General features: G+C 69.6%; 52 protein-coding genes (2 of these 52 running past the window's edge). 26 read left to right on the top strand and 26 right to left on the bottom strand.

The window, feature by feature from the left end:
• The 4 genes in view from BLW81_RS27655 to BLW81_RS27670 are tightly spaced (at most 9 nt apart) and all read right to left on the bottom strand, a layout consistent with a single transcriptional unit that may run on beyond the window.
• Positions 1-802 carry the 5' portion of a glycosyltransferase family 9 protein gene (locus tag BLW81_RS27655; RefSeq protein ID WP_083409968.1) on the bottom strand. Its footprint begins 224 nt before the window's first position, so only the first 802 of its 1,026 coding nucleotides appear in the window; it begins with the start codon at positions 800-802; its stop codon lies beyond the left edge, outside the window.
• The gene (locus BLW81_RS27660) at positions 799-2,292 is read right to left on the bottom strand and encodes an HAD-IIIA family hydrolase (protein WP_083409969.1); all 1,494 of its coding nucleotides are present in this window, start codon (positions 2,290-2,292) and stop codon (positions 799-801) included. The genes BLW81_RS27655 and BLW81_RS27660 overlap by 4 nt, the downstream gene beginning before the upstream one ends.
• Complete coding sequence (locus BLW81_RS27665) at positions 2,289-3,944, bottom strand: carbamoyltransferase family protein (RefSeq protein WP_083409970.1); 1,656 nt, start codon at positions 3,942-3,944, stop codon at positions 2,289-2,291. The genes BLW81_RS27660 and BLW81_RS27665 overlap by 4 nt, the downstream gene beginning before the upstream one ends.
• Positions 3,945-3,953: 9 nt before the next feature.
• Complete coding sequence (locus BLW81_RS27670) at positions 3,954-4,922, bottom strand: NAD-dependent epimerase/dehydratase family protein (RefSeq protein WP_083409971.1); 969 nt, start codon at positions 4,920-4,922, stop codon at positions 3,954-3,956.
• Positions 4,923-4,959: 37 nt separating this feature from the next.
• Between BLW81_RS27670 and BLW81_RS27675 the strand changes: the two genes are divergently transcribed.
• The gene (locus BLW81_RS27675) at positions 4,960-5,838 is read left to right on the top strand and encodes a glycosyltransferase family 2 protein (protein WP_083409972.1); all 879 of its coding nucleotides are present in this window, start codon (positions 4,960-4,962) and stop codon (positions 5,836-5,838) included.
• 5 nt (positions 5,839-5,843) lie between these two features.
• Here the strand turns inward: BLW81_RS27675 and BLW81_RS27680 are convergent, their stop codons facing one another.
• Together BLW81_RS27680 and BLW81_RS27685 are read right to left on the bottom strand one after the other, a co-directional pair.
• Positions 5,844-7,067, bottom strand: coding sequence for a glycosyltransferase (locus BLW81_RS27680; protein ID WP_083409973.1), 1,224 nt, complete (start codon positions 7,065-7,067; stop codon positions 5,844-5,846).
• Between the two features lie 20 nt (positions 7,068-7,087).
• A complete protein-coding gene (locus BLW81_RS27685; protein ID WP_083409974.1) occupies positions 7,088-8,062 on the bottom strand; it encodes a glycosyltransferase in 975 nt (324 codons plus the stop codon).
• Between the two features lie 142 nt (positions 8,063-8,204).
• On the opposite strand from BLW81_RS27685, the gene BLW81_RS27690 reads away from it, so the two are divergent.
• On the top strand, positions 8,205-8,408 hold the full coding sequence (locus BLW81_RS27690) for a hypothetical protein (protein ID WP_083409975.1): 204 nt from the start codon (positions 8,205-8,207) through the stop codon (positions 8,406-8,408).
• Positions 8,409-8,517: 109 nt separating this feature from the next.
• Positions 8,518-8,757, top strand: coding sequence for a microaggregate-binding protein 1 (gene mbp1, locus BLW81_RS27695; RefSeq protein ID WP_083409976.1), 240 nt, complete (start codon positions 8,518-8,520; stop codon positions 8,755-8,757).
• Between the two features lie 55 nt (positions 8,758-8,812).
• Here mbp1 and usfY read toward each other — a convergent pair whose 3' ends face one another.
• The 4 genes from usfY to BLW81_RS27715 all read right to left on the bottom strand — a co-directional run bounded on the left by usfY (position 8,813) and on the right by BLW81_RS27715 (position 10,973).
• The gene (gene usfY / locus BLW81_RS27700; RefSeq protein WP_083409977.1) at positions 8,813-9,121 is read right to left on the bottom strand and encodes a protein UsfY; all 309 of its coding nucleotides are present in this window, start codon (positions 9,119-9,121) and stop codon (positions 8,813-8,815) included.
• Between the two features lie 98 nt (positions 9,122-9,219).
• Positions 9,220-9,837: a flavodoxin family protein gene (locus BLW81_RS27705; protein WP_083409978.1), complete on the bottom strand. Its 618-nt coding sequence runs from the start codon at positions 9,835-9,837 to the stop codon at positions 9,220-9,222.
• Positions 9,834-10,214: a hypothetical protein gene (locus BLW81_RS27710; RefSeq protein WP_083409979.1), complete on the bottom strand. Its 381-nt coding sequence runs from the start codon at positions 10,212-10,214 to the stop codon at positions 9,834-9,836. The genes BLW81_RS27705 and BLW81_RS27710 overlap by 4 nt, the downstream gene beginning before the upstream one ends.
• A gap of 105 nt (positions 10,215-10,319) precedes the next feature.
• The gene (locus BLW81_RS27715; RefSeq protein WP_083409980.1) at positions 10,320-10,973 is read right to left on the bottom strand and encodes a PAS and ANTAR domain-containing protein; all 654 of its coding nucleotides are present in this window, start codon (positions 10,971-10,973) and stop codon (positions 10,320-10,322) included.
• A gap of 84 nt (positions 10,974-11,057) precedes the next feature.
• On the opposite strand from BLW81_RS27715, the gene BLW81_RS27720 reads away from it, so the two are divergent.
• Entirely contained in the window at positions 11,058-11,624 is a 567-nt protein-coding gene (locus BLW81_RS27720; RefSeq protein ID WP_157898015.1) for a restriction endonuclease, read from the top strand.
• On the opposite strand, the gene lat is transcribed toward BLW81_RS27720, so the two are convergent.
• Together lat and BLW81_RS27730 are read right to left on the bottom strand one after the other, a co-directional pair.
• Positions 11,617-12,966: an L-lysine 6-transaminase gene (gene lat / locus BLW81_RS27725; protein ID WP_083409982.1), complete on the bottom strand. Its 1,350-nt coding sequence runs from the start codon at positions 12,964-12,966 to the stop codon at positions 11,617-11,619. The two genes, BLW81_RS27720 and lat, sit on opposite strands and share 8 nt — an antisense overlap.
• 52 nt (positions 12,967-13,018) lie before the next feature.
• Positions 13,019-13,498, bottom strand: coding sequence for an Lrp/AsnC family transcriptional regulator (locus tag BLW81_RS27730; RefSeq protein ID WP_083409983.1), 480 nt, complete (start codon positions 13,496-13,498; stop codon positions 13,019-13,021).
• Positions 13,499-13,528: 30 nt separating this feature from the next.
• On the opposite strand from BLW81_RS27730, the gene hglS reads away from it, so the two are divergent.
• From hglS to BLW81_RS27780, 10 genes are all read left to right on the top strand, one after another.
• Positions 13,529-14,758 carry a 2-oxoadipate dioxygenase/decarboxylase gene (gene hglS, locus BLW81_RS27735; RefSeq protein WP_083410868.1) on the top strand — a complete coding sequence of 410 codons (1,230 nt, stop codon included), beginning with the start codon at positions 13,529-13,531 and terminating at the stop codon, positions 14,756-14,758.
• Positions 14,755-16,299: an L-piperidine-6-carboxylate dehydrogenase gene (gene amaB / locus BLW81_RS27740; protein ID WP_083409984.1), complete on the top strand. Its 1,545-nt coding sequence runs from the start codon at positions 14,755-14,757 to the stop codon at positions 16,297-16,299. Before hglS ends, amaB begins: the two co-directional genes overlap by 4 nt.
• 142 nt (positions 16,300-16,441) lie before the next feature.
• On the top strand, positions 16,442-17,314 hold the full coding sequence (locus BLW81_RS27745; protein WP_083409985.1) for a type IV toxin-antitoxin system AbiEi family antitoxin: 873 nt from the start codon (positions 16,442-16,444) through the stop codon (positions 17,312-17,314).
• Between the two features lie 157 nt (positions 17,315-17,471).
• On the top strand, positions 17,472-17,801 hold the full coding sequence (locus tag BLW81_RS27750; RefSeq protein WP_083409986.1) for an L-rhamnose mutarotase: 330 nt from the start codon (positions 17,472-17,474) through the stop codon (positions 17,799-17,801).
• A gap of 16 nt (positions 17,802-17,817) precedes the next feature.
• The gene (locus BLW81_RS27755) at positions 17,818-19,143 is read left to right on the top strand and encodes an MFS transporter (RefSeq protein WP_083409987.1); all 1,326 of its coding nucleotides are present in this window, start codon (positions 17,818-17,820) and stop codon (positions 19,141-19,143) included.
• Positions 19,140-20,285, top strand: coding sequence for an L-rhamnose isomerase (rhaI, locus tag BLW81_RS27760; protein WP_083409988.1), 1,146 nt, complete (start codon positions 19,140-19,142; stop codon positions 20,283-20,285). The genes BLW81_RS27755 and rhaI overlap by 4 nt, the downstream gene beginning before the upstream one ends.
• A 2-nt stretch (positions 20,286-20,287) precedes the next feature.
• Positions 20,288-22,327 (top strand): bifunctional aldolase/short-chain dehydrogenase, encoded by a 2,040-nt coding sequence (locus tag BLW81_RS27765; protein ID WP_162277414.1) that lies wholly within the window; start codon positions 20,288-20,290, stop codon positions 22,325-22,327.
• A complete protein-coding gene (locus BLW81_RS27770) occupies positions 22,324-23,778 on the top strand; it encodes a rhamnulokinase (protein ID WP_083409990.1) in 1,455 nt (484 codons plus the stop codon). The genes BLW81_RS27765 and BLW81_RS27770 overlap by 4 nt, the downstream gene beginning before the upstream one ends.
• Positions 23,775-25,034, top strand: coding sequence for an alpha-hydroxy acid oxidase (locus BLW81_RS27775; protein ID WP_173839687.1), 1,260 nt, complete (start codon positions 23,775-23,777; stop codon positions 25,032-25,034). The genes BLW81_RS27770 and BLW81_RS27775 overlap by 4 nt, the downstream gene beginning before the upstream one ends.
• Positions 25,035-25,058: 24 nt before the next feature.
• A complete protein-coding gene (locus BLW81_RS27780) occupies positions 25,059-26,054 on the top strand; it encodes a LacI family DNA-binding transcriptional regulator (RefSeq protein ID WP_083409992.1) in 996 nt (331 codons plus the stop codon).
• 73 nt (positions 26,055-26,127) lie between these two features.
• Here the strand turns inward: BLW81_RS27780 and BLW81_RS27785 are convergent, their stop codons facing one another.
• Genes BLW81_RS27785 through BLW81_RS27795 form a run of 3 tightly spaced genes read right to left on the bottom strand, consistent with a single transcriptional unit; the run spans position 26,128 to position 29,878 of the window.
• Positions 26,128-28,296, bottom strand: a complete 2,169-nt coding sequence (locus BLW81_RS27785; RefSeq protein WP_083409993.1) for a xanthine dehydrogenase family protein molybdopterin-binding subunit — start codon at positions 28,294-28,296, stop codon at positions 26,128-26,130.
• Complete coding sequence (locus BLW81_RS27790; RefSeq protein WP_083410869.1) at positions 28,293-29,267, bottom strand: FAD binding domain-containing protein; 975 nt, start codon at positions 29,265-29,267, stop codon at positions 28,293-28,295. Before BLW81_RS27790 ends, BLW81_RS27785 begins: the two co-directional genes overlap by 4 nt.
• A gap of 2 nt (positions 29,268-29,269) precedes the next feature.
• Positions 29,270-29,878, bottom strand: a complete 609-nt coding sequence (locus tag BLW81_RS27795; protein ID WP_407662365.1) for a (2Fe-2S)-binding protein — start codon at positions 29,876-29,878, stop codon at positions 29,270-29,272.
• Positions 29,879-30,002: 124 nt separating this feature from the next.
• Here BLW81_RS27795 and BLW81_RS27800 point away from each other — a divergent pair, with 124 nt between their 5' ends.
• Entirely contained in the window at positions 30,003-30,671 is a 669-nt protein-coding gene (locus BLW81_RS27800) for an NADPH-dependent F420 reductase (RefSeq protein ID WP_083409994.1), read from the top strand.
• Positions 30,672-30,771: 100 nt separating this feature from the next.
• On the top strand, positions 30,772-31,695 hold the full coding sequence (locus BLW81_RS27805; RefSeq protein WP_083409995.1) for a serine hydrolase: 924 nt from the start codon (positions 30,772-30,774) through the stop codon (positions 31,693-31,695).
• Here BLW81_RS27805 and BLW81_RS27810 read toward each other — a convergent pair.
• Genes BLW81_RS27810 through BLW81_RS27850 form a run of 9 tightly spaced genes read right to left on the bottom strand, consistent with a single transcriptional unit; the run spans position 31,664 to position 42,209 of the window.
• Positions 31,664-32,701, bottom strand: a complete 1,038-nt coding sequence (locus tag BLW81_RS27810) for a zinc-dependent alcohol dehydrogenase (RefSeq protein WP_083409996.1) — start codon at positions 32,699-32,701, stop codon at positions 31,664-31,666. The genes BLW81_RS27805 and BLW81_RS27810 overlap by 32 nt on opposite strands.
• A gap of 2 nt (positions 32,702-32,703) precedes the next feature.
• Positions 32,704-34,215 (bottom strand): L-arabinose isomerase, encoded by a 1,512-nt coding sequence (araA, locus tag BLW81_RS27815; protein ID WP_083409997.1) that lies wholly within the window; start codon positions 34,213-34,215, stop codon positions 32,704-32,706.
• Positions 34,212-34,919, bottom strand: a complete 708-nt coding sequence (locus tag BLW81_RS27820) for an L-ribulose-5-phosphate 4-epimerase (protein ID WP_083409998.1) — start codon at positions 34,917-34,919, stop codon at positions 34,212-34,214. The genes araA and BLW81_RS27820 overlap by 4 nt, the downstream gene beginning before the upstream one ends.
• A complete protein-coding gene (araB, locus tag BLW81_RS27825; RefSeq protein WP_083409999.1) occupies positions 34,916-36,583 on the bottom strand; it encodes a ribulokinase in 1,668 nt (555 codons plus the stop codon). Before araB ends, BLW81_RS27820 begins: the two co-directional genes overlap by 4 nt.
• Positions 36,583-37,608 carry a LacI family DNA-binding transcriptional regulator gene (locus BLW81_RS27830; RefSeq protein WP_157897858.1) on the bottom strand — a complete coding sequence of 342 codons (1,026 nt, stop codon included), beginning with the start codon at positions 37,606-37,608 and terminating at the stop codon, positions 36,583-36,585. Before BLW81_RS27830 ends, araB begins: the two co-directional genes overlap by 1 nt.
• Positions 37,605-38,606 (bottom strand): ABC transporter permease subunit, encoded by a 1,002-nt coding sequence (locus BLW81_RS27835; protein ID WP_083410001.1) that lies wholly within the window; start codon positions 38,604-38,606, stop codon positions 37,605-37,607. Before BLW81_RS27835 ends, BLW81_RS27830 begins: the two co-directional genes overlap by 4 nt.
• Positions 38,603-39,673 carry an ABC transporter permease gene (locus BLW81_RS27840; protein ID WP_083410002.1) on the bottom strand — a complete coding sequence of 357 codons (1,071 nt, stop codon included), beginning with the start codon at positions 39,671-39,673 and terminating at the stop codon, positions 38,603-38,605. Before BLW81_RS27840 ends, BLW81_RS27835 begins: the two co-directional genes overlap by 4 nt.
• Positions 39,670-41,208: a sugar ABC transporter ATP-binding protein gene (locus BLW81_RS27845; protein ID WP_083410003.1), complete on the bottom strand. Its 1,539-nt coding sequence runs from the start codon at positions 41,206-41,208 to the stop codon at positions 39,670-39,672. Before BLW81_RS27845 ends, BLW81_RS27840 begins: the two co-directional genes overlap by 4 nt.
• A 20-nt stretch (positions 41,209-41,228) precedes the next feature.
• Positions 41,229-42,209, bottom strand: a complete 981-nt coding sequence (locus BLW81_RS27850) for an ABC transporter substrate-binding protein (RefSeq protein WP_083410004.1) — start codon at positions 42,207-42,209, stop codon at positions 41,229-41,231.
• Positions 42,210-42,477: 268 nt separating this feature from the next.
• Here BLW81_RS27850 and chvE point away from each other — a divergent pair, with 268 nt between their 5' ends.
• From chvE to BLW81_RS27885, 7 genes are read left to right on the top strand one after another with little or no spacing between them, the layout of a single operon-like run.
• Positions 42,478-43,578, top strand: coding sequence for a multiple monosaccharide ABC transporter substrate-binding protein (gene chvE, locus BLW81_RS27855; protein ID WP_083410005.1), 1,101 nt, complete (start codon positions 42,478-42,480; stop codon positions 43,576-43,578).
• A 29-nt stretch (positions 43,579-43,607) separates the two neighbouring features.
• A complete protein-coding gene (gene mmsA / locus BLW81_RS27860; RefSeq protein WP_083410871.1) occupies positions 43,608-45,119 on the top strand; it encodes a multiple monosaccharide ABC transporter ATP-binding protein in 1,512 nt (503 codons plus the stop codon).
• On the top strand, positions 45,116-46,351 hold the full coding sequence (gene mmsB / locus BLW81_RS27865; protein WP_083410006.1) for a multiple monosaccharide ABC transporter permease: 1,236 nt from the start codon (positions 45,116-45,118) through the stop codon (positions 46,349-46,351). Before mmsA ends, mmsB begins: the two co-directional genes overlap by 4 nt.
• Positions 46,352-46,404: 53 nt before the next feature.
• Entirely contained in the window at positions 46,405-46,545 is a 141-nt protein-coding gene (locus BLW81_RS27870) for a hypothetical protein (protein ID WP_157897859.1), read from the top strand.
• On the top strand, positions 46,542-47,591 hold the full coding sequence (gene galT, locus BLW81_RS27875; RefSeq protein WP_083410008.1) for a galactose-1-phosphate uridylyltransferase: 1,050 nt from the start codon (positions 46,542-46,544) through the stop codon (positions 47,589-47,591). Before BLW81_RS27870 ends, galT begins: the two co-directional genes overlap by 4 nt.
• On the top strand, positions 47,588-48,715 hold the full coding sequence (locus BLW81_RS27880; protein WP_235632116.1) for a galactokinase: 1,128 nt from the start codon (positions 47,588-47,590) through the stop codon (positions 48,713-48,715). The genes galT and BLW81_RS27880 overlap by 4 nt, the downstream gene beginning before the upstream one ends.
• A gap of 21 nt (positions 48,716-48,736) precedes the next feature.
• Positions 48,737-49,660 carry an aldose 1-epimerase family protein gene (locus tag BLW81_RS27885; protein ID WP_083410009.1) on the top strand — a complete coding sequence of 308 codons (924 nt, stop codon included), beginning with the start codon at positions 48,737-48,739 and terminating at the stop codon, positions 49,658-49,660.
• Here BLW81_RS27885 and BLW81_RS27890 read toward each other — a convergent pair.
• Positions 49,657-50,496, bottom strand: a complete 840-nt coding sequence (locus BLW81_RS27890) for an SDR family oxidoreductase (protein WP_083410010.1) — start codon at positions 50,494-50,496, stop codon at positions 49,657-49,659. The genes BLW81_RS27885 and BLW81_RS27890 overlap by 4 nt on opposite strands.
• A 106-nt stretch (positions 50,497-50,602) precedes the next feature.
• Between BLW81_RS27890 and BLW81_RS27895 the strand changes: the two genes are divergently transcribed.
• From BLW81_RS27895 to nei2, 3 genes are all read left to right on the top strand, one after another.
• Positions 50,603-51,253: a TetR/AcrR family transcriptional regulator gene (locus tag BLW81_RS27895; protein ID WP_083410011.1), complete on the top strand. Its 651-nt coding sequence runs from the start codon at positions 50,603-50,605 to the stop codon at positions 51,251-51,253.
• 95 nt (positions 51,254-51,348) lie between these two features.
• Positions 51,349-55,884 carry an ATP-dependent helicase gene (locus tag BLW81_RS27900; protein WP_083410012.1) on the top strand — a complete coding sequence of 1,512 codons (4,536 nt, stop codon included), beginning with the start codon at positions 51,349-51,351 and terminating at the stop codon, positions 55,882-55,884.
• 3 nt (positions 55,885-55,887) lie between these two features.
• On the top strand, positions 55,888-56,646 hold the full coding sequence (nei2, locus tag BLW81_RS27905; RefSeq protein WP_083410013.1) for an endonuclease VIII Nei2: 759 nt from the start codon (positions 55,888-55,890) through the stop codon (positions 56,644-56,646).
• Positions 56,647-56,661: 15 nt separating this feature from the next.
• Here the strand turns inward: nei2 and BLW81_RS27910 are convergent, their stop codons facing one another.
• Positions 56,662-57,485: the 3' portion of a fatty acid desaturase family protein gene (locus BLW81_RS27910; protein WP_083410014.1), read on the bottom strand. Its footprint extends 292 nt past the window's final position; the window shows 824 of its 1,116 coding nt (coding positions 293-1,116); the start codon falls outside the window, past its right edge; the stop codon is at positions 56,662-56,664.

The following is a 57,485-nucleotide window of genomic DNA, read 5'->3' on the forward strand; positions in this document are numbered from 1 at the left end:
CGGCCGCCAGGTGCGCGGGGCCGGTGTTCGGCGCGACCACCACCGCCGCGGCGGCGTAGACCGCCGCGAGGCCGGCCAGCGAGGTGCGGCCGCCGAGGTCGACGGCGACGTCACCGGCGACCGTCGCGGTGAGGTCGCGTTCGGCCGGGTCGCCGGTGACCACCACGCGGTGCCCGGCAGCGGCCAGCGCCGCGACCATCCGGGCGCTGCGTGCGGTGGTCGGCCGGCGCGCGGGCACGGCGGCGCCGGGATGGAACACCACGAACCGTGCAGCGCCCAGGATCTCGGCGATGTCGGCGGGTAGCGGCGGGACCCGCACCCGAAGCCTCCCGTCGTCGTCTGCGGGCAGTTCGCAGCTCGCCGCGCGCACCAGTGACAGCGCGCGCTCGGGTTCGGGGACGCCGGACTGCACATGGTGGCGCAGGTCGAGCAAGGTGCCGGGATAGTCCTCGCAGATCGCCCCGACCCACGGCACCGCGGCCATCCGGCAGATCAGCGCCAGCGGCAGCGGTGACTGGTGAAACGACGTCAGGATGTAGACCCGCTCGGGCGCCACGTCCCGCAGCTGTTTGACCAGGGCGTCGACGTGGTCGGCGGTGAGCCCGGGCGAGTCGAAATCGACCCAGGGGGCCTGCCATTCGATGATGTCGGCCACGCCGGGCAGCAGTTCGGCGGCGGCGTGGCCGCGCGGCCCGACGAGCAGCGTGACGCCGTCGTGGCGGTCGGCCACCGCGCGCACCGCCGGGCCGGTGATCAGCACGTCACCGGCACTGTCGAGTCTCGCGACCACGGCCCGGGTCATCGGCAGTCCTTGAGTACCAACGAAACCGCCTCGTCGATGCTGGACGCGACCCTGGCGCCGGCGCGGGCCCGGTTGATCTCGGGCCGTAGTGTGCGCCGGGTCGGCACCAGCACCGCGTCGGCTCCGGCGGCCAGTGCGGCCTCGACGTCGCCGCCGGTGTCGCCCATCAGCACGCACCGCGACGGGTGCACACCGAGCGCAGCGGCGGCGTCGACGACCATGCCCGGCGCGGGTTTGCGGCAGCGGCACCCGTCGGTGTCGTCGTGCAGGCAGACGTGCCACGAGTCGAACGGTCCGAGCGCGGCCTCGACTGCGGCGTTGACGGCCCGCAACTGGTCGGGGCTGATCAGACCCCTGGCGACCCCGGACTGGTTGGTCACCACCGCGAGCAGCAAACCCCTGCGGCGCAGCCGGTTCAGCGCGTCGACGGCGCCGGGCAGCGGGCGCACCCCGGCGGGGTCGTTGAGATAGGGACCGTCCTCGATGAGCGTGTCGTCGCGGTCGAACAACACGGCCAGCGGCGGATCGGGCCGGGCGCCGCGGAAGGTCCACTCCCCCGCGGCGCGGTGCGCCACCGCCACCGGCGGAATGAGCGCGCTGGTCAACACCATTCGGCCGGCCTCGGCCGCGGTGTGCGGCCCGGCCCAGAACCGCCGCGCGGCGAACTCGGCGGTCAGCAGTGCCCACAGCGCGGCCGCCAACCGCGCTGCCTGCCGCCGGCCGGTCAGCGCGCCGAGTGCCGCGACGACGCCTGTCGCGGTGGTCACCGCGTGCAGGGGCAGCCGGCCGCGGCCCTCGCCGATCTGCGCGCGCCAGCGCCTGCCGTGCTTGCGGCGCAGCAGCGCGTTGTCGCGGTTGCCGACCTGGGCCCGCACACTGCTCATCAGCGTGGCCTGGGCGACCGGATGGGTGCACCGGCGCGCGCCGCGCACGATCGTGTTGCCGGCGCGGGTGATTCGCAGCGCGACGTCGGAGTCCTCTCGGTAGGCGCGGGGGAACCGGTCGTCGAAGCCGCCGACGGCGACCAGCACGTCGCGGCGGAACGCCATGTCGGCGGTGATCCACTGGGCGTCAGCGAGCCGCTGGGTGCGGCGTTCGTCGTCGGTGGCCCGGCGCCCACCCACCCGCGGCACCTCGATCTGCGCCTGCGAGCCGGCCGCCGCCTGCACTTCGGCCTTGGCCAGGTCGTCGGCCAGCGCCGCGAACCAATTGGGTTGCGGCACAACGTCGTCGTCGAGGAAGCAGATCCAGTCCGCGGTGGTGGCCCGCCAGCCGGTGTTGCGCGCCGCCGCCGGACCGCGCCCGCCGCTGCGCAGCACACGCACCGGTAGCCGGCACTCGAGGGACAACGCGGGTTCGGTCGCGGCGCGATCGTCGACGACGATCACGTCGGCCGGTCGCGGGCCTGCGGAGCCCTCGAGTTCGGCGAGCAGGCGGTGCAGCGACGGCCGTCCCACCGTCGGCACCACGACCGCGAATTGCGGGGTCATCCCGGCCGCCTCACGACGAACGGGCCGATCGCCAGCACGTCGATCGGCGCGCTGCCAAAGCATTCGAGCGCATCGCGGGGGCTGTCGACCATCGGCCGGCCTGCGGTGTTGAAGCTCGTGTTGACGATCACTGGCACACCGGTGCGGGCGGCGAACCGGCTGATGGTGTCGTGCAGCAGCGGCAGGCTGCGGTCGACGGTCTGGATCCGCGCGGTGCCGTCAACGTGGGTGACGGCCGGGATCCGGTCGCGCCAGTGCGCGGCGACGTCGTGCACGAACAGCATGTAGGGGCTGGGAATCGGCCCCCCGGAGAAGATCTCGCCGGCGTGCTCGGCGAGCACCATGGGCGCGACGGGACGGAACTGTTCGCGGCCCTTGACGGTGTTGAGCCGCTCGAGGTTCTCGATCCGGCGCGGGTCGGCCAGCAGCGAGCGTTGGCCGAGTGCGCGTGGCCCGAACTCGGCGCGTCCCTGGAACCAACCGATGAGTTTGTTGTCGGCGAGCGCGTCGCCGATGGTGGCGGCCAGGTCGGCGGGCCGCTCGAACGGGACGGCGGCCTCAGTGAGGGTTGCGGCGATCTCGTCGTCGGAGAATCCGCGGCCCAGCGCCGCCGACGGCATCGGGACGATCGGCTCCCCCGCCTCACCGGCGAGCGCCAGTGCCGCCCCCAGCGCGGTACCCGAGTCTCCCGCCGCGGGTTGCACCCAGACGTTCGTGAACCGGCTACGGTCGAAGATCTTGGTGTTGGCGACGCAGTTCAACGCCACTCCGCCTGCCAGGCAGAGGTTTTCGTGGTCGGTGCGGTCGCCGAGCCAGGCCACCAGATCGAGCAGAACCTCCTCGACGACGGTTTGCACGCTGCACGCGAGGTCGGCGTGCTCGGGCTCGGGCCGATCCAGCGCATGCCCCTTGCCCGCGCCCGGCGCCCGCGCCGGGGTGATCGCGTCCCAGTCGACCGGTTCGGTGCGGAAACCGCCGTCCGGGCACGCATAGACCAGTTCGCGGAACCGGTCGGCGAACCTCGGGGTCCCGTAGGAGGCCATCGCCATCACCTTGTACTCGTCGCTGGAGCGCTTGAATCCCAGGTGCTCGGTGAGGTCTTCGTAGAGCAGGCCCAGCGAGTGCGGAAGCGACTGGGTGGCCAGCACATCGAGCTTGTGGTCGCGGTAGCTGCCCGCCAGCATCGAGGCGCGCTCGCCGCGGCCGTCGACGACCAGCACCGCGCAGTCGGGGTGCGGGGAGGCCAGCGCGCTTGACGCGGCGTGCGCGACGTGATGGCGGACGTGCCGCACGATGCCGGGATCGAGCCCCGGCAGCGCGGAGGCCAGGAACCGGGGCGCCCGTTCGGCGTACAGCGTGCGCAGGTACTCCCAGTCGCGGTCGAGACCCGCCAGACCGTCGGTGGTTTCGTCCATCAGCCGGGGGTCGTAGGAGTAGCCGACCAGGTCCAGATCCGCGGGCGTCAGGCCGGCCTGCTGCAGGCACCAGCGCGCCGACTCCACCGGGACCTCCCATGTCGAGAACGGCACCGCCTGCTTGCCGTGCTTGCGGCGGGTGAACCGCTCCTCCTCCGCGGCCGCGACGATCCGGCCGTCGACGACCAAGGCGGCGGCTGGGTCGTGGAATACCGCGTTGATTCCGAGGATTCGCATCGTGTTCTCCTAACTTCCCTGCAGCGCAACGGTTGCCGGGTGGGTCCGGAACCAGTCGACCGTGGCCGACAGGCCCTCGACGTAGCCGATCCTGGGCCGCCAGCCGAGCACCTGCCGGGCCAGCGAGATGTCGGGGCAGCGCCGCTGCGGGTCGTCCTGCTGGGCGGACCGGAACTCGATGGGCGAAGTACTGCCCGCCAGATCGCGGATGGTCTCGGCGATTTCGAGCACGGTGAGTTCGTCGGGGTTGCCCAGGTTGACCGGTCCGGCGCAGTCGGATTCGGCCAGCGCGACCAGGCCCGCCACGGTGTCGTCGACGAAGCACAGCGACCGGGTCTGCCGGCCCGTGCCGTTGACGGTGATCGCCTCGCCGGCCAGCGCCTGGCGGCAGAACGTGGGCACGATGCGCCCGTCGTCGGGTCGCATCCGCGGGCCGTAGGTGTTGAAGATCCGCGCCACCGCGATGTCGACCGAGCGGCTGCGCTGGTAGGCGAACGTGAGCGCCTCGGCGAACCGCTTGGCCTCGTCGTACACGCTGCGTGGGCCGACCGGATTCACGTTGCCCCAGTAACTTTCGGTCTGCGGATGCTCCAGCGGGTCGCCATAGACCTCGCTTGTCGACGACAGCACCAGGCGCGCGCCGCACCGGTCGGCGAGGTCGAGCATGTGGCTGGTGCCGAGCGCCCCGGTGCGCAGTGTCTCGATCGGCAGCCGCAGATAGTCGACGGGCGACGCCGGCGAGGCCAGGTGGAACACGGTGTCGATGCCGATGGGCAGCTCGTGCAACGGCTCGCTGATGTCGTGCTCGACGAACCGGTAGCCGGGCCGTCCGGCGAACGACTCGGCCGTGGCAGGTGCGCTGGTGGACAGGTCGTCGACGGAGATCACCTCGACGCCGGCGTCGAGCAGCCGGTCGCACAGGTGTCCGCCGAGGAACCCGCCGCCGCCGGTCACCAGTGCGCGCCTGATCTCATGCATCGTTTGCCCTTCGCGACAGCGGGTAGCCCGCACGGTCATGTACTCGCCCACCGACGTCTCGTTCGTCATCGCCACGCGCAATCGGGCCGCTGAGCTCGCGACGGTGGTCGCGCGGCTGCTCGACACCACGCGGTGCCCGATCGTGGTGGTGGACAACGGCTCCACCGATGACACCGCGGTCGTCATGAGCCGGATGGCCGACCGGTCGGCGAACCGGCTGCGGCTGATGACGCTGGCCGACAACCAGGGCGCCGTCGGCCGCAACGTCGGGGTGGCGGCGTGCGACACCCCGTACGTGGCGTTCTGTGACGACGACTCGTGGTGGACGCCCGATTCGCCCGAGATCGGTGCGGATCTGTTCGAGCGGCATCCGTCGGTGGGCCTGCTCGCGGCCCGCACGATCGTCTGGCCGCGGCGCCGCCAGGATCCGTTCTCCGCCATGCTCGCCGACAGCCCGCTGGGCCGGCGCCCCGGCCTGCCCGGCCCGTCGATCCTGGGCTTCATGAGTTGTGCGGCGATGGTGCGCAAGGCCGCGTTCGAAGAGGCCGGCGGCTTCAGCGATCTGCTGCACTTTCGCGGCGAGGAGCAGCTGCTGGCGCTCGACATGGCCGCCCTCGGCTGGGACCTCTGCTACTGCCCACAGCTCACGGCCGTCCATCAGCCGTCGTCGGTGCGCGCGACCGCCGCCGCGCAGGCCGCCAGGGTGCTGCGCAACGATGTGCTGACCACCTGGCTGCGGCGCCCGATCCGTCGGTGCGTCAACGCGGGCGGCCGCCTGCTCGCCGCGTCCCTGCGCGACCGCGACCACGCACGCGCGGCCGCCGAGGTCCTCGTTCGGCTGCCCGCGGTGCTCGCACAGCGCCGCCGGCTGCCCCATGCGGTGGAGGAGGCGGTTGCGCTGCTGGAAACGGCGTGAGGCGCTCATCCCGACGAGGCGCTTGTCGTCGCGACCGCGGGGACCCGGTCGGGCACCACTCGCTGGTAGATGCGCTCGGTGTCGGCGGCGACACGATCCCAGGAGTACCGCGCCCGCGCGCGGTCGCGGCCGGCGGCGCCCATGCTCTGGCGCATGAAGTCGTCACGAAGCAGGTCGTTGACGGCCTTGGCCACCTCTTCGGGGCTCTTCGGCTTGACCAGCCGGCCGGTCACATCGTGGACGACGGTGTCGAGCATGCCGCCCACCGCCGACGCCACCACCGGCACGCCGCACGCCATCGCCTCGAGCGGGACGATGCCGAACGGCTCGTACCACGGTGTGCAGGCCACGACATCGGCCGACCGCAGCAGCGCGGGCATGTCCTCGCGCGCAACCGAACCGTACAGCCGCACCCGGTCGGCGACGCCCAGCTGCGCGGCCAGCGCCATCAGCCGGCGCGCCTCCGGATCAGACTGCACCGCGGCGCCGTCGGGTCCGCCGACGATGACCAGCTCGGTGCCGGGCAAGTGCGGCAGGGCGCGCACGACGATGTCGAATCCCTTGCGCGGCACGAACCGTCCGACACTCACGATGCGGTGATGTTCGCTGCGCGGCGCGGCCGGGCCGTCGGGGCTGAACAGATCCAGATCGACACCGCACGGAACCACCGACGTGCGGTCGCGGGTGCGGCCCATCCGCATCAACTCGAACACCTCGTCGGTGCACGTGGCCGCCACCCAGGTGGCCGTCCGTGCCACCATCGCCTCCAGGTGCAGCCGGTCCGGCGGGCTGGTGTCCTGCTTGCCCTGGTGTCGCCGCTTGACGACGCCGAGTGCGTGAAAGGTTTGCACCGCAGGAAGATTCAGGTGTCGCGCGGCCAATTGCGTTGCTATCCCGGACATCCAGAAGTGGGCGTGTGCGACGTCGGGGCGGTCGGCGGCCCAGTGTGCGTCGAGGAACTGGGCGAACGGCCCCATGTAGCTCAGCAGTTCGTCCTTGGGCAACCGCTCGGCGGGCCCGGCGGGGACGTGGACCACCGTGTAGCCCTGCGCCGTCTGGACCCGCTCGGGCAGTGCCGCGTCGTCGCGCCGCGTGTAGACGCTGACCTGGTGGCCGCGGCGCGCCAACGCCGCCGACAGTTCGGCGACGTGCACGTTCTGGCCGCCTGCGTCCACGCCGCCGAGCGCGGCCAGCGGGCTGGCATGTTCGGACACCATCGCGATCTTCATCGGCGTCCTCCTTCCGATCGTCACTGACAGCACTCGTCGATGAGCGCGTCCCACTCGTTGAGAAACCGTTCGAGGCCGAACTGCGCGGCGGCGTAGTCGCGCGCGGCCTTACCTGCCGCCGATGCGGCCGCGCCGTCGGCGATGAAGTGCTCCAACGCCGCCCCGAGCGTGTCGATGTCGGCGCTGACCACGCCGGCTTCGGGCGGCACCACCAGCGGTGCCATCGTCGATGCGACCGCGACGACCGGCATGCCGAGGAACATCGCCTCGATCAGCGACAGGCCAAGCGACGTCCACCGCGCCGTGTGCAGGAATACCCGGCGGCGGGCGACCTCGGGGAGCAGGCGCGCGGTCGGCACATCGCCTCTCCCGCGCACCTGCGGGCTGAACACGCACTCGCCGATGGTGTCGGTGTCGATGCCCCAGACATCGATCGGCGCCCGCTCGGCGAGCGGGTCCAGCAAATCCGCACCGACGGTGCGCCAGCGCCGGCAGGGCTCGTTGATCATCGTCGCGGCGGCGCCGATCTCACCGGTGTAGAGCAAACCGGGATCGGCGATGCCGTGGGTGATGACGCGGGTGGGCGCCGCACCGTTGTCCCACATCATCTGATTGAAGTCGGTGACGTGCACGATCGGGATGTCGGTGCGCGCAGCAAGCGGGTGCGGGCTGTCCACCGCGAACGGCCGCGGGGCGTTGTGCTCGACGTAGACGGCGGGGATGTCGACGCCCGGCCGCTTGCCCAGCCACTGCGTCGCGAGGTCGATCTCCTCGGGACGTTGCAGCACCACCAGATCGATCGGCTCGCCGCGCAGCGCGGTTGTCGAAATTTCCTGCGCCCGAGGCCATTTCCGTCCCATAAGACCGCGTCCGTCGGCGTCCTTGCTCTCGTTCACAGGAAGTACACAGCGGTGGCGGCCGGCGACGAACGATTCCGTCCAGGAGCCGTGCACGTGCCACAGCAGCAGCGCGCGCGATGGGGTTGGAACCGACATGCGGGCCGCCTACCCGAGCACTTCTCCGGCAAAACGGTTCTCGAAGCGACTCTTCGTTTAGTGAACCCGTCGAAGTTCGCAATGCGGATTGCCGCGGCGACGGGTCGTTTCGACCTGCTCGTTCCCGGCTATCGTGTTCGGTATGCAGCAGAGCCCGGAACTTCCTGATGAGGTCCCTGTCGCCGACGCGGTGGAGCAACAACGCGAGCCCAGCGAACCGCCGGTCGACGAGGAGGCCTCCGCGGCGCCGCGCGACAACCCGCCCCTGGAGGCCTCCCCCGCCGACTGGCAGGAGCAGCTGGGAACCGTCGAACTGGACCCCGACGACGGCCCCATCGACGACTGACCCGCCCCGGTCGCTCACGTTTAGCCGCTCAGGCCCTCGGGAATCCGCAGTGCAGCGCGGGGAAGTCCCCCGGGCGATGACCGATCCAGCGCATCGCGGAAAGGTGAGCATGACCGAGAAGAACAGTGGGCCCGAAGAAGGCATCAAGGGCGTCGTCGAGGACGTCAAGGGCAAGGCCAAGGAGACGGTCGGCACGGTCACCGGACGTGACGACATGGTTCGCGAGGGCAAGGCCCAGCAGGACAAGGCCGACGCTCAGCAGGACGCCGCCAGGAAGGAAGCCGAGGCGGAATCCGCCCGCGCCGGCGCCAACGCCGCCGAGAAGCGGCAGGAATCCGAGCAGCGGTAACTACCTCCACAACGAGAAAGCCCAGCCTTTCGGCTGGGCTTTCTCTTGTGTATGGCTAGCTGCTCGGGCGTTGCCGCTCGGCATCGGGATGCTCTGCGTACCAACGCTCTTCGATCTTGCGGACACGGAGGTGCTCGGCCAGCAGCCAACCGCCGCCGATGACGAGCAGGACGGCCGAACCGCTGCCCAGTCCGATGCCGACGGTGTGGTGGCCGGCGCCGTGGGCCGCCAGCGCCGAGACGAACAACACCAGCGCCAACCCGATGAGGATCAGGCCCGGCATGTTCTTGGTGTCTTTCATCGATTCCCCGGCGTGCGGCCGCGTCGTCCGCGCGTGGTCTACGGGGTCCTTCGGGGTTTTCATCGGTACTCCTCTCTCGGCATACCTCCCCGTGGGGCGGGCATGTCACAACGGTAGAACTACCCGACCGCGCCGTGGCGGAAACGGACAGTGCGGGAACCTCACTGGTAGGACGGATATCCGCCGGCGCGTAGTGCCGCGGCGAGATGGGCGGCGTTGCGGGCCAGCGCCGCGGTCGTCGACGCCACGGGCTCGGGGACCTCGTCGAGTTCCTTGTAGTCCTTGCTCTGCATCGCCTCCCCGGTCCAGTAGGTGCCGCCCTGGGCGGGGATCGTGTAACCGATGTCGTTGAGGCCCTGGAAGCAGTCGGAGATGACCTTGTGCGCGCCGTCCTCGTTGCCGACCACCCCGACGACGGCCACCTTGCCGACCATCACCGGCCGGCCGGCGTCATCGGTGTTCGACAGCTCGGCGTCGAGCCGCTCGAGCACACGCTGGGTGACGCTGCACGGGTGGCCCAGCCAGATCGGCGTGGACAGCACCAGGATGTCGGCGCCGAGCAGCTTCTCCCGGATCTGCGGCCATTCGTCGCCGTCGCCCATGTCGGCCTCCACGCCCGGGGCGATCGCGTAGTCGACGCAGCGCACCGACTCGGTTTCGACGCCGGCGCTGCGCAGGTTCGCGCAGATGTGCTCGGCCATCAGTGCGCTGCTCGATTCGGCGGGGCTGGGTTTGAGGCTGCACACCAGCGCGACGGCGGTCAGCGGGCCGGCGCTCACCCGAACACCGCGGATCCGGTGAGCGGCAGCATGCTGGTGGTCAGGACCAGCAGCGCCGCGGCCATCAGCAGCCAACCGGCGCCGTGCCAGTGCCGCGCCGTCTCGCCGCGGCGCCCCGTCTGAAAGGCGCGGAACCAGGAGCGCAACCCGCCGAGCATCAACACCGCAGGGGCGGCGAGCGCGAGCAACGTGCGCTGCGGGGTGCCGCAGGCGACGGTGTCAGCGGTCGCGCCCTGGCATGTGCTGACCCACAGCATCGCGGCGATCAGCAGACCCGCGCCCAGCACACCGACGCCGAGCGCGAACCGCGCCGCGTCGCGCAAACCATCGCGGGCGTCATTGTCGAGGGTCCGCAGTTGACCTGGGGTGGGATACACGACCGAATTCTTCTCTTCCCGACTTGCTGCTCTGCCCAGTGCGGGCGATGGTGACGTCGAGCAGACTTCCCGGCCGGAACCCCTGGTAAACGTGCAGATCGATCGTCAGGACCGCACGCGGTAATGCGCCGTCAGCAGCAACCGGTCGTAGGCGGCGCGCGGCGGTAGTTCCTCTTCGTAGCTCAACCCGAGGAAGTCCCTGCTGATCTGCTCGGCCAGCGGGCGCAGTTCGGTGCCCGTTTCCTGGGCTCGCCACTTGAGCAGTTCGAAGGCCGAGTCGGCGCTGATCCGGTAGATCAGCATCAGCATTCCTCTGGCCTGCTCGACGACGCCGCGGGTCTCGGCGGCGACGCGGGCCTCCGGCCCCCGGATCGGCGTCGGGGTGATGTCGACGTAGAAGCCGTGGGTGCCGATCACCCGGCCGCCGTCGTCGAACAGTTGATCGCCGACCACGACGACGTGGCGGGTCCGGCCCGCGGTGTCGATGATCCGGTGCCGCGTCGAGAACGCACCCGCGGTGCGGCGGATCTCCTCCAGGGTCGCGGCGACCTGGCCGTGGTCGTCGGGGTGTTTGTGCGAGAGCACGAGATCGGTGGTCGGGTTGGCGGTGCCCGGCTCGTACCCGTGCATCCGTTCGACCTGCGGCGACCACTCCCAGCGCTCGTCGGCGAAGTGGAAACGGAACCAACCGACGCGCTGCGGGTCACCGTCGGCGAGGGCGCGTTCGACCGACGACTGTCCGTCAGAACCGGCCTCCATGCTCGGAGGCTAACGCGGTCCAACACACATGTGGGTCACGGTGCGCGACCGTTCGCATAACGGCTGTCGGGGGCCCCGCCTAGCATTCGCCGGGTGAGGTTCACGGTGCTGGCGACGACGGCCGTCGCCGCCGGCGTCGTCGCCGCCTCGGCCGGCCTGGCGCCGCAGCACTGCCTGCTCGTCGCCGCACTGACGCCGGCGTTGCTCGTCGCGCTGCCGCGTTTCCTCACCGGCGCGGTCGTCGGCGCACTGCGGCCGGACCCCGGCGAGGATGCCACCGCCGCGATGACCGGCACCGAGTTCGAGGACTACGTGGCGCGAGTCGCGAGGTCCTGCGGTCTTCCGGTGATCATGACCGCGATCACCGGCGACTGGGGCGTCGACATCATCGTCGGCAAGCGGCCGAATCGCCTTGCCATCCAATGCAAACGCCAGTCCCGGCCGGTGGGCGCCGGCGCCGTGCAGGAGGTGGTGGCCGGCGCACCGATGCAGGACTGCGCCAGGACCATGGTGGTGACCAACCACCAATTCACCCCCGCCGCACGCAGACTCGCCGAGCTGCACGGGTGCGAGCTGGTCGGCGGCGCGGAACTGCCCAGGCTGCGCTCGACGATCCGGCGCCTGGTGGAGCCGGCGACCGAGGTCAGCTGAGCGCGTCGCGGACGGCGGCCAGCGCCGCGTCGAGCTCGCCGCGGGACACGGTCAACGCCGGCCGGAACCGCACGCTGTCGGTCCCGCTCGGCAGCATGATGACCCGGCGTCGCCACAGCCGGCGGATCACCTCGTCGCGCTGCTCGGTGGTGGGCAGGCTGAACGCGCACATCAGGCCGCGGCCACGGACGTCGAGGACGACGCCGGGGAATTCGTCGGCCAGCGCTTCGAGCCCGTCGAGCAGGTAGCGACCCGCCTTGCCTGCGCGGCTGATCAGCCCGTCGGCCTCGATGACCTCCAGGATGCGCCGGGCCCGGACCATGTCGGCGAGGTTGCCGCCCCAGGTGGAGTTGATCCGCGAGCTGACGGCGAACACGTTGTCGGGCACCTCGTCGACGCGCCGGCCCGCCATCACGCCGCACACCTGGGTTTTCTTGCCGAAGGCCACCACGTCGGGGGTGACACCGAGTTGCTGGTAGGCCCATGGCGTTCCGGTGAACCCGCAGCCGGTCTGCACCTCGTCGAAGATCAGCAGCGCGTCGAACTCGTCGCACAGGGCGCGCATGGCGGCGAAGAACTGCGGCCGGAAATGCCGGTCGCCGCCCTCCCCCTGGATGGGTTCGGCGACGAAACAGGCGATGTCGTGCGGATGCGCCTCGAACGCGGCGCGCGCCTGCCGCAGCGACTCGGCCTCCAGCGCGGCCATGGCGTCGTCGTCACAGCCCGGCCGCAGATACGGCGCGTCGATGCGCGGCCAGTCGAACTTGGGGAACCGGGCCACCTTGTTGGGGTCGGTGTTGGTCAGCGACAGGGTGTAGCCGCTGCGGCCGTGGAACGCGCCGCGCAGGTGCAGCACCTTGGTGCCCAGTTCGGGGTCGCGGCCGTGCGCCTCGTTGTGCCTGCTCTTCCAGTCGAACGCGACCTTGAGCGCGTTCTCGACGGCGAGCGCTCCGCCGTCGACGAAGAACAGGTGCGGCAGGGCCGGATCGCCGAGCACCCGCGCGAACGTCGCGACGAACCGCGCCATCGGCACGGTGTAGATGTCGGAGTTGCTCGGCTTGTTGACCGCCGCACGCGCGAGTTCGGCGAGGAAGTCGTCGTCGCCGGCCAGGTCGGGATGGTTCATGCCCAGCGCGGACGACGCGAAGAACGTGAACATGTCGAGGTAGGACTCGCCGGTGCGCGCATCGACGAGGTGCGAGCCCGAGGACCGGTCGGTGTCGAGCACGAGGTCCATGCCGTCGGCCAGGATGCTGCGCGCGAGCACGTCGTGCACGTCGGCGGGCGCGATTCCGGAGGCGCCCGAGGAGTCCAGGTCATGGCGGGTCAACAAGTCGGTCATGCCGCCATGCTAACAGAATCTTTACGGTCTATTCGCTAGTAGACCGTAGATTTTACGGGATAATGTCGCGACGCTCGTAAAATGTCTGTAGGATGATCGTGCTTCGAGTACGTACGTTGGCCGCGGTCCGGATCCGCTGCAGCAGGTCCTCGAGCGCACGCGCCGACTCGACGCGCACGAGCAGGACGTAGCTCTCGTCCCCGGCCACCGAGTGGCACGACTCGATGGCCTCGATGTGTTCGAGGCGCGCGGGCGCATCGTCGGGCTGGGAAGGATCGAGAGGAGTGATGGCCACGAACGCCGACAGCATGTTGCCGACGGCCTCCGGGCTGATCCGCGCCGAGTATCCGGTCACCACGCCGCGCGCCTCGAGCCGGCGCACCCGCGACTGCACCGCCGACACCGACAACCCGGCGGCGGCGGCGAGGTGGGCCAGGGTCGCGCGGCCGTCGGCGACGAGTTCGCGCGCCAGCTTGCGGTCGATCTCGTCGAGCTCGACCGGTGCGCGGCCGGCGTCGTCGGCTTCAGGCATGGCGGCACTGTATCCGAGGCGGTACGCGCGATGAGCCGACAAGTCGAAGCCTGGCAGCTGCGGGCGCAGTTCGCCGCGCAGCTGTCGCGGATGTACGGCGCGGAGGTGCCCGCCTACACCACGTTGGTCGAGGTGGCCGCGGCGGTGAACCGCGACCACGCCGCCGCGACGCCTGATGCGGAACGGCTGGGCTCACTCGACCGGGTCACTGCCGAACGGCACGGCGCGATCCGCGTGGGCAGCCCCGGCGAGCTCGCCGACGTCGCTGATCTGTTCGCCGCGTTCGGCATGTACCCGGTCGGTTTCTACGATCTGCGCGACGCGGCGTCGCCGGTGCCGGTGGTCTCGACGGCGTTCCGGCCGATCGACTCCGAGGAACTGGCGCGCAACCCGTTTCGGGTGTTCACCTCGATGCTGGCGACGGCCGACGCACGGTTCTTCTCGGCCGATCTGCGCAGCCGCGTCGAGCGGTTCGTCGAGGCACGACGGTTGTTCGACCCGGAGTTGCTCGCCGAGGCCCGGCGCATCGCGGCCGACGGGGGCGCGGAGGCCGAACGCGCCGAGCGGTTCGTCGCCGCCGCGGTCTCGGCGTTCGCGTTGTCGCGCGAGCCGATCGACCGCACGTGGTACGACGAACTGAGCGCGGTGTCCGCGGTGGCGGCCGACATCGCGGGCGTCACGTCCACCCACATCAACCACCTGACGCCGCGGGTCCTCGACATCGACGAGCTGTACGGCCGGATGACGGAGCGCGGGATCACGATGATCGACGCGATCCAGGGCCCGCCCCGCACCGCCGGTCCCGCGGTGTTGTTGCGGCAGACGTCGTTTCGGGCGCTGGCCGAGCCGCGGCGGTTCCGCGAACCCGACGGCGCGGTGGTCGACGGCACCCTGCGGGTGCGGTTCGGCGAGGTCGAGGCGCGCGGTGTCGCGTTGACCCGCGAGGGCCGCGCGCGCTACGACGCCGCGATGGCCGCGCCGGATCCGGCCGCCGTGTGGGATCAGCACTTCCCCGACAGCGACGCGGCGATGGCCGCGCAGGGACTGGCCTACTACCACGGCGGCGATCCCACCAAACCCGTTGTCTACGAGGACTTCCTGCCGGCCTCGGCGGCGGGCATCTTCCGATCCAACCTCGACACCGAAGCACAGGCCACCAATGCCGAAGACGCCTCCGACTACAGCATGGGCTGGATGTCGGAGCGGCTCGGCCACCACATTCACGACCCTTACGAGCTCTACGAGAAAGCAGCACAATGACCACCATGACGACTTCGACGCTCCCCTCGGTCGACACCCTGCGCGAGCGCGCCCGTGACGCGCTGACCGCGATCGGCTGGCGCGGCGACCTCGGCGCACCGGGCGGCCCGGGCCTGCAGGCCAGCACGCCGATCACCGGGGACGTGCTGTTCTCCGTCGCCGAGTCGACGACCGATCAGGCCGACGCGGCGATCGCCGAAGCCGCACAGGCGTTTTCGGTGTGGCGCAGCACGCCCGCCCCGGTGCGCGGCGCACTCGTCGCGCGGCTCGGCGAACTGCTCGTCGCGCACAAGGCCGAGCTGGCCACGCTGGTCACGCTCGAGGCGGGCAAGATCACCTCCGAGGCGCTCGGCGAGGTGCAGGAGATGATCGACGTCTGCCAGTTCGCGGTCGGGCTGTCGCGTCAGCTGTACGGCAGGACGATCGCCTCCGAGCGGCCGGGGCACCGGTTGATGGAGAACTGGCACCCGCTCGGCGTCGTCGGGGTGATCACCGCGTTCAACTTCCCGGTCGCGGTGTGGGCGTGGAACACCGCCGTCGCGCTGGTCTGCGGGGACACCGTGGTGTGGAAGCCCTCGGAGCTGACACCGCTGACGGCTTTGGCGTGCCAGGCGCTGATCGAGCGGGCCGCCGCCGATGTGGGGGCGCCGCGCGAGGTGAGCCGGTTGATCCAAGGCGGCCGCGAGATCGGTGAGCGCCTCGTCGACGACCCGCGGGTGGCGCTGCTGAGCGCGACCGGTTCGGTGCGGATGGGCCAACAGGTCGGCCCGCGCGTCGCGCAGCGGTTCGGCAAGGTGCTGCTGGAGTTGGGCGGCAACAACGCCGCGATCGTCACGCCGTCGGCCGATCTCGACCTGGCCGTGCGCGCGATCGTGTTCTCGGCGGCGGGCACGGCGGGCCAGCGCTGCACCACGCTGCGCCGGCTGATCGTGCACTCGTCGATCGCCGACGAGGTCGTCTCCCGGATCGTCGACGCGTACCGGCAGCTGCCCATCGGCGATCCCGGCACCGACGGCACACTGGTCGGCCCGCTGATCCACGCGGCCGCCTACCGCGACATGGTCCGGGCGCTGGAGCAGGCCGGCGCCGAAGGCGGTGAGGTGTTCGGCGGCGAGCGACAGGACGTCGGAGACGAGTCGGCGTACTACGTCGCCCCGGCGGTGGTGCGGATGCCGGCGCAGACCGACGTCGTGCACGCCGAGACGTTCGCCCCGATCCTCTACGTGATGACCTACGACGACCTCGATGAGGCGATCGCCATGAACAACGCTGTTCCGCAGGGACTTTCGTCGTCGATCTTCACGCTCGACATGCGGGAGGCCGAACGCTTCCTGGCCGCCGACGGTTCGGACTGCGGTATCGCCAACGTCAACATCGGCACGTCGGGCGCCGAGATCGGCGGCGCGTTCGGCGGCGAGAAGCAGACCGGCGGCGGCCGCGAGTCGGGCTCGGACTCGTGGAAGGCCTACATGCGTCGCGCCACCAATACGGTGAACTACTCGACCGAACTGCCGCTCGCCCAGGGCGTCCACTTCGGCTAACTCCGCCGTTTCCGCCGAACGTGCGGTTTCGTACGCAACACGCCGCGTCCGCGGTCGAAAATGCACACTCGCGCGGGGCGCCCTGTGGATAACTCCACCTGAACGCACCGGCGATGTCGTGGTCAGTCGCGACCGTTGCGGCATGGACGAAATCGTTTGGCCGTTTCGAGCGACGGAAGCTGTCGACGCCGGCGAGGTGACACACCGCCAACTGCGTCGCTTCTACATCGCCATGTATCCGGGCGTCTGGATACCCCGTGGCGTCGAACCGACGGCGGTCGATCGCGCCCGCGGCGCCTGGCTGTGGTCGCGGCGCCGCGGCGTGCTCACCGGGTTGTCGGCCTCCGCGATGCACGGCGGCAAATACATTGAGCCGCATACTATCCCTGAATTGGTGCTTGACAATCGTCGCCCACCACAGCTCCTCACCGTGCACAGTGACACGTTGCTGCCCGGCGAGACAGGCTTACGGGCCGGGATGCCGGTGACGACGCCTGCTCGCACGGCCTTCGATCTCGGCAGGCGGCTGCCGACCATCGAAGGCGTACAGCGCATCGACGCACTGATGAACGCCACCGGAGTCACCGTCGCGGACGTGGAGGTTGTTGCGCTGCAGCATCCCGGCGCGCGCGGCCTACGCCAACTGCGAAGCACGCTGGACCTCGTCGACGGCGGGGCCGAGTCGCCGTACGAGTCGCTGACCCGGCTACTGCTTGTCCGCGCCGGATTTCCCCGCCCGCAGACACAGATACGCGTGTTCGACCACAGCGGACGCTTGGTCGCCCGGATCGACATGGGATGGCCCGAATACTGCGTCGGTGTCGACTTCGAAGGCGGTCATCACTGGACCGACCCGAAGCAGCGCACCGCAGACGCCGAACGCTATTGGCTGCTGCCCCGGCTCGGCTGGAACGACCTCAGGCTGACCAGCGGCATGCTGCACAACAACCCGCAGACATTCCTTCGTCGGGTCGGTGAGGCACTTATAGCTCGCGGCTGCCCGAAAACATGGTGAGCGTGCCGTTTCGTTCGCAACACGCCGTGCCGACGGACGAAAGCGCACGGTCGAGACACCTCCGCCCGCCCAGCCGACCCTTGACGACGGCCACTCCGGCGTCCTAGTGTGAGCGCACTCACGAATTGAAACGTTTCAATAACGACGTAAGGCAGGGATGGCCACCACCGCAGAGACCCGACGGGTGTGCTTCCTGCTGCAGTTACGGCCCGAGCGCGTCGCGGACTACCTGGCCGCCCACGACACGGTCTGGCCGGAGATGCTCGAGGCACTGCGGACCGCGGGTTGGCGCAACTACTCCTTGTTCCTGCGAGCCGAGGACGGCCTCGTCGTCGGCTACCTGGAAACCGACGACTTCGAGGCGGCGCTGCAGGGCATGGCCGCCACCGAGGTCAACGCCCGCTGGCAGGCGGACATGGCGCAGTACTTCGGTTCGAACCCCGACCAGGCGATGCGGCCGCTTGCCGAGTACTTCCACCTCGACTAGAACCAGAAGGACTGTCATGAAAGTTGGAGCCCGCTCGACCACCGGCTGGCGCGCGACGATCGCGGTCGCCATGTCGAACTACATCGAGGCCGGTTCGATCATCGCGATCGCGACCAGCCTGGCATTCTGGCAGGCCGAGTTCGGCATCAGCAACTTCGCCGTCGGTCTGCTGGCGGCGTTGAGTGCCAACGCTTTCGGCGCGGCGATCGGCGCGATCCTCGGCGGTCCGCTGTGTGACCGCTTCGGCCGCAAGGCGATCTACACCTACGACCTGATCGTCTACATGGCCGGTGTGCTGCTGGCCGCCTTCGCCGTCAACTTCACCATGCTGCTCGCGGCCTTCCTCATCACCGGCATCGCGGTCGGCGCCGGAGTCCCGGCGTCGTGGACCTACATCGCCGAGCAGGCCCCGTCGGAGGGGCGGGCCAAACACGTCGGCACCGCCCAGCTCGCGTGGTCCGTCGGCCCGATGATCGGCTTCGCGCTCGCCGCCGTGCTGGCCCCGATGGGCCTGATGGGCTCGCGGCTGACCTTCTTGCACCTGTTCGTCGTCGCCGCAGTGGTCTGGTGGGTCCGGCAGGGCCTGCAGGAGTCACAGATCTGGACCGACGAAGCCAAGTCCGAACCCGCCACCGTCGCGTCGACCGTCGGCCTGCGCGGCCTGCGCGGCCTGCGCGGCCTGTTCTCCCGCAAGGTCAACATCACCGCCCTGCTGTTCCTCGGCGGCATCTACTTGTTCTGGAACACCGTCGCGGGCCAGGCCGGGATCTTCATGCCCCGCGTGTACGACACCGCGGGCCTGCACAGCCCGGTCGCGCAGAACCTGCTGCAGGTGCTGGTGTGGGGTTGCACGGTCGCGGCGACCTACTTCGGGTTCATGCGCTACGCCGACCGGGTGTCGCAGCGCTGGTTCTACGCCGGCGGCGCGGCGCTCGGCATCGCCGGATGGGCGGTGCTGGTCGCGTTCACCGACGGCGGCGTCCCCACCATGCTGATCTTCGCGGTGCTGTGGGGTGTCTCCAGCGGCATCGGCGCGCAGGCGTTCTACAGCCTGTGGGCCAGCGAGATGTTCGCGACGCCGTACCGCGCGAGCGCCCAGGGTGTGATGTTCTGCGTGGTCCGCACCTTCACCGGCCTGTTGAGCTACTTCTTCCCCACCCTGCTCGTTGCGATCGGCCTCACCGGAGTCGGTCTGCTGCTCATCGGCTTGCTCACCGTCGCACTGATCATCGGCGCGGTGTGGGCACCGGCAACGCGCGGAAAGACATTGCGCCAGATCGAGATCGAACGCTACGGCCGACCGGTTGAACCCACACCCCAGGACTCCAAGGTGATCGCGTGACCCTGCTCGACAAACTGCAGATCGAACTGCCGTCGTGGGCGTTCGGCAACTCGGGGACGCGCTTCAAGGTGTTCGGCACCCCCGGCACCCCACGCACCATCGAGGAGAAGATCGCCGACGCCGCCACCGTGCACCGCTTCACCGGCCTGGCACCCGTTGTCGCCCTGCACATTCCGTGGGACCGGGTCGACGATTACCGCGCCCTGCGCCGGCACGCCGCCGACCACGGTGTGCGGCTGGGCACCATCAACTCCAACACCTTCCAGGACGACGACTACAAGTTCGGCAGCCTGACGCACACCGACAAGGCGGTGCGCCAGAAGGCGATCGACCACCATCTCGAGTGCATCGACATCATGGCGGCGACGGGGTCGCGTGACCTGAAGATCTGGCTCGCCGACGGCACCAACTACCCCGGCCAGGGCGACATCCGCGGCCGTCAGGACCGGCTGGCCGAATCGCTGGCCGCGATCTACCAGCACATCGGTGAGGGCCAGCGGCTCGTGTTGGAGTACAAGTTCTTCGAGCCCGCGATGTATATGACCGACGTCCCCGACTGGGGCACCGCCTACGCGCAGGTCACCGCCCTGGGCGAGCGCGCGGTGGTGTGCCTGGACACCGGCCACCACGCACCCGGCACCAACATCGAGTTCATCGTCGCCCAGTTGTTGCGGCTGGGAAAGCTCGGCTCGTTCGACTTCAACTCGCGGTTCTACGCCGACGACGACCTGATCGTCGGAGCGGCCGACCCGTTCCAGTTGTTCCGGATCATGTTCGAGGTGATCCGCGGCGGCGGGCTGGACGAATCGTCCCCGGTGGCACTGATGCTCGACCAGTGCCACAACGTCGAAGCCAAGATCCCCGGCCAGATCCGCTCGGTGCTCAACGTGCAGGAGATGACCGCTCGCGCACACGCGGTCGACACCGATGCGCTGGCCGTCGCCCAGGAGACCGGAGACGTGTTGGGCGCCAACGCGATCTTCATGGACGCCTTCTACACCGACATCCGCCCTGCGCTCGCGCAGTGGCGCACCGAGCGCGGCCTGCCCGCCGACCCGATGGCGGCCTTCGCCGAGTCGGGATACCAGGACACGATCAACGCAGAACGAGTCGGCGGCACACAGTCGTCGTGGGGAGCATGACCATGAACGCCATACAGACCGTCGCCGAGCTGATCACCCGATCCAACCGGTTGGGCGCCGACCCGAAGAACACCAACTACGCCGGCGGTAACACCTCCGCCAAGGGCACCGCCACCGACCCGGTCACCGGACAACCCGTGGAGTTGTTGTGGGTCAAGGGATCCGGCGGCGACCTGGGCACCCTCACCGAGGACGGGCTCGCCGTGCTCCGGTTGGACCGGATGCGCGCGCTGGTCGACGTCTACCCCGGCGTCGAACGCGAGGACGAGATGGTCGCCGCATTCGACTACTGCCTGCACGGCCGCGGTGGGGCGGCCCCGTCGATCGACACCGCCATGCACGGACTCGTCGACGCTGCACACGTCGACCATCTGCACCCCGATTCCGGGATCGCGCTGGCCACCGCCGCCGATGGTGAGGCGCTGACCAAGCAGATCTTCGGTGACCGCGTGGTGTGGATCCCGTGGCGGCGCCCCGGCTTTCAGCTCGGCCTCGACATCGCCGACATCAAGCGGCGCAACCCCCAGGCCATCGGCACGATCCTCGGCGGGCACGGCATCACCGCGTGGGGCGACACCTCCGACGAGGCCGAGCAGCGGTCACTGGAGATCATCGACACCGCGCAGCGCTACATCGACGCCAACGGCAGGGCCGAACCGTTCGGCGCCCCGCTGCCCCGCTACGGCCCGCTGCCCGAAGCCGAGCGGCGCGCCAGGGCCGCGGCGCTCGCGCCGTTCCTGCGCGGGCTGGTCTCCACCGACCGTCCGCAGGTCGGGCATTTCACCGATGATCCGCGGGTCCTCGAATTCCTTGCCGCCAGTGAACATCCGCGGCTGGCGGCGCTGGGCACGAGTTGCCCCGACCATTTCCTGCGTACCAAGGTCAAGCCGCTGGTGCTCGACCTGCCCGCCGACGCGTCGCTCGACGACGCCAGGGCCCGGCTGGATGAACTGCACCAAACCTACCGCGCCGACTACCGGGCGTACTACGAGCGGCACGCCGACGCCGACAGCCCGGCGATGCGCGGCGCCGACCCGGCGATCGTGCTGATCCCCGGCGTCGGGATGTTCAGCTACGGCAAGGACAAGCAGACCGCGCGGGTGGCCGGCGAGTTCTACCTCAACGCCATCAACGTCATGCGCGGTGCGGAGGCCATCTCCACCTACGCACCCATCGACGAGTCCGAGAAGTTCCGCATCGAGTACTGGGCGTTGGAAGAGGCCAAGCTGCAACGCATGCCGAAGCCCAAGCCCTTGGCCACCCGCATCGCGCTGGTCACCGGCGCGGCTTCGGGCATCGGCAAGGCCATCGCGACCCGCCTGGCCGACGAAGGCGCGTGCGTGGTAATCGCCGACCTGGACGCCAGCAAGGCCCGACAAGCCGCCGAGGAACTCGGCACCACCGACGTCGCAATCGGGATCGCCGCCGACGTCACCGACGAGCAAGCCGTGCAGGCCGCCGTCGACGCGACCGTACTGGCGTTCGGCGGCATCGACATCGTGGTCAACAACGCCGGGCTGTCGCTGTCGAAGTCGCTGCTGGACACCACCGCCGCGGACTGGGACCTGCAGCACACCGTGATGGCCCGCGGCTCGTTCTTGGTGTCGAAAGCCGCCGCCCGGGCGCTGATCGACCAGAAGCTGGGCGGCGACATCATCTACATCTCGTCGAAGAACTCGGTGTTCGCCGGGCCCAACAACATCGCCTACTCAGCCACCAAAGCCGATCAGGCACACCAGGTTCGGCTGCTGGCCGCCGAACTCGGCGAGCACGGCGTCAAGGTCAACGGCATCAACCCCGACGGCGTCGTCCGCGGATCGGGCATTTTCGCCGGCGGCTGGGGCGCCAAACGCGCCGCGGTGTACGGGGTTCCGGAAGAAGAACTCGGCAAGTACTACGCGCAGCGCACCCTGCTCAAGCGTGAGGTCCTGCCCGAGCACGTCGCCAACGCCGCGTTCGCGCTGTGCACCTCGGACTTCTCCCACACCACCGGGCTGCACGTGCCGGTCGACGCGGGCGTCGCCGCTGCGTTCTTGCGATGACGGGCCACCTCGCGGCGGTCGACCTCGGCGCGACCAGCGGACGGGTCATGGTGGCCACCGTCGCGCCGGGTGCGATCGACATCCGGCCGGTCGCCCGGTTCGCCAACGAGCCGGTGTACCTGTGGAACGGCCGGCGCGCCGCGATGCACTGGGACCTGCCCGGCCTGTTCCGGCATGTGTGCGACGGCCTCGCCGAGGCGACCCGCCGTCACCCCGACCTGCTCGGAGTCGGCGTCGACTCCTGGGCCGTCGACTACGGCCTGCTGCGCGGCGGCGCGCTGGCCGGACTCCCCCACCACTACCGCGACGCCCGCTGCCAGGACGGCGCCGACCGCGTCCACCATCGCATCACCCATCGGGAACTGTATGCCCGCAACGGATTACAGTTTCTGCCGTTCAACACGCTGTATCAGCTGACCGAGGACGACCTCACCGCCGTCGACCAGGCGCTGCTGATCCCCGACCTGATGAACTACTGGCTCACCGGCACGGCGGTCACCGAACGCACCAACGCCTCGACCACCGGGCTGCTGGGCGTGCACGGCCGCTGGGATGACGACCTGATGGCCGCGCTGAACATCCCGCCCGGCCTGTTCCCCGCCGTCGTCGACCCCGGCACCGACCTCGGCCCGGTGCTGCCGGACCTGGCGGCGTCGGCGGGCATCGGCGGTCACCCGCGCGTCAGCACGGTCGCGTCGCACGACACCGCCTCGGCGGTCATCGCGGTGCCGATGGCTCCGGAGGCCGCGGTGTACATCTCCTGTGGCACCTGGGCGCTCGTCGGCGTCGAACTGGAGCGGCCGGTGCTCACCGAGGCCGCGCGGTCGGCGAACTTCACCAATGAAGTCGGCGCCGACGGCCGGATCCGCTTCCTGCGCAACACCATGGGCTTGTGGCTGCTGAGCGAGTCGATCAGACACTGGGAACGCGACGGCGCCGACATCGATCTCGACGTCCTGCTCGAGCAGGCCGCGGCCTGCCGGCCACCGGCGGAAGTGTTCGACACCGACGACCCGGTGTTCGCGACGCCAGGTGACATGCCCGGCCGCATCAACGCCTGGTACACCGCGCGCGGGATCGAGGCGCCGCCCACCATGGCCGAAACCGTCCGGGCCATCATCGAGAGCCTGGCCGCGGCGTTCGCCGACGGCGTCGAGGCGGCGTCGCTGCTGTCGGGCACCGCGGCACGCACGGTGCACGTCGGCGGCGGCGGCGCGCGGAACGCGCTGCTGTGCCGGCTCATCGCCGATCGCGTCGGGGCGCCGGTCGTCGCCGGGCCGGTCGAGGCGACCGCGCTCGGTAATGTACTGGTGCAGGCACGCACGCACGGGCTGCTGGCCGGTGATCTCGAGGCACTTCGCGCCCATGTCGGCGACTCGTTGCTGGTGGGTCGTTACGCACCGCGCGGCGTGGCCAGGACCGGGGCGTCGTCAGGAAGGGCTCGATCATGAAACGCCGGATGCCGAAGGTCGCCGACCTCGCACCGCTGATGCAGTTCAAGAAGCCGCAGTTGAATCCGAAGACCCGGCGGCTGGACAAGGCGCTGACAATCGAGGATCTGCGGCGCATCGCCAAGCGGCGCACCCCGAAGGCGGCCTTCGACTACACCGACGGTTCGGCGGAGGCCGAGCTGTCGATCGCGCGGGCACGGCAGGCGTTCTCCGACATCGAGTTCCGCCCCGCCATCCTGCGTGACGTGTCCACGGTGAGCACCGGTTGGGATGTGCTCGGGGCGCCGGTGGCCCAACCGTTCGGGATCGCCCCGACGGGGTTCACCCGGATGATGCAGACCGAAGGCGAGATCGCCGGTGCCCGCGCGGCGGGCCGGGCCGGCATCCCGTTCTCGCTGTCGACGATGGGCACCAGTTCCATCGAGGATGTCGCGGCGGCGAACCCACGGGGCCGCAACTGGTTTCAGCTCTACATGTGGAAGGACCGCGACCGGTCGATGGCGCTGGTCGAGCGCGCGGCCAAGGCGGGCTACGACACGCTGCTGGCGACCGTCGACGTGCCGGTGGCCGGGGCACGCCTGCGCGACAAGCGCAACGGCATGTCCATCCCGCCGGCGCTCACGCTGGGCACGGTGCTCGATGCCCTGCCCCGTCCGCAGTGGTGGTTCGACTTCCTGACCACCGAACCGTTGGCCTTCGCGTCGCTGGACCGCTGGTCGGGCACCGTCGCCGAGCTGCTGGACACCATGTTCGATCCGACGGTCACCATCGAGGACCTGCGCTGGATCAAGTCGCAGTGGCCCGGCCGGATCGTGGTCAAGGGAATCCAGACCGTGGCCGACGCCCGCCGGGTCGTCGACGTCGGCGTCGGCGTCGACGGCATCGTGCTGTCCAACCACGGCGGCCGCCAACTCGACCGCGCGCCGGTGCCGTTCCACCTGCTGCCCGACGTCGTCGCCGAGGTCGGCCGCGACACCGAGGTGCTGCTGGACACCGGCATCATGTCCGGCGCGGACATCGTCGCCTCGATCGCGCTCGGCGCGCGCTTCACGCTGATCGGCCGCGCCTACCTGTACGGGCTGATGGCCGGCGGGGAGGCCGGCGTCGACCGCGCCATCGCCATCCTGTCCGAACAGGTGGCGCGGACCATGCGGCTGCTCGGTGTCACCTGCCTCGAGGAACTCTCACCCGAGCACGTCACCCAGCTCATCCGCCTCGCGCCACGGGAGAAGCTGGTAAACCAATTGGAGAGGTAGCGCGCAGGAACAGGGGTGACGCCGATGGCAGCGGGGATCCGTGACGTGGCGGCGGCCGCGTCGGTATCCGTCGGCACGGTGTCCAACGTGCTCAACGCGCCGCACAAGGTTGCGCCGGCCACCGTCGAACGCGTACACGCCGCGATCGACAAGCTGGGCTTCGTCCGCAACGACGCGGCCCGGCAGCTCAAGGCGAACCGCTCCCGCTGCGTTGCGCTGATCGTGCTCGACATCGGCAACCCGTTCTTCACCGACGTCGCGCGCGGAGCGGAACGCCGTGCCGCGCAACTGGATCTGACGGTGTTGTTCGGGACGTCCGACGACGACGCCGCGCGGGAACGCTCGTACATCGACGCCTTCGACGAGCAGCGGGTGTTCGGCCTGCTCGTCTCGCCCGTCAGCGACGACCTGTCCCGGATGCTGACCCTGCAGTCCCGCGGCACCCCGGTGGTCCTGGTCGACCGCGACGCGACCGGCACACCGTTCTCCTCGGTGGCCGTCGACGACGTCGCCGGCGGCCGGCTCGCCGCCGACCACCTCTGCTCCACCGGCAGGCGCCGCCTGGCCTTCGTCGGCGGACCGCGCACGCTGCGCCAGGTGAGCGACCGGCTCCAGGGTGCGCAGGCAGCGGTCGCCGAGCACCCCGGGGTGACGCTCGAGGTCGTCGACACCGCCGAGCTCAGCGTGCTCGCCGGCCGCACCGTCGGAGAGCAGCTGCGGGCCCGGCGTCCCGAGGACCGTCCGGACGCGGTGTTCTGCGCCAACGACCTCCTCGCGATCGGCGTGCTGCAGGCGCTGACCCTGATGGGCGATGTCCAGGTGCCGCGCGACATCGCGCTGATCGGTTACGACGACATCGACTTCGCGCGCTCCGCGGTGGTGCCGCTGACGTCGATTCGCCAGCCCAGCACCCAGATCGGCACCGCCGCAATCGATCTGCTCGCCGCGGCGGCCGAACACGACGAACCCCAGCACATCGTGTACCAACCGGAGCTGGTGGTCCGGGCGTCAACCGCTTGACGCCCCCTTCGCCGAGTTCTACGTGAGGGCTGCGAAATCTCGGAAATCACGACCCTGGCGTCGAAATCGCGTGTCAGATCAACGTGTCGAGGGTGATGGGCAGGTCGGTGACGCGTCGGCCCGTGGCGTTGAACACCGCGTTGGCGATCGCAGCGGGGACCCCGACGAACACCAGCTCCGCGAGCCCCTTCACCCCCAGCGGGCTGAGCAGCATGTCCTCGCCGGGTAGGAACGCCGCGTCCAGGTCCCCGATGTCGGCGTTGACCGGCACCAGGTAGTCGGACATGTTGGCGTTGACGATCCGCCCGTCGCGGTGATCGAGGTCGGTCGACTCCAGCAGCGCCATCCCGATGCCGCCCACCATGCCGCCGATGGCTTGGCTGTGTGCGAGCAGCGGGTTGATGATGCGGCCCGCGTCGTACACGGCGTACATCCGGCGCACCCGGGTCAGGCCCAGCTGCTCGTCGACGGTGACCTCGGCGAACACCGCGCCGTAGGAATGCATCGCGTACGCGTCCTGCTCGGCCTCGTCCGGCGACCACGTCTGGGTGGCGTCGAGCGGACCCCAGCCGCGTCTGCGCAGCAGGTCCTGGTACGACTCGCCGCGCCCTCCCGATGCAGTCATCCGCCCGTCGGCGACGGTGACCTCGTCGGGACGCAGCCCGGCCAGCGGCGACCCGGGATCGACGACCGCGGTACGAATGAACCGGTCCCGCAACAGGTTCGCGGCGTGCAACACTCCCGAGCCGACGCTGGCCATCGTCTGAGAGGCGCTGTGCACGGGTGCCTGCGGCATCCGGGAATCGCCGAGCGCGAACCGCACCCGGTTCAGCGGCAGGCCGAGGGCGTCGGCGGCCACCTGCGTCATCGCGGTGTAGGTGCCGGGACCCATGTCGATGCTGCCGGTCTGGACGTCGGCGGTGCCGTCGCGGTTGATCCGCACCGACGCCGCGGAGGCGACGGCGTTGGCGTGGTAGACCGCCGCGGCGGTGCCGAACCCCACCAGCAGGTTGCCCTCCCGCACCGCCCGGGGCGTGGCGTTGCGCCGCGACCAGCCGAAGGTGTCGGCGCCCTGCGCGAAGCACTCGGTGAGCCGGCGTGTCGAGAACGGCAGATCCGTGGACTCGTCGCGGCGGGGCTCGTTGCGGGCGCGCAACTCGATCGGATCCATGCCGAGCCGGAACGCCAGGTCGTCGAGGGCGCTCTCGAGGGCGAACACCCCGCTGACCGTTCCCGGCGCGCGGGTGAAGGTCGGCGGGTTCACGTCGAGCGGCACCGTCCGGTACGTCGACCGCAGGTGGGGCGCCGAGTACATGAACCGCGGCACACCGGTGACGTTGTCCTCGTAGCCGTCGTGGCGTGACTTCTCCACGCGGCCTTCGTGAATGACGCCGGTGATGCGCCCGGAGCGGTCAGCGCCGATCGCCAGCCGCTGCCGGCTCGTCGGCCGGTAGCCGACGGTGGTGTAGAACTGTCGACGCGTCAGAGTGACCTTCACCGGTCGGCCGAGTTCGCGCGCTGCGTACGCCGCGAGCAGCCCGTGCGGCCAGGTCCTGCCCGCCCCGCCGAACGCACCCCCGACGAACGGCGAGAGGACGTGCACCTGGTCTGCGGAGAGGCCGAATGCCTCCGCGTAGGCCTCCTGTGACCACGTTATGCCCTGTACCTTGTCCCAGACGGTCAGGTGCTCACCGTCCCAGCGGGCGATCGTCGACGGCAGCTCCATCGGGTTGTGGTTGTTCCTGGCCAGGGTGAACCGCAGGTCGGTACTGACCTCGGCGCCGCGCAGCGCTGCGTCGGCGTCGCCGCGCGCGTAGTCGGTAGTGCGTGCGGTGCGGCCCGGCTCGGCCTGGGCCTGCGGCGCGTCGACGTCGGTCAGCGGATCCGCGGCGTCGTAGCGCACCTCGACCAGGGTGGCGGCGTGTGCCGCCGCTTCGAGCGTTTCGGCGACGACGACGGCGACCGGCTGTCCGAAGGACGTGATCGTGCGCGGCTCGAAGGGCAGTGTCACACCGCGGAATTCGGTCAGCACCCGCACGACGTCCGTGTGCCGCTGCGCCGCGGCGGTGTCCACGCCGGTGACACCGCCGCGAGCGACGGTGCTGCACACCAGCACCGCGTGCACAGCGTCGGGTACCGGGTTGTCGGCCGCGTAGGTGGCCTGCCCGGTGACCTTGAGGCGTCCGTCGACGCGGGTGACCGGCCGCCCGCTGAACCGCGGTACCGCCATCGGCGAGGTCATGACAGCCCCGCCACGGTCGCGAGCTGGCGTTCGACGGTGCGCTGCAGCAGCCGGACCTTGAAGCCGTTCTCCGACAGCGGACGGGCACCTTCGGCGGCCAGCGCCGCGGCCGCCCGCCAGGTCTCGGAGCTCGGCGGCCGGCCGACGAGTGCCCGCTCGACGGCGGGTAGGCGCCACGGCACGGTGCCCACACCACCGGCGGCGACGCGCGCGCTGCGGACCCGCCCGTTGCGGACGTCCAGCGCGACCGCGGCCGAGGTCAGGGCGAACTCGTATGACGCCCGGTCGCGGACCTTCAGATATCCGGAGCGCCGCGCCTCGGCGATCGGCACCTCGACAGCGGTGATGAGTTCCCCTGCGCCGAGGTTGTTTTCGCGATCGGGTGTGTCGCCGGGCCGGCGGTAGAAGTCTGCCAGCGGCATCGTCGCCTCACCGTCCGGTCCGCGGATGATGAGCACCGCGTCGAGCGCGGTCAGCGCCACCGCCAGGTCCGACGGGTGCGTCGCGACGCACGCGTCGCTGGTGCCGAGGATGGCGTGCGTCCGGTTCCGCCCGCCGACGGCCGAGCATCCGGCGCCCGGGCTGCGCCGGTTGCACGCCGCGCTCACATCGCGGAAGTACAGGCACCGGGGTCGCTGCAGCAGGTTGCCGCCGATCGACGCCATGTTGCGCAGTTGCGCCGAGGCACTCGCCTCCAACGCCTGCGTGATGACCGGAAAGCGTTCGCGAACACCAGGATCCGCCGCCAGGTCGGTCATCCGCACCAACGCACCGACTCGCAGCCGGTTCGGTTGCACGTCGATGTCGCGGTACGGCAGGGCGTTGATGTCGACGACCCGCTCGGGCCGTTCCACGGTCTCGCGCATGAGGTCGATCAGCGTCGTTCCGCCGGCGATGTAACGCGCCCCCGTCGCACCTGCGGCGAGCGCAGCCGGTTCGTCCTCGGCCTTGGTGAAGGTGAAGGTATACACGGTCACGCCTCCCGCACACTGGCGACGGCCGCCACGATGTTGCTGTACGCCCCGCACCGGCAGATGTTGCCGCTCATCCACTCCCGGATCTCCTCGGGAGAACCGTTGTGGCCCTCCTGAATACAGCCGATGCCCGACATGATCTGGCCCGGTGTGCAGAATCCGCACTGCAGACCGTCGTGGTCGATGAACGCCTGCTGCAGCGGATGCAGACGGCCGTTGTGCTCCAGGCCCTCGACGGTCAGGATGTCGGCGCCGTCGTGCATGACCGCCAGCGTGAGGCAGGAGTTCACCCGCGCACCGTCCAACAGGATCGTGCACGTACCGCACGCCCCCTGGTCGCAGCCTTTCTTGGTGCCGGGCAACTCGGCACGTTCGCGCAGCATGTCCAGCAGCGAGGTCCGGTTGTCGACGGTGAGCTCGCGTTCCTGCCCGTTGATCCGCAGCCGGACCACCGATGTCGAGGATTCGTCCGGCGGGGCTTCGCGCGAGCAGCCCGGCAGCAGCGTCGCAGCGGCCACGGTGCCGCCGATCGCGACGGATGTGCCGACGAACGTGCGCCGGGTGAGGGTGAACGGCGTTCCGGGGTCGTGCGGGGCGGTGGTCTCGATGGTCACGAACGCCACGCTAGGAACAGCCGGCACCGCGTGGCCGGAACTCATAGCGGATTCACACGGAATAGCCGCGCGGTGGCCGACGTTGCGCGGACGGTAACCGACACCACGGAGGCGACGCATGAGGATCGGCATCATCGGAGCAGGGCAGATCGGCGGCACACTGACGCGCAGGCTGCGCGAACTCGGGCACGAGGTGAGGGTGTCGAACTCGCGGTCGCCGGAGTCGTTGGCCGACCTCGCCGCCGAGACCGGGGCGACGGCCGTCTGGGCCGCCGACGCCGCCACCGACGCCGACCTCGTCATCATCAGCATCCCGCAGAAGAAGGTCCCCGACCTCGCCGACGGCATCGTCGATGCCCGCAGGCCGGGTGCGCCGGTCATCGAGACCAACAACTACTACCCGCACCAGCGCGACGGCGAGATCGCCGGCATCGAGGACGGCCTGACCGAGAGCGAGTGGGTCGCCGAGCAGATCGGTGCGCCGGTGTACAAGGTGTTCAACGGGATCTGGTGGAAGAACCTCCTCGAGAAGGGCACCCCGACCGGTACGCCCAACCGCATCGCCCTGCCCGTCGCCGGGGCGGACGGAGCAGGCCGCGACCTCGTCCACGAGCTCGTCGACCAACTCGGGTTCGACCCCGTCGACGCCGGGCCGCTCGCCGAATCCTGGCGTCAACAGCCCGGAACACCGGTGTACGGCAAGGACTTCGACGCCGAGAACACCCGTAAGGCGCTCGCCGCCGCCACCCGCGCGCGCACGTCGGACTGGTCCGCGCGCGCGGCCTGACGCAGCGTCCGCCGACATGGCGGTTCGAGCCGGTTAGGCTGGGTACCCGGTAGGTCCGGCGTGACCTGAGCCGGCTACAGGATCTGCTCGAAGGAGACGTATGCGTCGGCGACTGGCGAAACGGGCGATGACGATGATGGCGCTCGCCGGCGTCGCGCTGCTGGTCAACGGGTGCGAGGCGCAGGTCTGGGGTGCGCCGCCGTCTGCCGATTCCGCGCAGGCGACCGTCTCCGCCCCGCAGGCCACGCCGTCCGCGGTGCCGCAGGCGCCGCCCGAGCCCACGGCGGGGCTGGCAGGCCTGGACCCCCGTCTCCGCCAGGCCATGGACGAGGCGGCCGCGGCCGGCGCCGACGTCACCACGATGGTGCTCGACCGCGACACCGGACAGAGCGTCGCCCACCAACCCGATTCCGCGTTCCCGATCGCGTCCGTGGCCAAGCTGTTCATCGCCGACGATCTGCTGCTGCAGGCGTCGCAGGGCGAGACCGAACTGTCCCCCGACGACCGCAAGGCGCTCGACGTCATGCTGCGCTCGTCCGATGACAGCGCGGCGCAGACGTTCTGGGACCGCAGCGGCGGCAACGCCGTCATCGCTCGCATCGTGGCGCGCTACGGGCTGACCGGCACGACGGCACCATGGAACGGGCACTGGGATGTCACGACGAGCACCGCCAGCGATCTCGTGCGCTACTACGACAAGCTGCTCAGCGGTAGCGGCGGCCTGCCGCCCGAACAGGCCGACGTCATCCTCGACAACATCGCCCGGTTCACGCCGACCGGGCTCGACGGCTATCCGCAGCGGTTCGGCATCCCCGACGGGCTTTTCGCCGAACCGGTCGCGGTCAAGCAGGGCTGGTTCTGCTGCTGGAACGGCGGCAACCAGCTGCATGTGTCGACCGGCGTGATCGGCGCCGACCGCCGCTACGTGATGGTGATCAGCTCGCTGCAACCCGTCGGTGAGGCCGCCGCGCGTGCCACCATCACCCAGGCGGTCAAGACGATGTTCCCCGGTGGGAAGATCTGACCGGGGAGATTTCAACGACGACCTTGCCGCCCCGGCGCTCGGCCGCGGCCGTGAACGCCTTGACCGCGTCGGTGAGCGCGTAGCGGTCCGTCACCAACGCGTCGAGGTCGATTCCGTTGAGCGCCATCGCGATTGCCCGCGGATAGGTGTCGTTCATCCGGCGCACCATCGCGAACGTCAGGCCCTTGCGGCGCGCCACCGCCGCCGGAAACGACGACGACTCCTCCGAGGGGATACCCGCGAGTGCCACGCGGGCGCCGGGACGGCTGGCGGCCACCGCGATCCCGATGGCGCTGTCGGTGCCCGCCACCTCGATGACGACGTCGACGCCCCGGCCGCCGGTCGCGTCCAGCACGGCGTCGGCGCCCTCGTCGGGTGACCACACCGCGTCGGCGCCGGCGTCGAGCGTCGCGGCCCGCCGGTGGGCCAGCGGTTCGACCGCGAACACCCTGGCGGCGCCCTGGGTGCGGGCCACCTGCACGACGAGTTGTCCGATCGGCCCCGCCCCGACCACCAGCACGTCCGAATCGGGCTTCAGGTGGCTCACGCCGACCGCATGGATCGCCACGCCGAGCGGTTCCAGCAGTGCGCCGGCGTCGTCGCTGAGGTCGTCGGGCAGCGGGTGCAGCAGCCGATCCGGCCACACCAGGTACTCCTGCAGCGCCCCGTCCAATGTGCCGTGCCCGGCGAACTGCACTGTGGGACAGAGGTTGTGGTCACCCGCCAGGCACCTCTCGCAGTGCTGGCAGGGGATCGCCGGGTCGACGGCGACCCGGCGGCCGGCGTACGGCCCGGTCACCGCGACCGCGGCGAACTCGTGCCCCGGCACCACCGGACGCTCGATCCGGTTCTCGCCGATGCCGCCGTCGCTGAACCAGTGCAGGTCGGACCCGCAGATGCCCACCGAGGTCACCTCGACCAGCGACCACCCCGGCGGCGGTTCACCCGGCCCGGGTTCGGTGGCGACCCGCAGGTCCCCGACGCCGTGCAGCCGTGCCGCGAGCATGCTCACAGACCGGCGGCGACATGGTGGTACACCGCGTTCCACTTGAGTTCGTTGGCGAATCCGCGCGTCGTGGTGCCCGCGTCGATGACGAGCAGCTCGGTGCCGGTCATCGCGGCGAAGTCGTCGATCGTCTCGGTGCTCAGTGCTGTGGTCAGCACCGTGTGGTGCGGCGCACCGGCCATCAGCCACGCCTCCGCCGAGGCGGACCACGACGGCAGCGGCTCCCACACCGCGCAGGCCACGGGCAGCATGGGCAGGTCGGTCGTCGGTTCGACGACACGAACCTCGTTGGCCACCAATCGGAATCGGGCACCCATGTCGCAGATCCCGATGACCACGGCGTCCGAGGGCGCCGCGGTGAAGCGCAACCGCACCGGGTCGTCGCGGTCGCCGATGGACAGCGGATGGACCTCCAGGGTCGGTGTGGCGGCCGCGATGCTGGGGCACACCTCGAGCATGTGCGCGCCCAGGATGCGCTCCTGGCCCGGCGTCAGGTCGTAGGTGTAGTCCTCCATGAACGACGTGCCGCCGGGCAGACCCTCGGCCATCACCTTCACCGTGCGCAGCATCAGCGCGGTCTTCCAGTCGCCTTCCCCGCCGAACCCGTAGCCGTCGGCCATCAGCCGCTGCACGGCCAGCCCGGGGAGCTGGCGCAGCCCGCCGAGGTCCTCGAAGTTCGTGGTGAACGCGTGAAAGCCGCCGTCCTGCAGAAACCTTCGCAGCCCAAGCTCGATCTGTGCGCCGTCGCGCAGCGACGTGTGCCGGTCGCCGCCGGCACGCAGTTCGTCCGCCAACCGGTAGGTGTGTTCGTACTCGCGGACCAGCTTGTCGATGTCGGCGGGCCGGACCCGCTCGACGACGTCGACCAGATCGTTGACGCCGTAGGTGTTGACCGAAACCCCGAAGTGCGCCTCGGCTTCCACCTTGTCGCCCTCGGTGACCGCCACACCGCGCATGTTGTCGCCGAAGCGCGCCACCTTGAGCGTGGACAGTTCGGCGTTGCCGAGTGCGGCCCGCACCCACGATCCGATGCGGCGTCGTGTCTCGGGGTGGTCGACGTGGCCGGCGATGGTCTTGCGCGGCTGCGACAACCGCGACTGGATGTATCCGAACTCCCGGTCGCCGTGTGCGGCCTGGTTGAGGTTCATGAAGTCCATGTCGATGCTGTCCCAGGGCAACTCGACGCCGAACTGGGTGTGCAGGTGCAGCAGCGGCTTGCGCAGCGTCTTGAGCCCGCGGATCCACATCTTCGCCGGCGAGAAGGTGTGCATCCAGGCGATCACGCCGATGCACTCGGCAGAGGCGTTGGCCTCGGCGAGCACCCGGGCGATCTGATCGGCGTCGGTGACCACCGGACGCCACTGCACCTCGACCGGCACCTCGCTGCTGGCATCGAGTCGCTCGGCGATCTGCCGCGACTGGTCGGCGACCTGGTCGAGGATGTCGGGCCCGTACAGGTGCTGGCTGCCCGTGATCAGCCACACCTGGCTGGTGACGAGGCGCGATGCGATCATCGCTGGGTCTCCTGGATGTCGGACGGTGCGGTCTGGCCGTACACGTTCTGGTAGCGCTCGAACAGCGCGGTGACGTCGGCGGGGTCCAAGGGTGGCGCGGTCCCGAGTTGACGGCTGATGTGCACGGTGCGTGCGACGTCCTCCACCATCACCGCGGCCTTGACCGCGTCGCGGGCTGTGCGCCCGATGGTGAACGGTCCGTGGTTGCGCATCAGCACGGCGGGAGATCTGCTGTCCCGCAACGTCTCCACGATGCCGCGGCCGATGGAGTCGTCGCCGATCAGCGCGAACGGGCCGACGGGAATGTCGCCGCCGAACTCGTCGGCGATCATCGTCAGCACGCACGGGATCGGCTCACCGCGCGCCGCCCACGCGGTGGCGTAGGTGGAGTGGGTGTGCACGACGCCGCCGACCTCGGGCATGTGCCGGTAGACGTAGGCGTGCGCGGCGGTGTCCGAGGACGGGTTCAGGTTCCCGTCGACGAGGTTGCCGTACAGGTCACAGACCACCATGTCGGCGGGTGTCAGCGAATCGTACTCGGCGCCTGAGGGTTTGATCACCATGAGCTCGCGGCCCGGCACCCGCGCCGAGACGTTGCCCGCGGTCCAGATGACCAACTCGTACTGGGTCAGGTGGGTGTGCAACTCGCACACCTGTCGGCGCATCTCGGCGATGACGTTGCCGACCTCGGAGGTGATGGTCATGCGGTGGCTCCCAACGTCTCTTGTGCTCCGATGCGGCGCAGCCGGCGCATCATGTCGTTGCCGCGGCCGAACCACTCGTAGGCCGCGACGTATTCGCGGTAGAGCCGGTCGTAGGCTGCGGCGTTCTCGGGGATCGGCCGGTAGGCGTTGCGGGTGCGGCGACCCATCCGGGCGGCGGCCGCGGGAACGTCGTCGTAGACGCCTGCGGCCGTGGCGGCGTGGATCGCCGAACCGAGCGCGGGCGCCTGGGCCGACGGGACGATCGACAGCGGGAGCCCGACGGCGTCGGCGTAGATCTGCATGAGCAGGCGGTTCTTGAGCAGCCCGCCCGCGACCACCAGTTCGGTGACCGGCACACCGCTGGCGACGAACGTCTCCACGATCATCCGGGTCCCGAATGCGGTGGCCTCCAACAACGCCCGGTACATGTCGACACAGGTGGTCTCCAGCGTCTGGCCGATCATCACCCCGGACAGCTCGTGGTCGACCAGCACCGAGCGGTTGCCGCTGTGCCAGTCCAGCGCGACGAGGCCGTGCTCGCCGACGCGCTGCTCGCTCGCCAGCTCGGTGAGGTGGTCGTGCAGCGACAGGCCGCGCCGCCGCGCCTCGACGTGGTAGCTCTCCGGGACGCAGTTGTCCACGAACCAGCCGAAGATGTCACCGACGCCGGACTGGCCGGCCTCGTATCCCCAACTGCCGTCGCTGATCCCGTCGCGGACCACCCCGCACATGCCGGGGACGTCGCGCAGCACGTCGGAGTTCATCACGTGGCACGTCGAGGTCCCCATGATGGCGACCAGCTGCCCGGGCTCGAGCGCGTCGGCCGCGGCGACGGTGACGTGCGCGTCCACGTTGCCGACGCAGACCGCGATGCCCTCCGACAGTCCCGTCCACGCCGCCGCCTGCGCGGTGAGCTCGCCGGCCCGCTGGCCGAGGCGGCCGATCCGGTGATCGAGCTTCTCGGTGACGAAGTCGGCGAAGCCGGGTCGCACCTCGGCGAGGAACTCGCGTGACGGGTAACGGCCGTCCTGCCGGATGCCCTTGTAGCCGGCGGTGCACGCGTTGCGCAGGTACTCACCCGTCAGCTGCCACACGATCCAGTCGGCCGCTTCGACGAAGCGGTCCATCGCCTCGTACACACCGGGGTCCTCGTCGAAGATCTCGAGCGCCTTCGCGAACTCCCACTCGCTGGAGATCAACCCGCCGTACCGCGGCAGCCAGCTCTCCTGCCGTTGTGCGGCAACGGCGTTGATGCGGTCGGCCTGCGGCTGCGGTGAATGGTGTCGCCACAGCTTGGCGTAAGCGTGCGGGCGGTCGGCGAAACCGTCGAGTTCGCACAGCGGGGTGCCGTCCGCCCGCACGGGCACCATGGTGCAGGCGGTGAAGTCGGTGCCGATGCCGACGACGTCAGCCGGATCGATGCCCGCCTTGGCGACCGCCTCGGGCACCGCGGTGCGCAGCACGTCCACGTAGTCGGACGGGACCTGCAACGCCCACTGCGACGGGAGCCGGACGGTGCTGCCGGGCAGCGTGTCGGTCACCACGGCGTGGGTGTAGACGTGCTCGGCGCTGGCCAGTTCGTGGCCATCGCGCACGCGCACCACCAGCGCCCGGCCGGACAACGTGCCGAAATCGACTCCCACGGTGTATATCTCGTCGCTCATCAAGCCTCCTGTGGCGGTGCCGTGCTGGCACGGATGATCAGTTCGGGGGCGAGGAGCGGCACGTTGGCCGGGGTGCCCTCCAAGGATCTGGCGACCAGTTCGATCGCGCGCTGACCGAGGACCCGGAAGTCCTGTTTGACCGTGGTGAGCGCGGGGTTGAGGTAACCGGACTCCGGGATGTCGTCGAAGCCGACGATGCTGACGTCGTCGGGGACCCGTACCTTCGCCTCCGCGAACGCGTGCATCACCCCGATGGCCATCTGGTCGTTGGCCACGAATACCGCTGTCGAACTTGCTTTTCGGACCAGTTCGCGGCCGATCCGGTAGCCGCTGCCCGGGGTCCAGTCCCCCTCCCACAGCTCGCCCGGCACCAGTCCGGCGTCGCGCATGGTCGCCTCGTACCCGGTGCGGCGGCCCTTGGCCTCGGTGTAGGTCAGCGGACCCGCCACGTGGTCGATGTCGCGGTGCCCGAGGTCGACGAGGTGCCGGGTGGCCAGGTGTGCGCCCTTGATCTGGTCGACGCCGACGGTGAGGCCCTGGCCCGAGAGGTCGCCCTCGACGACGATCAGCGGCACCCCGGCGCTGGCCGAGTGCACGACCTCGAGAGCGTCCTCCTGACCGACGATCATCACGATCGCCTCCACGGACTGGCGCGTGAGATGGTCGAGCGCACTGCGAAGTTCGTCGGCGGTGACCTCGGCCAGCGGCACCAGGCTGGAGAAGTACCCGGCCGCGCGGGCGGCCTCCTGCACGGACCGTTGGATGCTGGTGGGCCCGTACAGTCCGCTGTTGGATCCGATGATCCCGACGATCCCTGAGCGCCGGGTCACCAGCGCGCGCGCCGCCGTGTTGGGCCGGTAGCCGAGTTCCTCGATGGCCTGCTCGACGCGGGCCTTGGTGGCGGGGCGGATGCTCGGTGAGCCGTTGATGACACGCGAAACCGTCTGGTGGCTGACACCCGCGAGGCGCGCGACGTCGGCCATCACCGGTTTCGCCGACATCGGGGGGTTCGATTGAGTGCTCATCCGGGCTTCCTGACTACTAGTCGCTGCACGAGCACGAAGACCAGGAACAGCGCACCGGTCATGATCCGGGTCCAGTACGAGTCCAGGTTCTCCGCGGTCACGAATGTTTGTATCGTGCCGAGCACCAGCACACCGATGACCGAGCCGAGGACGAAACCCACTCCGCCGGAGAGCAGCACGCCGCCGATCACCGCAGCGGCGATGGCGTCGAGTTCCAGACCGATGCCGTTGAGGCTGTAGCCGGACAGTTTCTGCACGGCCAGCAGCAGACCCGCGAGCGCCGCGCAGAATCCGCTGATCGCGTACACCCCCACCCGCGCCCCGGAGGCGTTGAGCCCCATCAGTTGTGCCGACTGCCGGTTGCCCCCGACCGCGTACACGGTGCGGCCGAACCGGGTCATGTGCAGGATGTAGACGGCGGCGACCACCACGACCGCCGCGATGACGACCGTCCACCGGATGAACTTGTCCTCGTAGAGGTACACGTAGTTCAGTCCGATCACGCGCAGGACGGGATCTTTGATCGGCAGCGTGTCGACGCTGATGACGTAGCACAGCCCGCGGGCCAGGAACATGCCCGCGAGGGTGACGATGAACGGCTGGACGTCGAAGTACTCGATGACCAGACCCATCAGCAACCCGAGCAGCGGTCCGACGACGAGCACAGTTCCCACTGCCAGGGGCATCGGCCAGGAGGCCTGGAGCGCGCTGGCCACGATCACGGTGGACAGCGCCACCACCGAGCCGACGGACAGGTCGATGCCGCCGGTCACGATCACGAACGTCATGCCGACGGCCAGCACGATCAGATAGGCGTTGTCCACGAACAGGTTCAGGAACACCTGCGCGGGGCTGGCGAAATCGTAGCGCGCGACGACGGCGACGAACATCACGACCAGCAGCGCCAGCGAGGCCAGCGGTGACAGGTAGCGTCCCTTCACGCGCTTGACGACCTCGGCGGCCACGGTACGGGGCCGGGTCACGGTGGCTGTGGTCATTTCGTCACCATCGCCAACGGTTGCACGGCGTCCCGTGGTGCGGTCGTGGGTGCCGGCCTGGCTTTACGTGGGCTTCGGCGACCCCGCATCCGGGCGCGGAAGGCCGGCGACTGCAGCAGGCACACCGCGATGACGACGAGCGCCTTGAACACCAGCGTGGTCTCCGGCGTGATGCCCGCGGTGTAGACCGTCGTCGTCAGCGTCTGGATGATCAGCGCACCGAGGATGGTGCCGGTGAGGCTGAAACGTCCACCGAGCAACGAGGTTCCGCCGATCACCACGGCGAGGATGGCGTCCATCTCGATCCACAGCCCGGCGTTGTTGGCGTCGGCGGCGGAGATGTTCGACGCGATCATCAGCCCGGCGACGCCCGCGCACAGCGCGCTGAATACGTAGACCACGAAGACGATCGACCGGTGCCGGACGCCGGCGAGCCTGCTGGCCTCCGGGTTGACCCCGACCGACTCCAACAGCATGCCCAGCGCGGTGCGTCGGGTGAGCAGACCCACCAGCGCGAACACCGTCAGGCTGACCAGGATCGCGACGGGCAGGCCGAGGGCGTAGCCCGCGCCCAGCACCTTGAACGGTGCGCTGGCGGTCGTCACGATCTGGCCGTCGGTGATGAACAGCGCGATGCCCCGACCGGCGGTCATCAGCACGAGGGTCGCGATGATGGGCTGCACTCCGAAGACCGATACCAGCATGCCGTTCCACAGCCCCAGACCGACTGCGACGCCGAGGGCGATGCCCATCGCGGTGATCACGGTGCCGGCATTCGCGGGGTCGGCCGACGCGGCGATGTGCGCGCACGCCAGGGCACCGCTGACGGCGACCACGGCGCCGACGGACAGGTCGATGCCGCGCGACGCGATCACCAGCGTCATGCCGAGCGCGACCAGCATGGTCGGTGCGCCGTTGCGCAGGACGTCGATCAGGCTGCCGAACAGGTGGCCGTCCTGCACGCGGATGCTCAGAAAGTTCGGCGTCAGAATGACATTGACGACCAGCAGCGCCAGCAACGCCAGCGCCGGCCACAGCAGCGGCGACGAGGCCAGCTTCGTTCTCATCGGTCCGCCCCGCCGGCGATCAGCGAGGTCAGTTCCCGCACGCTGCATTCCGACCCGACGGTGGCGATGCAGTGCCCGTCGCGCAGCACCGCGATCCGGTCGCTGATCCGGACCACCTCGTCGAGCTCGGCGGAGATGAAGACCACGCCCATACCGTCGACGGCCAGATCGGCGACGAGTTTCTGGATCTGCGCCTTCGCGCCGACGTCGATGCCGCGCGTCGGCTCGTCGAGGATGAACAACTGCGGCTCGGTGATCAGCCAGCGCGCGAGCAGCACCTTCTGCTGATTGCCGCCGCTGAGGTTCTTCACCAGCGCATCGGGATCTCGCGGCCGGATGTCGAGGGCGTCCAGGTAGCGCGCGACCAAATCGTCCTTGGCCTTCGCCGACAGGGGGCGCGCGAACCCGCGGCGGGCCTGCAGGGCGAGCACCAGGTTGTCGCGCACGGTCAGGTCGCCGATGATGCCCTGCCCCTTGCGATCCTCGGAGGAGAAGGCGATGCCCTTGGCGATCGCGGCCCGAGGCGACCGCAGGTGGACGTCGGTGCCCTTGACGGTCGTCGTCCCGCTCGATGCGCGGTCGGCGCCGAACAGCAGTCGCGCCAATTCCGTTCGGCCCGAACCGAGCAGCCCGGCCAGGCCCACGACCTCGCCGCGGTGGATGTCGAGGTCTGTCGGATGGACGACGGGCGCGCGGCCGAGCCCGCGGGCGCTGAGCACGGTCTCCTCGGTGTGGAGTCCGGTGGCGGCCGCGCGGTCGTCTGCGCTCTCGGCCTTGGCTTCCCCGATCTCCTCGAGCAGGCCCAGCTCGTGGCCGAGCATCGCTGCGACCAGCTGGACCCGATCCAGCTCGGCGGTGAGGTACTCCCCGACCCGTCGCCCGTTGCGCAGCACGGTCATCCGGTCGGAGATCTCGTAGACCTGGTCGAGGAAGTGCGAGACGAACAAGACGGCGGTACCGCCGTCGCGGAGCCGGCGCATCACGCGGAACAACTCCGCCACCTCGTCGGCGTCGAGGCTGGAGGTGGGCTCGTCGAGGATCAGCACCCGCGCCTGAACCGCGGTGGCCCGCGCGATCGCGACCAGTTGCTGCAGCGCGATCGGATGGTCACCGAGGGTGGAGGTGGGTTCGATGGCGAGGTCGAGCCCGCCGAGCAGTTCGGCGGCGCGCCGGTTCATCGCCCGGTGGTCGATGCGGCCCAGCCGGCGCGGTTCACGTCCCAGCAGGATGTTCTCGGCCACAGTCAGATTCGTGCACAGGTTGACCTCCTGGTACACGGTGCTGATGCCGGCGTCCTGCGCCTGGCGCGGGCTGGTGAACCGCTGTTCGACACCGCCGACCGTGATGGTCCCCGCGTCGACGCCGTAGACGCCGGTGAGCGCCTTGATCAACGTCGACTTGCCCGCCCCGTTCTCTCCCATCAGGGCGTGGATCTCGCCGGGCAGCAGGCGAAAGTCGACCCCGTCGAGCGCTCTGACTCCAGGGAAGTCGACGGTGACGTCCCGCATGTCCACCACGGCCGGTGGTGCGTTCATCGAAGTTCCTTCGCCGCGGCTCAGTACTTGCGCTCGGGAAGGGCCGCGGCCGCCTGCGCCTGGTCGAAGGTCTGGTCCGGGGTGACGATGCGATTCGGCACGCTCTCGCCTGCGACGACCTTCTTGGCGATGTCCATCAGTTGCGGGCCGAGCAGTGGGTTACATTCGACGAGGAAGTTGAACTTGCCGTCGGCGGTCGCCTGCATGCCGTCGTGGGTGGCGTCGATCGCGACGATCTTGATGTCGGTACCGGGCTTCTTGCCCGCCGCCTCGATGGCCTCGACGGCGCCGAGTCCCATGTCGTCGTTCTGGGCGAACACCACGTCGATGTCCGGGTGCGCCTTGAGGAACGCCTCCATCACCTGCTTACCGCCCGACCGGGTGAAATCGCCTGTCTGCGAGGCGATCACCTTGAGGTTGGGGTTCACGCCGATGGCCTTGGCGAATCCGCTGGTGCGTTCCAGCGCGGGATCGGAACCGGTGGTGCCCTCGAGTTGCACGATGTTCACCGGGCCGGGCGCCGCGGCGAACTCCTTGACGACCCAGTCGCCGGCCCACTGGCCCTCCTGGACGAAGTCAGCACCGATGAACGTCTTGTAGACGTCGGGTTCGGAGGTGTCGACCGCGCGGTCGGTGAGGATGACCGGGATGCCGGCGTTCTTGGCTTCCAGCAGCACGGCGTCCCATCCCGTGCGCACGACCGGGCTGAACGCGATCACGTCGACGCGCTGCTGGATGAACGAGCGGATCGCGGAGATCTGGTTCTCCTGTTTGCCGTTGGCGTCGGAGAATTTCAGGTCGACCCCGGCCTCCTTGGCGGCGTCCTGAATAGAGGTGGTGTTCGCGGTCCGCCACCCGCTCTCGGCGCCGACCTGGGAGAAACCCATCGTGATCTGTTCGCCGCCCGCGGCATCGCCCGACTGCCCGGCGGGCCCGCTGCCACAGGCGGCGAGCACACCCGCCGTCGCGATGCCCAGCATCGCGGTGAGAACTCTATTCACGACAGCTCCTTCGGAATCGTTTTTCGAGGTCAAGCCCGTCTGTGACGGATCTTTGGCGACAAGTGCCGATGTGACCGGCGTTACACCGAGTGGATGTTAACGCTCACATTTTCACTGTGTCAATGGTTTTGTTAGCGCTCACATCGATGCTGGGCGGGGGCTTGACAAAGCGTGATGGCAGTCACATCATCTGGATGTTAACGCTCACATCACGGCGGCTCAGCCCCGTGTCCGCGACTGAAGCAGCATCACACCGAAGGGACTTTTCATGCGCAAATCCTTTGTCCGCGTCGTGGGCGCGCTCGCCGTGGCGGCGGCCCTGACGAGCGCGGGCTGTGGCCGGTCCACCTCGCCCGAGGCGTCCGACGGCGGCGGTGACCGCACGGGCACCGTTGGAATCTCGATGCCCACGAAGTCCTCCGAACGGTGGGTCGCCGACGGCGACAACATGGCCAAGCAGTTCCAGGATCTCGGCTACGACACCGACCTGCAGTACGGCGACGACGTCGTGCAGAACCAGGTGTCCCAGATCGAGAACATGATCACCAAGGGTGTCAAAGTGCTGGTGATCGCGCCGATCGACGGTTCCTCGCTCACCGACATCCTCTCCCGCGCCGCCGATGCCAACATCCCCGTCGTCAGCTACGACCGGTTGATCCGCGGCTCGGACAACGTCGACTACTACGCGACGTTCGACAATTTCAAAGTCGGTGTGCTGCAGGCGAACTACATCGTCGACAAGCTCGGCGTGGCCGACGGCAAGGGTCCGTTCAACATCGAACTGTTCGCCGGCTCCCCCGACGACAACAACTCGACGTTCTTCTTCAACGGGGCGATGAGCGTGCTGCAGCCCTACATCGACAATGGCAAGCTGGTCGTCAAGAGCGGGCAGACGGCCTTCGACCAGGCCGCCACCCTGCGCTGGGACGGCGGGCTGGCGCAGTCCCGGATGGACAACCTGCTCAGCCGCAGCTACACCACCGGCCGGGTGGACGCCGTGCTGTCGCCCTACGACGGGATGTCGGTCGGCATCATCTCCGCGTTGAAGAGCGCCGGCTACGGCACGCCCGCCAACCCGCTGCCGATCGTCACCGGCCAGGACGCCGAACTCGCCTCGGTCAAGTCGATCATCGCCGGTGAGCAGACCCAGACGGTGTTCAAGGACACCCGCGAGCTGGCGAAAGCCGCTGTGCAGATGGCCGATTCGCTGCTGACGGGCGGCACCCCGGAGACCAACGACACAACGACCTACGACAACGGGGTCAAGGTGGTTCCGGCCTACCTGCTCGAGCCGGTCAGCGTCGACAAGAGCAACTACGAGAAGGTCCTCGTCGAGTCGGGCTACTACACCCAGGCACAGCTCGCGTGACGACGACCGACGCGCCGGTGCTGCTGGAGATGCGCGGCATCACCAAGCGGTTCGGCAACGTCACGGCGCTCAGCGAGGTCAACCTCGCTGTCCGCCGCGGCGAGATCCACGCGATCTGCGGGGAGAACGGCGCGGGCAAGTCGACGCTGATGAAGGTGCTCAGCGGGATCTACCCGCACGGCAGCTACGACGGGGAGATCGTGTTCGACGGTGCTCCGGGCGATTTCAAAGACATCCGGTCCAGCGAGCGGCGTGGGATCGCGATCATCCACCAGGAACTCGCGTTGGTGCCCGTGCTGTCGATCGCCGAGAACATCTTCCTCGGCAACGAGCACGCGCGGGTGGGCGTCATCAACTGGCACGAGACGATGACCCACGCCCAGGCGCTGCTCGACCGCGTCGGGCTCCGGGAGAGCCCGAACATCCGGATCTCGGACATCGGGGTGGGCAAGCAACAGCTGGTCGAGATCGCCAAGGCGCTGTCGAAGAAGGTCAAGCTGCTGATCCTCGACGAACCCACCGCGGCGCTCAACGACGAGGACAGCAGACACCTGCTCGACCTGATCCTGGGGCTCCGGGACCAGGGACTGACCTGCATCATCATCTCCCACAAACTCAACGAGGTGATGCGGGTGGCCGACACGGTCACCATCCTGCGTGACGGCCGGACGATCGAAACCCGTTCGGTGGGGGGCGAACTCACCGAGGAACACGTCATCCGCGGCATGGTCGGCCGTGACATGACCGACCGCTTCCCCGACCGCGAGCCGCACCCGATCGGCGACGTCGCGCTCGCGATCGAGAACTGGACGGTGTTCCACCCCCTCGATCAACAGCGCAAGGTCGTCGACGACGTCTCGCTGCGGGTACGGCGCGGCGAGGTCGTCGGGCTCGCCGGACTGATGGGTGCCGGCCGCACCGAGCTGGCGATGAGCGTGTTCGGGCGCAGCTACGGCAGAAACGCCACCGGCCGGGTCTTCAAGGACGGCAGAGAGATCCACACCCGGACGGTTCCCGAGGCGATCGGGCACGGCATCGTCTACGCCACCGAGGACCGTAAGCACTACGGGCTCAACCTGATGGACGACATCGCGCGCAGCGTCACGCTGGCGTCGCTGAAGAAGGTCAGCAAGCGCTCGGTCATCAGCGAGCACGACGAGACCGTCGTCGCCGAGGGGTACCGCAAGGACATGCGGATCAAGGCGCCTTCGGTGCGGGCCACCACGGGCAATCTGTCGGGCGGCAACCAGCAGAAGGTCGTGTTGAGCAAGTGGATCTTCGCCGACCCCGACGTGCTGATCCTCGACGAGCCGACCCGCGGCATCGACGTCGGCGCCAAGTACGAGATCTACCAGATCATCAATTCCCTGGCCGCGCAGGGCAAGGCGGTGATCGTGATCTCCTCCGAACTGCCCGAGCTGATCGGTCTCTGCGACCGCATCTACACCCTCAACGAGGGCCGCCTCACCGGTGAGGTCGCACGCGAAGAGGCCACGCAGGAGACGTTGATGCGTCACATGATGAAGGGACGGACCACATGACCACCACTCCCATGGTGGACGCGACTCCGAGTGCACAGCCGGCACCGCCCCCGCCGGACGGTCCCACCGCACGGCTGAAGGCGGCGTTGCGTGGCAATGTCCGGCAGTACGGCATGGTCGTCGCGCTGGCGGTGATCGTCATCCTGTTCCAGATCTGGACGAGCGGCATTCTGCTCAAGCCGCTCAACGTCACCAACATCGTTCAGCAGAACGGGTACATCCTGATCCTGGCGATCGGGATGGTCATCGTGATCATCAACGGACACATCGATCTGTCCGTCGGGTCGATCGCCGGCTTCGTCGGCGCGATGTCGGCCGTGTTGATGATCCGCAACGACATGCCCTGGCCCGTGGCGGTCGCGCTGTGTCTGCTGATGGGCGCGGTGATCGGTGCGTGGCAGGGCTTCTGGATCGCCTACATCGGGATCCCGTCGTTCATCGTCACGCTGGCCGGCATGCTGGTGTTCCGCGGGGCCACGCAGTACCTGCTCGAGGGCCAGTCGATCGCACCGTTCCCCCGCAGCTTCAGCCAGGTCAGCAGCGGCTTCCTGCCCGAGGTGGGCGAGGGCAGCCTGTACCACTGGCCGACGGTCATCCTCGGCGTCCTCGTGATGGTCGCCGCGGTGTGGCAGCAGGTGCGGCAGCGACGCACGCAGGCGCACTATGGATTCGACGTCGCTCCGCTGAGCTGGTTCGTGTTCAAGTGCGCCGCGATCGTCGCCGCGCTGGGTGCGTTCACACTGCTGCTGGCGAGCTACCGCGGCATCCCCGTCGTCGGGATCATCCTGGCCGTGGCGTTCGTCGTCTACGCATTCGTCATGCGCGGCACCGTGTTCGGCCGCCAGGTCTACGCCGTCGGCGGTAACGAGGCCGCGGCCCGGCTCTCCGGCGTCAAGACCAAGCGCACCACGTTCCTGGTGTTCGTCAACATGGGGCTGCTGTCCGCGCTGGCGGGTCTGCTGTTCGCGGCGCGGTTGAACTCGGCGACTCCGCAAGCCGGCATCGGCATGGAACTCGAGGCGATCGCCGCGGCGTTCATCGGCGGCGCATCGGCCACCGGAGGCGTCGGAACGGTGTTGGGCGCCATCATCGGCGGTTTCGTCCTCGGTGTGCTGAACAACGGGATGTCGTTGATCGGCATCGGCAGCGACGTGCAGCAGGTGATCAAGGGCCTGGTGCTGCTGGCCGCGGTGGGCTTCGACATCTACAACAAGAAGAAGGGCGGGTCCTGACAATGTCTGGCGGTGGCATCGCGGATCGATTCGCGCACGATATCGTCACGTTCATGCGCAACTCGGCGCCGTACGGCTGGCCGCCCGCCGACGAGGTGCTGCCGGATCTGGGTCTGACCCGGGAGCAACTCCTACAGCGCTACCAGCAGATCCTCACCTCCGAGGCGCCAGACCGCGCGATGCCGGCCCCGTGACCGTCACGAGCGCGCCGACGCGCTGGACCCTCGCCGACGGGCGGGAGCTGTTGCTCTTCGACCTGCCCGGCCACCGCAGCGTGCCGGTTCCCGACCGGCGCTCGCTGCCCGAGCGGCGAGACACTCAGTCGGAGTTGCGGTTCGATCGCACCACCGGCGAGTGGGTCATCATCGCGGCCTTGCGCCAGGACCGCACCTACAAGCCGCCGCCCGACCAGTGCCCGCTGTGCCCGGGGCCCACGGGATTGACCAGCGAGATCCCCGCCCCGGACTACGACGTCGCGGTCTTCGAGAACCGCTTCGCCAGTCTGTCCGGCGCCGACGGCCGCTGCGAGGTCGTCTGCTTCTCCAGCGATCACACTGGGTCCTTCGCCGACCTCGACCATCCGCAGGCCCGGCTGGTCGTCGAGGCCTGGCGGCACCGCACCCGTGACCTGTTGGCCCGCACCGGAATCGAGCAAGTATTCTGCTTCGAGAACCGCGGCGAGGAGATCGGCGTGACACTCACGCATCCGCACGGCCAGATCTACGGCTACCCCTACCTCACGCCGCACACCGAGGCGACACTACGACAGGCCGATGCGCACCGCGCCACCCACGGCACCAACCTCTTCGCCGACATCCTCGACCACGAAGCGTCCTCCGGCGCCCGGATCATCACCCGCGCCGAGCATTTCACCGCTTTCGTGCCATACGCCGCGCGTTGGCCGGTGGAGGTGCACATCTACCCGAACCGGCCGGTGCGCAACCTGCTCGACCTCGACGGCGCCGAACTGGACGGGTTCACCGACATCTACCGGACGACCCTGCAACTGCTGGACCGCCTCTACCCCGAGCCGCTGCCCTACATGGCGGCACTGCACCAGTACACCGACACCGACGCCCAGCGCGAGGGACGGTTCCACGCGCAGATCATCTCGACGCGCCGGACCGCCACCAAACTCAAGTACCTGGCGAGTTCGGAATCCGTCATGGGGGCGTTCATCAACGACGTCACCCCGGAATCGCTCGCCGAGACGCTACGCACGCTCGGGGAGGCACGATGACGATGTCCGGAAGCGCCAATGTCGTCCGGTTCGCCGCGCCGGGCCGGGTCAACCTGATCGGCGAACACACCGACTACAACGCCGGTTTCGCGCTGCCGATCGCGCTGCCCGAGCGCACGGCGGTGGCGTTCCAACCCGCCGACACCGACGAGATGGTGGTGTGCAGCGACCGCGCGGACGCCCCGGTCCGATTCCCCCTCGACACGAAGCCCTGCGCAGTCACCGGGTGGGCGGCGTACGTGGCGGGAATCGTCTGGGCGCTGCAGCACGCGGGCCATCCGGTGCCGGGCGGCACGATGTCGATCTCCGGCGGTGTGGCGATGGGCTCCGGGCTGGCGTCGTCGGCCGCCCTGGCGTGCGCGGCGCTCGGCGCCCTGCTGTGCGCCACCGGGCGTCAGATCGACCGCATCGAGCAGGCCCGCATCGCGTGCCGGGCCGAGAACGAATACGTCGGCGCGCCAACGGGGCTGATGGACCAGCTGGCGATCCTGTTCGCCGAGTCGCGACGGGCGCAGCTGATCGACTTCGATCACCTCACCACCCGCTCGGTCGCCTTCGATCCGGACGCTCACGGCGTGGCGCTGCTGCTGATCAACTCGCAGTCGGCCCACCAGCACGCCGCTGGCGAGTACGCCGCCCGCCGCGCGTCGTGTGAGAGGGCGGCCGCCGCGCTGGGCGTGTCTTCGCTCCGCGACGTGCAGGGCCGCGGCGTCGCGGCGTTGCGGGCGGTGTCGGACCCCGAGGATCTCCGCCGGGCGCGGCACGTCATCACGGAGAACCGGCGCGTGCTGGACACCGTTGCGGCCCTTGATGAACGCGACTTCGACGAGGTGGGCCGGCTGCTGAACGCATCGCATGCGTCGATGCGCGACGACTTCGAGATCACCACCGCGCACATCGACCTGATCGCCGAGACGGCCGTGGGTGCCGGCGCACTGGGCGCGCGGATGACGGGCGGCGGCTTCGGCGGCTGCGTGATCGCGTTGGTCCTCGCCGACGAGGTGCAGGCCGTCGAGGCCGCGGTGCGCGAACAGCTGCACAAGACGGGATATCCAGAGCCGGCCATCGCGCACATCCGGGCCGGCGTCGGCCCCGGCCGGCGTCGCGGCCCGGGCCTTCGGTAGCCCGGGGTTGATGGCGTCGACGTGAGCGACTATGACCTGTTCCTGCCGTCGCAAGGGCGGCCGGTTCGCGCGACGGTCTCCGCGATCGGCGCCGCGCTGCGACACCTGTCCGTAAATGGCGTCGCGCTCACCCCCGGCTTCGACCGGGGCACCCCGGCACCGTTCTACTGCGGAAAAGTGTTGGTGCCGTGGCCGAACCGGGTCCGGGACGGGCGGTGGCAGTACGACGGACGCACGCTCCAGCTCGACATCACCGATCCCGAGTGCCACACCGCGCTGCACGGCCTGCTGTGCGCCGGCGAGTACCGACCCGTCGCCCGGTCGCGTTCGTCGATCACCCTCGCCGCGCCGATTCGCCACCCGAACGGCTACCCGTTCGACCTCGACACCGCGGTCCGCTACGAGCTGACCGCCAACGGTCTGGTGACCACTCACACCGTCCGCAACACCGGATCATCCTGCGCGCCGGTGGCATTCGGTGCCCATCCGTTCCTGTCCATCGGCGATGTGCCCGCGGATGAGCTGACGGTGACCGTGGTTGGCCACCACCACATCGACGTCGACGACCAGCTCGTGCCGGTGGGCACGACGGCCGTCGACGGCACCGAATGGGACCTGCGCACCGGACGCCCGGTCGCCGACCTCAAGCTCGACGACTGCTGGGCCGTCACCGGCGAGACCGGCAGGGGCAGCACCCACACCCTGCGCTCCCCCGACGGGCGCTGCCTCTCGCTGTGGGCCGACCGGAACTTCGGCTTCCTCCACGTGTTCATCACGCGCGAATTCCCCAGCGGCGGTGGCCACATCACCGCGATCGCGCTCGAACCGATGACCGCGCAGGCCGACGCCCTCAACAGCGGCGTCGGGCTGCGCTGGCTACCGCCCGGCGGCTCGCTCGCCGCGTCGTGGGCGCTCCGCTACGAAGAGGCCGTACCCGTCGGCTAGAGAATCGGCCGCCCGCCGGTCACCGCGATCCGGGCACCGGTCACGTAGCTCGCCTCGTCGGAGGCCAACATCACGTACACCGGCGCGAGCTCGACCGGTTGGCCCGCGCGGCCCAACGGGGTGTTCTCACCGAACTGCTTGACCTTCTCCGGCGGCATCGTGGCCGGGATCAGCGGCGTCCAGATCGGCCCGGGGGCAACACTGTTGGCGCGAATCCCCTTCTCGCCCAGCATCTGGGCGAGGCTGGCCGAGAAGTTGGCGATCGCGGCCTTGGTCGCCGCGTACGGCGCCAGCGTCGGGCTCGGCATGTCGGAGTTCACCGATGAACTCCCGATGATCGACGCGCCCGACTGCATGTGCGGCAGCGCCGCCTTCACCAGATAGAAGTAGTGGCCGATGTTGAGGCGGAACGTGTAATCCCACTCCTCGTCGGAGATCTCGTCGAGCGTCTGATGGGTCATCTGATATGCGGCGTTGATGACCAGCACGTCGATGCCGCCGAACTCCTCGACCGCCTTGTCGACGACGGACCGGCACTGCGCCGGGTCGGCCAGGTCACCCGGAACCAGCACACATTTGCGTCCGGCCTCTTCGACGTACTTCTGCACCTCTTTGGCGTCGTCGTGCTCGTTGAGATAGGCGACGAGGACGTCGGCGCCCTCGCGGGCGTAGGCGATCGCCACCGCGCGGCCGATGCCGCTGTCGCCGCCGGTGATCACCGCGCGCTTACCGGTCAACCGTCCCGACCCGCGGTAGCTCGTCTCACCGCAGTCGGGTACCGGGTCCATCTCGCTCTGCACGCCGGGCGGGGACTGCTGCTGCTCTGGGAAGCTCATCGGGGACCTTTCGTCTGCGTTCGATTCACGTCTCGATCCGGGTTACCCGGGTCGCGCCCGAATACGCCACCGGCGTTGTTTGACATGTGTTCACTACGATGGGGAGATGGCCGAACCCCGACGCCGGCTCTCCCCGGAGGACCGCCGCAGCGAACTGCTCGCGCTCGGCGCCGAGGTGTTCGGTCAGCGGCCCTACGACGAGGTCCGCATCGACGAGATCGCCGAACGCGCCGGGGTGTCCCGGGCGCTGATGTATCACTACTTCCCGGACAAGCGGGCGTTCTTCGCCGCGGTCGTCCGCGCCGAGGGCGAGCGGCTCTTCGAGGCCACCAACACCCCACCCGAACCGGGGCAGAGCCTGTTCGACCAGGTGCGTGCCGGCGTGCTGGCGTACCTGCGTTACGACGAGGAGTTTCCGCACGGCGCGTGGGCGGCGTACGTCGGGATGGGCCGTTCCGATCCGGTGCTGCGCGGCATCGACGACACCGACAACGACCGGCAGGCCGAGCGCATCCTCGGCCGGATCGACGCCGCGGTCGGCGACCAGCTGGACTCGAAGGTCGAACGCAACCTGCGGATCACCGTCTACGCCTGGCTGGCCTACACCTTCGAGGTGTGTCGCCAGCGGCTGCTCGACCCGTCGCTCGACGCCGACCAGCTCGCCGAATCGTGCGCTCACGCGCTGCTCGATGCGGTCGGCCGGGTGCCCGGCATCCCCGCCGCGCTCCGCGACGCCGTCTCCGCCGACCGCCGCTGACCAGTGATTTCGGTGCACTTCCGATCGCTTGGGCGATAGGTAGTGCACTCGAATCGCAACGGGGATGTCGGTGGCGGGGTGCACCATGGAGGTCGATGAGCAGCTCTTCCCTCGACCGGTTCAGCGAACTGACCCGGGAGTGGTTCGCCGGCACGTTCGCCGAACCCACGCCCGCCCAGGCCCGCGCCTGGGCGGCGATCGCCGATGGCGACAACACGCTGGTCATCGCGCCGACCGGATCCGGTAAGACGCTCGCGGCGTTCCTGTGGGCGATCGACCGGCTGGCCTCAGCCGAGCCGCGACCCGCCACGGCGGGCACCAAGGTGCTCTACGTCTCCCCGCTCAAGGCGCTCGCCGTCGACGTCGAACGCAACCTGCGCACGCCGCTGACCGGCATCGCCCGCGTCGCCGAACGGCGCGGCATGCCCGCACCGGCCGTCCGCGTCGGGGTGCGGTCCGGCGACACCTCGCCTGCCCAGCGCCGTGAGCTGATCACCCGGCCGCCCGACATCCTGATCACCACGCCCGAGTCACTGTTCCTGATGCTGACGTCGGCGGCGCGCGAAACGCTCGCCGACGTCGAGACGGTGATCGTCGACGAGGTGCACGCCGTCGCCGGGACCAAACGCGGCGCGCATCTCGCGTTGTCGCTCGAGCGGCTGGACCAGATCCTGGAGACGCCGGCGCAGCGGATCGGGCTCTCGGCGACCGTCCGCCCACCCGAGGAAGTGGCGCGCTTCCTGTCGGGTCAGGCGCACACCACCATCGTCGCTCCCCCGGCCGCCAAGACGTTCGACCTGTCGGTGCAGGTGCCGGTGCCGGACATGGCGAACCTGGAGAACAACACCATCTGGCCCGACGTCGAGGAACGCATCGTCGACCTGATCGAGGCGCACAACTCGTCGATCGTGTTCGCCAACTCGCGGCGCCTGGCCGAGCGACTGACCTCGCGGCTCAACGAGATTCACGCCGAACGCACCGGGGTGGACCTGGAGACCGGACCCAACACCGGCGTCGCCGGCGGTTCGCCCGCCCACATCATGGGCAGCGGGCAGGCCTCGGGAGCGCCAACCCTGCTGGCCCGCGCGCACCACGGGTCGGTGAGCAAGGAACAGCGCGCGCTCGTCGAGGACGATCTCAAGAGCGGCCGGCTCAAAGCCGTCGTCGCCACGTCGAGCCTGGAGCTGGGCATCGACATGGGCGCGGTCGACCTCGTCATCCAGGTCGAGGCGCCTCCGTCGGTGGCCAGCGGGCTGCAGCGCATCGGCCGGGCCGGCCACCAGGTCGGCGAGATCTCCCAGGGCGTGCTGTTTCCCAAGCACCGCACCGACCTGATCGGCTGCGCGGTCACCGTCAAACGGATGCTCTCCGGTGAGATCGAGACGATGCGGGTGCCGACCAACCCGCTCGACGTGCTGGCTCAGCACACCGTCGCGGCGTGCGCACTGGAACCGCTGGACGCCGACCGCTGGTTCGACGCGGTGCGGCGCAGCGCCCCGTTCGCGACACTGCCCCGCAGCGCGTTCGAGGCGACGCTGGACCTGCTGTCGGGCAAGTACCCGTCGACCGAGTTCGCGGAACTGCGCCCCCGGCTGGTGTACGACCGCGACGCGGGCACGCTGACCGCGCGACCGGGCGCCCAGCGGCTGGCGGTCACCAGCGGCGGCGCCATCCCGGACCGCGGCCTGTTCACCGTGTACCTGGCGACGGAGTCCGAAAAGCCCTCGCGGGTCGGCGAACTCGACGAGGAGATGGTCTACGAGTCCCGTCCCGGCGACGTGATCTCGCTGGGCGCGACGAGCTGGCGGATCACCGAGATCACCCACGACCGGGTGCTGGTGATCCCGGCGCCCGGCCAGCCGGCGCGGCTGCCGTTCTGGCGCGGCGACGGCGTCGGCCGTCCCGCCGAACTCGGCGCGGCGGTCGGCGCGTTCACCGGTGAGCTCGCGCGCCTCGGCAAGGACGAATTCACCGACCGCGCCCAGACCATGGGTTTCGACCAGTTCGCCACCGACAACCTGTGGCAGCTGATCGACGATCAACGCCAGGCCACCGGGGTGGTGCCGTCGGACACCACCCTCGTTGTCGAGCGGTTCCGTGACGAACTCGGCGACTGGCGGGTGATCCTGCACTCCCCCTATGGATTACGGGTGCACGGGCCGCTCGCACTGGCGGTGTCGAGGCGGCTGCGCGAACGCTACGGCATCGAGGAGAAGCCGACCGCCTCCGACGACGGCATCATCGTCCGGCTGCCCGACACCGAAGACGCCGCCCCCGGCGCCGACCTGTTCGTGTTCGACGCCGACGAGATCGAACCGATCGTCACCGCGGAGGTCGGCGGCTCGGCGCTGTTCGCCTCTCGGTTCCGCGAATGCGCCGCGCGCGCACTGCTTTTGCCGCGCCGCCACCCCGGCAAGCGTTCGCCGCTGTGGCATCAGCGCCAGCGCGCCGCGCAACTGCTCGACGTCGCGCGCAAGTATCCCGACTTCCCGATCGTGCTGGAGGCAGTGCGCGAATGCCTGCAGGACGTCTACGACGTTCCCGCGCTGACCGAACTGATGCACCGCGTCGCGCAGCGGCGGCTGCGCCTCGTCGAGGTCGAGACGTCCACCCCGTCACCGTTCGCCGCGTCCCTGCTGTTCGGTTACGTCGGCGCGTTCATGTACGAGGGCGACAGCCCGCTGGCCGAGCGGCGGGCGGCGGCGCTGTCACTGGACAGCGTGCTGCTGGCCGAGCTGCTGGGCCGAGTCGAGTTGCGCGAACTCCTCGACCCGCAGGTGATTTCGAGTACCACGAGCCAGCTGCAGCACTTGGCCGAGGACCGGCGGGCCCGCGACGCCGAGGGCGTCGCCGACCTGTTGCGGCTGCTGGGCCCGCTGACCGAGGACGAGATCGCCGAGCGGTGCACGACGCCGGACGTCGCGGGCTGGCTCGACGGGTTACGGGCCGCCAAGCGGGCACTGACGGTGTCCTACGCGAACCGCACCTGGTGGGTGGCCGTCGAGGACATCGGCATGCTGCGCGACGGGGTCGGCGTCGCAGTCCCAGTGGGTGTGCCGACGGCGTTCACCGAATCCGTCGACGACCCGCTCGGCGAACTCCTGGGCCGCTACGCGCGCACCCGCGGACCGTTCAGCACCCACGACGCGGCCACCCGCTTCGGCCTCGGTCTCCGGGTGACCGGCGACGTGCTGGGCCGAATGGCGGTGGACGGCAAGCTGATCCGCGGCGAGTTCACCGACATCCCGGTCGCGGAGCCGGGCGCCAACGAGCAATGGTGCGACGCCGATGTCCTGAAGATCCTGCGCCGGCGCTCGCTGGCCGCGCTGCGGGCGCAGGTCGAGCCGGTCAGCACCGCCGCCTACGGCCGGTTCCTGCCGGCGTGGCAGCAGGTCGGTGCGGCACACGGCATCGACGGACTCGCATCGGTCATCGATCAGCTTGCAGGCGTGGCCATTCCGGCATCGGCGGTCGAGCCCCTGGTGTTCGGGCAGCGCGTGCGCGACTACCAACCGGCGATGCTCGACGAGCTGCTCGCCTCCGGTGAGGTGACCTGGTCGGGTGCCGGTCCGATCGGCGGCGGCGACGGCTGGATCGCCTTCCACGCCGCCGAGTCCGCGCCATTGACGTTGGGGGCGCCGACGTCGATCGACTTCGCCGAAACGCACCGGACGATCCTGGACACGCTCAGCGGCGGCGGCGCCTACTTCTTCCGCCAGCTCGCCGAGAATCCGACCGACGAACACAAACAGGCGCTGTGGGAACTGATCTGGGGCGGCTGGGTGACCGGTGACACGTTCGCGCCGGTGCGGGCGATGCTGATGGGCAGTCGCGGCGCCGGCCGCCGCGGCGCCCCCGCGCACCGGCAGCGGCAGCGGGCGCCGCGGTTGAGCAGGTACAGCGTCGCGCACGCGCAGACCAGGAACTCCGATCCGACGGTCGCCGGGCGCTGGTCGGCGTTGCCCGTCGCTGAGCCGGAATCGACTGTGCGGGCGCATTTTCAGGCCGAACTACTGCTGAACCGACACGGGGTGCTGACCAAGGGCGCGGCCGGGGCCGAGGGTGTGCCCGGCGGCTTCGCGATGCTGTACAAGGTGCTGACGGCGTTCGAAGATGTGGGCCGGTGCCAGCGCGGCTATTTCGTCGAGTCGCTGGGCGGTGCGCAGTTCGCGGTCGCGTCGACGGTCGACCGGTTGCGCACGTTCTCCGACGAGGTCGACGCGGACCGGCGCAACTACGACGCGGTGGTGCTGGCGGCCGCCGACCCGGCCAACCCGTATGGCGCGGCGCTGCCGTGGCCGTCGCGCAAGGCCGAGAACGACGACGTGACACACCGCCCGGGCCGCAAGGCCGGCGCGCTGGTGGCGCTGGTCGACGGTGAACTGGTGTGGTTCCTCGAACGCGGCGGACGGTCGTTGTTGTCCTTCACCAAGGACCCCGACGCGCATATCGCGGCCGCCGTGGCGTTGGCGGAGTTGGTCGGCGCCGGGCGGGTGGGATCGCTGCTCGTGGAGAAGGTCAATGGGGTCTCGGTGCTGGAGCCGGGCGCCGAAAACGAGCGCGCCGCGGTGCACGACGCGCTGGCGGGTTCCGGTTTCGCCCGAACACCGCGCGGCCTGCGGTTGAGGTGATCTATGCCTGAGGGTGACACCGTCTTCCGAGCTGCCGCCAAACTGCGCGAGGCGCTCGCCGGCAAGGAGCTCACCCGGTGCGATGTGCGGGTGCCGAAGTTCGCGACGGTCGACCTGACGGGCTGCGTCGTCGACGAGGTCCTCAGCCGCGGCAAGCACCTGTTCATCCGCGTCGGGGACGCCAGCATCCACTCGCACCTGAAGATGGAGGGCGCCTGGCTGATCGGCGGGCAGATCCGCCGGGTGCCCGAGCACAAGATCCGGATCCTGTTGGCCACGGCGGACTCTCGCGCCGCCGGCGTGGACCTTGGCGTGTTGGAGATCCTCCAACGCGAACACGACATGGAGGCCGTGGCGCACCTGGGCCCCGATCTGCTCGGCGACGACTGGGAGCCGCGCGTCGCCAAGGACAACCTCGTCGCCGACCCCGACCGTCCGCTGGCCGAGGCGCTCCTCGATCAGCGGGTGATGGCCGGCGTCGGCAACGTCTACGCCAACGAGCTGTGCTTTGTCACCGGGTACCTGCCCACCACGCCGGTCGGGACCGTCCGCGATCCGCTGCGGATGGTGCAGCGGGCTCGGGACATGCTGTGGCTGAACCGGTCCCGCGTCAACCGCACCACCACCGGCGACACCCGCGGCGGCCGTGACCTGTGGGTGTACGGTCGCCGCGGCCGGCCCTGCCGCCGGTGCGGCACACCGATCGAGTCCGACAGCACCGGTGACCGGGTGTCCTACTGGTGCCCGGTCTGCCAGAGGTGAGAGCGGCGCAGCGGCTCAGCCCGGCAGCGCGAGCCGGACGATCTTACGCACCACCGTCGCGAACTGCCGCGGCAGCGACCCCTTGTTGTACGGGATCCCGTAACGGGTGCAGATGTCCTTGACCTCTTCGGAGATCTCGGCGAGCCGGTGTGCGGGAATGTCCGGGAACAGGTGGTGCTCGATCTGGAACGACAGGTTGCCACTCAGGATGTGAAACAGCTTGCCGCCAGTCAGGTTCGCCGAGCCGAGCACCTGCCGGAAATACCACTGCCCGCGGGTCTCGGCCTTCGTCTCCTCGATGGAGAACTCCTGAACGTCGTCAGGGAAATGCCCGCAGAAGATGATCATGTAGGACCACACATTGCGGATCAGGTTCGCGGTCAGGTTGCCGGTGAGCACCCACGGCGCGAACGGCCCGGCGAGCAGCGGGAACGCGACGTAGTCCTTGAGCGTCTGCTGCTTGGTCTTGCGCCAGATCCCTTCGAGGATCTCGCGTTTGTCGGCGATGCTGATCTCGCCGGCCCGGATCCGCTCGGTTTCCAGTTCGTGCAGGGCGACGCCGTACTGGAACAGCACCATCAACAGGAAGGCGTACACCGAGTTGCCGAGGAAGTAGGGCTGCCACCGCTGGTCCTTGCTCATCCGCAGGATGCCGTAACCCACGTCGCGGTCCATGCCGACGATGTTGGTGTAGGTGTGGTGCATGTAGTTGTGCGAGTGGCGCCACTGCTCGCTCGGACAGGCCGTGTCCCACTCGAAGGCCCGGCTCGAGATCGCCGGGTCGCCCATCCAGTCGTACTGGCCGTGCATGACGTTGTGGCCGATCTCCATGTTGTCGA

The organism is Mycolicibacterium rutilum (assembly GCF_900108565.1).
Taxonomy (GTDB): Bacteria; Actinomycetota; Actinomycetes; order Mycobacteriales; family Mycobacteriaceae; genus Mycobacterium; species Mycobacterium rutilum.

Coding starts and splice junctions, on each gene's coding strand:
- BLW81_RS27660 (WP_083409969.1), bottom strand. CDS start 2,292: ATGACCCCGCAATTCGCGGTCGTGGTGCCGACGGTGGGACGGCCGTCG.
- BLW81_RS27665 (WP_083409970.1), bottom strand. CDS start 3,944: ATGCGAATCCTCGGAATCAACGCGGTATTCCACGACCCAGCCGCCGCC.
- BLW81_RS27670 (WP_083409971.1), bottom strand. CDS start 4,922: ATGCATGAGATCAGGCGCGCACTGGTGACCGGCGGCGGCGGGTTCCTC.
- BLW81_RS27675 (WP_083409972.1), top strand. CDS start 4,960: ATGTACTCGCCCACCGACGTCTCGTTCGTCATCGCCACGCGCAATCGG.
- BLW81_RS27680 (WP_083409973.1), bottom strand. CDS start 7,067: ATGAAGATCGCGATGGTGTCCGAACATGCCAGCCCGCTGGCCGCGCTC.
- BLW81_RS27685 (WP_083409974.1), bottom strand. CDS start 8,062: ATGTCGGTTCCAACCCCATCGCGCGCGCTGCTGCTGTGGCACGTGCAC.
- BLW81_RS27690 (WP_083409975.1), top strand. CDS start 8,205: ATGCAGCAGAGCCCGGAACTTCCTGATGAGGTCCCTGTCGCCGACGCG.
- mbp1 (WP_083409976.1), top strand. CDS start 8,518: ATGACCGAGAAGAACAGTGGGCCCGAAGAAGGCATCAAGGGCGTCGTC.
- usfY (WP_083409977.1), bottom strand. CDS start 9,121: ATGAAAACCCCGAAGGACCCCGTAGACCACGCGCGGACGACGCGGCCG.
- BLW81_RS27715 (WP_083409980.1), bottom strand. CDS start 10,973: ATGGAGGCCGGTTCTGACGGACAGTCGTCGGTCGAACGCGCCCTCGCC.
- lat (WP_083409982.1), bottom strand. CDS start 12,966: ATGACCGACTTGTTGACCCGCCATGACCTGGACTCCTCGGGCGCCTCC.
- BLW81_RS27730 (WP_083409983.1), bottom strand. CDS start 13,498: ATGCCTGAAGCCGACGACGCCGGCCGCGCACCGGTCGAGCTCGACGAG.
- hglS (WP_083410868.1), top strand. CDS start 13,529: ATGAGCCGACAAGTCGAAGCCTGGCAGCTGCGGGCGCAGTTCGCCGCG.
- amaB (WP_083409984.1), top strand. CDS start 14,755: ATGACCACCATGACGACTTCGACGCTCCCCTCGGTCGACACCCTGCGC.
- BLW81_RS27745 (WP_083409985.1), top strand. CDS start 16,442: ATGGACGAAATCGTTTGGCCGTTTCGAGCGACGGAAGCTGTCGACGCC.
- BLW81_RS27750 (WP_083409986.1), top strand. CDS start 17,472: ATGGCCACCACCGCAGAGACCCGACGGGTGTGCTTCCTGCTGCAGTTA.
- BLW81_RS27755 (WP_083409987.1), top strand. CDS start 17,818: ATGAAAGTTGGAGCCCGCTCGACCACCGGCTGGCGCGCGACGATCGCG.
- BLW81_RS27765 (WP_162277414.1), top strand. CDS start 20,288: ATGAACGCCATACAGACCGTCGCCGAGCTGATCACCCGATCCAACCGG.
- BLW81_RS27770 (WP_083409990.1), top strand. CDS start 22,324: ATGACGGGCCACCTCGCGGCGGTCGACCTCGGCGCGACCAGCGGACGG.
- BLW81_RS27775 (WP_173839687.1), top strand. CDS start 23,775: ATGAAACGCCGGATGCCGAAGGTCGCCGACCTCGCACCGCTGATGCAG.
- BLW81_RS27780 (WP_083409992.1), top strand. CDS start 25,059: ATGGCAGCGGGGATCCGTGACGTGGCGGCGGCCGCGTCGGTATCCGTC.
- BLW81_RS27785 (WP_083409993.1), bottom strand. CDS start 28,296: ATGACCTCGCCGATGGCGGTACCGCGGTTCAGCGGGCGGCCGGTCACC.
- BLW81_RS27800 (WP_083409994.1), top strand. CDS start 30,003: ATGAGGATCGGCATCATCGGAGCAGGGCAGATCGGCGGCACACTGACG.
- BLW81_RS27805 (WP_083409995.1), top strand. CDS start 30,772: ATGCGTCGGCGACTGGCGAAACGGGCGATGACGATGATGGCGCTCGCC.
- BLW81_RS27810 (WP_083409996.1), bottom strand. CDS start 32,701: ATGCTCGCGGCACGGCTGCACGGCGTCGGGGACCTGCGGGTCGCCACC.
- araA (WP_083409997.1), bottom strand. CDS start 34,215: ATGATCGCATCGCGCCTCGTCACCAGCCAGGTGTGGCTGATCACGGGC.
- BLW81_RS27820 (WP_083409998.1), bottom strand. CDS start 34,919: ATGACCATCACCTCCGAGGTCGGCAACGTCATCGCCGAGATGCGCCGA.
- araB (WP_083409999.1), bottom strand. CDS start 36,583: ATGAGCGACGAGATATACACCGTGGGAGTCGATTTCGGCACGTTGTCC.
- BLW81_RS27830 (WP_157897858.1), bottom strand. CDS start 37,608: ATGAGCACTCAATCGAACCCCCCGATGTCGGCGAAACCGGTGATGGCC.
- BLW81_RS27835 (WP_083410001.1), bottom strand. CDS start 38,606: ATGACCACAGCCACCGTGACCCGGCCCCGTACCGTGGCCGCCGAGGTC.
- BLW81_RS27840 (WP_083410002.1), bottom strand. CDS start 39,673: ATGAGAACGAAGCTGGCCTCGTCGCCGCTGCTGTGGCCGGCGCTGGCG.
- BLW81_RS27845 (WP_083410003.1), bottom strand. CDS start 41,208: ATGAACGCACCACCGGCCGTGGTGGACATGCGGGACGTCACCGTCGAC.
- chvE (WP_083410005.1), top strand. CDS start 42,478: ATGCGCAAATCCTTTGTCCGCGTCGTGGGCGCGCTCGCCGTGGCGGCG.
- mmsA (WP_083410871.1), top strand. CDS start 43,608: ATGCGCGGCATCACCAAGCGGTTCGGCAACGTCACGGCGCTCAGCGAG.
- mmsB (WP_083410006.1), top strand. CDS start 45,116: ATGACCACCACTCCCATGGTGGACGCGACTCCGAGTGCACAGCCGGCA.
- BLW81_RS27870 (WP_157897859.1), top strand. CDS start 46,405: ATGCGCAACTCGGCGCCGTACGGCTGGCCGCCCGCCGACGAGGTGCTG.
- BLW81_RS27880 (WP_235632116.1), top strand. CDS start 47,588: ATGACGATGTCCGGAAGCGCCAATGTCGTCCGGTTCGCCGCGCCGGGC.
- BLW81_RS27890 (WP_083410010.1), bottom strand. CDS start 50,496: ATGAGCTTCCCAGAGCAGCAGCAGTCCCCGCCCGGCGTGCAGAGCGAG.
- BLW81_RS27895 (WP_083410011.1), top strand. CDS start 50,603: ATGGCCGAACCCCGACGCCGGCTCTCCCCGGAGGACCGCCGCAGCGAA.
- BLW81_RS27900 (WP_083410012.1), top strand. CDS start 51,349: ATGAGCAGCTCTTCCCTCGACCGGTTCAGCGAACTGACCCGGGAGTGG.
- nei2 (WP_083410013.1), top strand. CDS start 55,888: ATGCCTGAGGGTGACACCGTCTTCCGAGCTGCCGCCAAACTGCGCGAG.